Origin of the sequence: Bacillus cereus group sp. Bc010 (genome assembly GCF_027716745.1) — a bacterium.
Classification (GTDB): domain Bacteria; phylum Bacillota; class Bacilli; order Bacillales; family Bacillaceae_G; genus Bacillus_A; species Bacillus_A pacificus.
Genome location: NZ_JAQFUY010000028.1, coordinates 1 through 57671 on the forward strand (window position 1 = coordinate 1; position 57671 = coordinate 57671).

Sequence of the window (57671 nt, forward strand, 5' to 3'; positions counted from 1 at the left end):
CCTCCATTGAATTTGCATACTTAGTATGCGAATTCAGGAGGTGTTTTTTTCATGTACCACTATTCGGGTTCACTTCAGTACAAAAGTAGTAAGTTTTTTATTTAGAAAGATATATAATATATAAATAATTGAAATAGAAATGAAGGAAATACAAAATGAATCAAGTTAGAAAATGGAATATTATTGGTGGAAGGGTGATAAAAACAGGAATTGCGGTTTTTCTTACAGTTCTAGTTTGTGAATTTTTCAATATTCCAACTATATTTGCTGTTATCACCGCAATTGTAACGATTGAGCCAACTGCAACGGATTCTATAAAAAAAGGACTGATTCGTTTTCCAGCTTCAACAATTGGATCAGCATATGCAATGACTTTCACATTTTTCCTAGGTCATCAGGCGCTTTCTTATGCGTTAGCAGCGATGTTTACAATCGTTACATGTCAAAAACTAAAGTTACATGCGGGAACGTTAGTTGCAACATTAACTGCTGTTGCAATGATCCCAATTACGGCAGATCACTATTTTACTGCATTTTTAATTCGATTAGCTACTACATCTACTGGTATTATAGTGTCTACTTTAGTGAATTTTTTCATCTTACCACCACATTATGTTAAAACAATTTCGGGATGTACAGAGGAGCTATTTGTTAAAACGGCACATATTATGGAGGAATGGCTTAATGCATTAATTGAAGGGAAAGTGATAACCAAAGAGACAGCTCATAATCTATCTAAAGTGAATTTATTATTACATAAAGCGGTACAATTTGTTCAATATGAGCAAAAAGATTGGAAATATCATCGACATACAAAAAAAGAAATGAGAAGTTTTTTACTTGTACAAAAGCAACTTCATTTATTACAGCAAATTATTTATCATATAGATAATTTAGCTCGAACACCAATTGAAACATGTGACTGGTCGCAAAATGAAAAAGAGATTTTACGACGAACAATTCATTCTATAATTTCAATATTAAGAAATAATTGTAATAAAATAGATGAGAAACATTTTAAACTGATTGATGAATTAGACAAGCAATTTTGGAATTATAAAAATGATTTAGCATATTGTAAACCGAATCAATATCATCATCATTTTTCCAGTGAATCTATCATTTTATTTGAGGTATTATCTATACATGATATGTTAGAGGAATTAAAACAAATATTTGAGAAATATGAGGGGGAAAATCAATTCAATTGTTCAGTTCATTAAAATGTGGAGGATTGCTATGACAATTTATATTGCACTACTAAGAGGAATCAATGTAGGCGGTCATAAGATAATTAAAATGGCTGATTTAAAACAAACGTTTGAATCAATAGGGCTAAAACAAGTAAAAACATATATTCAAAGTGGTAATATCGTGTTCGAATCTGAAAAAGATATTGATTTTTTAAACAAACGAATACAATCTGAAATTAAAAACGTTTTTGGTTTTGATGTTCCGGTTATGTTAAGAACACATGAGGAATTTATAAACATTACCAAAAGATGCCCCTATGAAGTCAATTCATTGCGAGAAGGCGAAAGTATACATGTTGCCTTCTTAGCAAATGAACTTTCTGAATTAGAAAAAGATCAGCTACTTATGCAAAAAAATGAGACTGAAGATTGTTATATACATGAAAAAGTTGTGTATTTATTTTTCAAAAATAGCATTCGAAATTCAAAGTTAATGAATCAGTTCCAGAAGTTACATACACCAGCTACGATAAGGAATTGGCGGACTGTGAATAAATTAAAAGCGATAGTAGAAGGGATGTAAATATAAAAAGATGAGATTTTCTGTATATAGAAAATCTCATCTTTTTATTTATATTGTTTTGTGTCTATAAGTTCGACAATAGGATAAATAAAGAATGAAGAACAAAGCGCGATGAACAGAGGAAGGTTTTTTATTTCATCAAGTAATAGGAATGCAAATCCTTCTGATACTATTAAAATTAAAAACATAAGGCATATAAGTACAAAATAAGCAACTTTAAAACTTTTATATTTGATTTGCTGTCCCATTTCATCTTGGCTTTCTTTCGATACTCCGTTCGGATCTCCCCAAGTAATTTGATTAATTAAATTACCGATAATTAACGAAAAAGCGAATATTGTTCCTCCTAAAATCGAACCTTCCGTTACATATTTATATGCCCCATGTATGAGAACGACAATTAATGATAAAACGATAATTATCAAAATAAATTTTTTATGGTTCAATTTAGAAATGGCACCTCCATTGTTGTAAAAAACTATTTACATCCATAGTATAAAATTTGGGAAGTTTTATGTCAAATACTTTTTACATGAAGGGTGAAACAATATTATATTTTGTTTTTACGATGAATAAAAAATTACATTACATTTGAATGTAAAAGAATGGGCTCGCATATATTTGGAAGGGATGTCAGATTAATTTAGGGGGTAGTTATGTCTATTCTTTTAAAAGCTGGTGCTGATGCAGGAAATAACGGTTTGAAGTTAATGGTGAAAGGGCAAGATCCTATTTTTATTCCGAGTATATATGCTTTATATATAGGAGAGCCTACAGGATTGTTAGATGAGGGAGATGTTTCATTATCTGAATTAGAAAATCACATTGACGTGACCATTAGTTCTCCATCGTTAATGTTAAATAATGTGCGGTATATCGTTGGAGAAAAAGTCATTCAAGATCAATTAAAAGGTACTGAAGTTGAGAAGAAATCGAATAAGTCAACTGATGAGTTAATGGTTATTACGATTCTATCTGGTTTAGCGGTAAGTGCTATGCGTCAAAGTCCAACTTCTAGTCATATTAACATTCGTTATGATTTATCTGTTGCTCTCCCTATGCAGCTTATTACACAAGAAATAGCTGCGGAAAATGCGAAACGTTATATGGGGAATCATAAGGTTGTGTTCCATTATCCAAACGGACGTGATGTTACAATTAATATTTCCATCGAATATTGTAAATGCCTACCTGAGGGTGCTTCTGGGACGTGGGGCATTGTATATGATGAAGAAGGAAATGTTGTAAAACATAAAATAGAATGTGAACAAAATAAAGTGTCAGAAATTGATTTTGTTGATAAAACATTATTATCTTTTGATATTGGTGCAGGGACAACAGAAGAAGTCGTTTCACTAGGTGTAAACTTTAGACCACAACTAAGTAAGGGTTTATCGTACGGTGTGAAAGAAACGTTACTACAAATTATTACGAGATGGAACCGGAAGTATCCAACAAAGACAATTGATAGTATTACAGAATTCAATCAAATTTATTTAAATGATAAACACCCTAGAAATGCATTATTAGTTGAGGAATCACAACCAGCACTATTAGGTTTAGCAGCGCGTGTTGCAACGGATATTATTAACAAAATTGATGATATGAAAGACGATCCATATGTATTTATTTATGGCGGGGGCGCAGTTATCATAAAAAATAGCCTGAAAATGATTTTAAAACAAAAAGGGCGTTTAACAAATGTAATCTTTGTAGATAATCCATTATTTACAAATGCACGTGGATTATTAGTCTACACTTGTTCGCCAAAATATAGAGAGCATAAGCAAAAAGAGTTAGGATTTACAAACTTAACAATAAGTTAGTTGGTGGAAGTATGCGATCTAGGCGATATAAACGTGGTGATCGAGTAAAAATTAATATTCATAAGTCAGTATCACCTGAAATGCTTGCATGGCTGAATAAACAATCAAATCCAACCAACTTCTTTTTCTTTGCAGCGCAGCAACTTTTTAAACAAGTAGGAGATATTGATGTGTCAAAAGCTATACCAAGTAGCCATGTTTTCTCGTTATACGTGGAGCCATCATCCTTATTAAAAGTAGAAGTTAATCCTTTTAAAAGCGTACCACTAGAAGCAAATAAATCCACCGATAATATAAAAAAAAAATCATGGGAAGCTGTTGACCAATTAGATTGTCCGTTTTTTTAAACATAGAAAAATATAAGTATTGCCCATCACTATACATACGGATACAGTGATGGGCTTTTTTACATGTAAAGATAGGGGGATACAAATTGCGGCGTGCCCCTCCTATTCATTATTTTTCTATTATTTTAGCTGTATGTTCAGTAACAGCATGAATGATGTCTTCCCAGTCATCAGGATGAATCTCATGTCCGGCGCCTTCAAGAGTTAATAGAGCTGAGTTAGGAATCTCGTCGATAAGTGCGAGACCATGTTCAAAAGGGAGTGCGGTATCGTCTGTTCCGTGAATGACTAATGTAGGTGCTTGTATGGAGTGAAGCACCCCTTCATATGCATCATCGCCTTGAAGTAAAGCGTGATTAAACATGCTTAATAAATTGTTAGCTCGTTCAATTTCTTGTTTTACTTGATTATAGACTCTTTTTTCATCAAATGTGCGTTTGGACCCGCATAATAGACGGGACCCTGAAACTAAATATTCTGCTACAACATTTTCATTTGTCCAATCTAAATGCGTGCCATTTGCGTGATGTGTTAAAATTCTTTCATCCATCGGAGGTAAATCGCGCGTGTTATCGTCAGAGCCTATTATACTTGTAGCTAATAATGTTAACGATAAAATTCTTTCGGGATGTTTTACAGCAGCAATTTGAGCGATCATACCCCCTAAAGACATCCCGAATAGATGCGCTTGATCAATATGATAAGCATCAAGTACCCCAATTGCATCTTCAGCCATATCCGTAACGGAATAATTAGAAGTTCCAGGTTCATATGCGACGGAGCGCCCCACATCACGGTTATCAAAACGAATAACAAATGCCCCGCTATTCGCCAACTGTTCACAAAATTCTTCATCCCAATAAACCATTGAACACGTAGCACCCATAATTAATAAAATAGCTGGATTTTTAGGGTTTCCAAAGCTTTCTGTACATATATCAATCCCGTTTATTTTAAATATCTTTTCAGTCATAGAGTTCTCTCCATTTCTTTTGAATGTAATTAAAAACACAATTTTGAATGACTCTAAGGTGTGTGTAAGATTTTCTATGTTTCTTGCATAATTACCCCCAAAAATAAGTTTATGATAATTTAAGGAAAAAAATTTTGAGAAATATTTGTATGTTATTAAAATAAACAGTAAGGAGGAGAGGAAATGAAAGCAATTGTTATAGATCAATATGGTAGTGTTGAAGAATTAAAAGAAACACAAGTTTTAAAACCAGTTGTTAAGAATAATGAGGTATTAATACGTATTCTCGCAACATCTATTAATCCTGTTGATTGGAAAATAAGAAAAGGAGACTTACAAGAACAGTTGCGTTTTTCATTTCCAATCATTTTAGGGCTAGATGTAGCGGGAGTTATTGAAGAAGTTGGGGAAGAGATAGAATGTTTCAAAATAGGAGATAAGGTGTATACGAAACCTGAAAATATAGGGCAGGGCTCTTATGCTGAATTCATTACAGTAAAATCGGATTTAGTATCCTATATGCCTACAAATCTGAGTTTTGAAGAGGCAGCTTCTATTCCTCTTGCAGGACTTACTGCATGGCAAAGTCTTGTAGATTACGCAAAAATAAAAGAACATGACCGAGTACTTATTCATGCTGGAGCTGGTGGAGTTGGAAGTTTGGCAATCCAAATCGCAAAATCATTTGGAGCTTTTGTTGCGACAACTGCCAGTAGTAAAAATGAAGAGTTTTTAAAGTCTTTAGGGGCAGATCTCGTTATTAATTATAAAAAAGATAAATTTGAAGAATTACTATCAGATTTTGATATTGTATTAGATACAATAGGTGGGGAAGTACAAGAAAAAAGCTTTCAGATTTTAAAACCTGGTGGTGTATTAGTTTCGATTGTCCATGAACCAATTCAAAAAGTAAAAGAGATAAAATCAGGTTTTTTATGGCTAAAACCAAGCGGAAAACAATTAGAAGCATTATCAGATTTAATTGTACATGGAAAAGTAAAACCAATTATAAGTAAAGTTATGCCGTTTAGTGAGGAAGGGATTAGAGAAGCTCATAATTTGAGTGAAGGTCAGCATGTTAGAGGTAAGATTGTAATTAAAATGGAATGATAATGAAAATATTATTTATATGGTGAGTTTTATGTAATAAAAAGCAAATACCCCAAAATATTTTGGGGTATTTGCTTTTATAGCATAAACTTTCGCATTATATCATGTAATCTCTCTAATCCAATTATCATATCTTTTTCATTTAACATCGAATAGCTAACTCTTAAATGATTATTATTTGTTTCGGGATTTAATAGACAAGCTGTACCTGGTAAAAAAGACACATCTACTTCATTTACTTTTTGTAATAAGGTAAAGGGATCTATCGAATCAGGAAGAGTAATCCATAAATTAAAGCCGCCATTTGGTATTTCAAAGTGCATTTCTTTAAGTGGTGATAACATATCAATCGTTATATCACGTCTAATTTGTAAAGCCGTACGTAATTTTTCTAAATGATTTTTCATACGTTCTGCACGTAAAAATGGTAGAAGTGCTTTTTGTGTTAATAAAGGACTACCGATATCCATTGAACCTTTTACAGCATATAACCATTCGAAAATAGGGCCATCGGCAATAAGTGATGCGATACGCAGTCCTGGTGCTAACGTTTTACTAAATCCTTTTATATATATTACGTGACCGTTTGTATCAAAATTTTTAATAGGAGGGGGAACAGTCACGCCCTCAAAATATATTTCACCGAAAGAATCATCTTCAATGATAAAAAACTCATATAGCTCTGCCAATTCTATAAGTTCCATTCTCCGTTCTTTACTCATTACTGTACCTGTTGGGTTCTGAAAAGTTGGATTCGTATACAATAAAACGGGATTTTTACTTTGACAAATATCATCGATTAAGTCGGAGCGAATTCCATAATTATCAAGAGAAACAGGTATAATTCGAGCCCCTTTATTGATGAAAATATCAAGCGCAGCACTATAACAAGGACTTTCCACTAATACAATATCACCAGGTTTTATTAGTGTTTGAGCAATTAAATCAATTCCTTGTTGTGCTCCGCTTGTAATTAATAACTGAGATGGATCTGTCAATAATTTTTGGTGTTCATTTAAGTGATTTGCTATTTCAACTCGCAATTCATAATCTCCTTGAACTGGTCCATAAGTTGCTAGAATCATCTGGTCTTTATTAAGTATTTTATGCATTTCGTCTGCCAAGAATGGATTTGGCAATAAACGAGGATATAAAATCGCTTGTGAAAAATCGTAATATTTCCGGTGCTGATTCATTGCATATTGAGATCGCATAACATTAATCGTTTTCGTTTGTTGCCATTTATACGGAACTGTTTTGAAATTTTTCTTTACATGTTTTTGTATATAAGCCCCTTTACCTTGTTCAATTCGTATATATTCTTTCTTTTCTAGTTGTTTATACGCCTTACGAACAGTTAATAGACTAATCTGTAAATCTTCGGCCATCGAGCGTAAAGATGGAAGTGAGTCACCATGTGAAAGCATGCCGCTTTGTACTCTTTCAACGATTTGCATATATATTTGCTGGTAATACGGTATGTTGGATTCTTTACGAAGGACAATCTTCATGGTTTCACCTTTTTCTTTTTTATTTAATTTAAGCGGAAAATATAAAGAGAATCAACTACGATTTTAGGAAACTGTTATATACATAAATACACTGTTATACACCATACCTTCTATACTCATGTTAAGAGTAAAAAGGAGGAAGAGTAATGGTCATTTTCAATTATATTTTAGTATGTATAATTTTTGGAACAACATTTTTAACAATAAAAATCGGAATTGAAGCAGGTGCACCCCCATTATTTTCGGCAGGAATTCGTTTCTTTCTAGCAGGAGTAATCTTAATGATTATATTTAAGCTAAAACGAAAAGAAATTATGCCACATATATTTTCAAAACGTATTATATATGCTGGTTTTTGCTTAACGTTTATGACATTCGCAACTTTGTACTGGGCGGAACAATATATTTCTTCAGGGCTAGCTGCTGTGTTATCTGCTACGGGACCGATGATGATTTTGTTATTACAGACAAAGAGAAATAAGACAAAATTACAAAAGGAGCAACTTCTTGCTTTAATCATCGCGCTAATAGGCGTTGTTTTTGTTTCTTTACCAGGAATGCACCAAGAAGTAAGTTTTATATGGAGTATCGCTTGTTTTGTTTTAATAATAGGAGAATTATTTTACGGAATAGGCTCAATTCGCTCAAAAGAAATACTTTCGGATTTACAAAATGTATCGCCATTTCTCATTAATGGTATTCAAATGTTTTACGGAGGCGTTTTACTACTAATCGTGTCTGTCATAGTAGAACAACCGAATGTAACTACACTAGCTTCTTGGGGTGTACAGTGGCCTATTTTATATCTTATCTTTATCGGATCAATTGGTGGACACGGATTATATTATTGGCTCTTATCAAAAACAAATCCTGTATTCCCGTCAACGTGGTTATACGTATCACCGTTAATTGCTATTATAGTAGGATATATTATATTAGGAGAACTTTTAAATGCTACAATGGGAATAGGTGCATGTTTCATTTTGGTTGGTGTATTTTTAGCTAATCGATCCACACTCCGGTCTTATTCCAGAAAAGGGAGATTATTTGAGAAAGAAATGTAATTATATAAAGAAGCAGTCCTGTATATAGCAGGGCTGCTTTCATTTTATTCATGATACGGATTGACTTTATTTATTGGAAAGGCGTAATATTATTAAGCTATATGAAAGAGATCTGCAAGAAGAGGGGAGTTATTATGAAAATAAATTGGACTGAAGTCAAGGAAAAAATTCGACCGCAAATTTCAAAACCATCATATGAAACTTGGTTTACGAATACTACTGTTTATTTAGAGGATGATATATTAACAATTTATTGTCCAAATGAATTTGCACGTGACTGGTTAGAATCTCATTATAAAGAATTAGTATTTAATACATTAAGAGAAATGTTTAATACGACGTTTGAAATTCAGTTTGATCTATGTAATGGCGAACCATCTAAGTTGAAAGATATTCAAAAAGCAAGGCTTAGTAGCTGGGATGAAGTAAAGAAAGCGTTAAGACCAAAATTAGCAGAGAAAACATTTATGACGTGGATTAGAAATACAAATGCTACGATAGAAGATAATAAATTAATAATCTTTTGTGAAGATGCGTTTCATCGTGACTTGCTTGAAGGGGAGTATAAAAATATAATTTCAAGTACCGTACAGAAAATAACTGATGAAGAATATCAAATTTGGTTCGAAATAGAATCAAGCGCTACTTCTAAAGCACAGGTTCATCACGTGCAAAATAATCAACGTACTTCCGAACAAGAAGAATCAAAAACAATTTGGAATAAAATAAAAGATAAAATACAATTAAAAATTTCGAGACCGTCATATGAAACTTGGGTCAAAGAAACGACAGCTAGAATAAATGAAGATTCATTGATCATTTATTTTGAAAACGAATTCCAACAAGAGTGGGTTAAAAAGTCTTATAAAGATTTAATTTCGCAAATAGCTAAAGAGTTAACTGGAAATACATATGAAATTCAATTTGAATTAGAATCAAATAAAGAAGCAGCCAGTAATGGAGAAAAATCAAAATCACTTACTGAAAATAATATTTTTGAATTATGGGAGCAGTTCAAATCGTCCAATGATGATTTAAAATATAATAATGTAGCAGATAGCGAAAAACGTATCCAAGCATTAGAAGAAAAAATAATGAACTTGGAAAAGGTCATTGGTACATTAGTAGAAAAATTAGATGCAGTAGAATTAAAAACACAGTTGGAAAAATAACCAACTGTGTTTTTTTTACTTAATTCGCTTTTTTTATAAACCCTTTATAATGACGTTTTACAAGCTGGCTTTCTAACGTTTTCATTGTTTCAAGTGCCACACCGACAATGATCAGTAAGCTTGTACCACCAATTTGTGCAGAAGGTGGTAATGTAGCAATTTTCGTGAATACGAGCGGTAAAATTGAAATTGCACCTAAGAAAATCGCGCCGATAAATGTTAAGCGGTATAAAATTTTCGTTACATATTGTTCTGTTGATTTACCAGGACGAATACCAGGCACATATCCATTTTGCTTTTTCAAATTCTCAGCCATTTGTTCAGGATTTACTTGAATAAATGCGTAGAAGTATGTGAAAGCAACGATAAGACCGACATAAAGTGTCATTCCAAATGGATGTGCAAAATCCAGATTAGCAACTATCCATTTGGATACGCTTGAATCAGGGAAAAGCTGCGCAATTGTACGCGGCGTCATTAAAAATGCAGAAGCAAAGATTACTGGAATTACACCAGCACTATTTACTTTAAGAGGTAAATGAGTGTTTTTTGCTCCTTGATATTGATTGTTGCCTGAAACAGCTTTTGCATATTGAATCGGTATTTTACGCACCGCTTGTTGTATGTAAATAACGCCAACAACTATCGCTAAAATTACAAGACCAATTAAGACCATCTTTATGATGTGCATGAATAATTGATCGCCTGCATTTTGAAATTGTTGCAAATAAATTTGGTTCGCAACATTTGGAATCGCTGCAACAAGTCCTGCGAAGATAATCATCGAAATACCATTACCTACTCCGTTAGCCGTAATTTGTTCACCTAACCAAAGTAAAAATGCAGTTCCTGCAGTTAAAACTGTCGCAATAAATAAGTATGTAGTCCAGCTTTGATCTGTAATTAATTGTCCACCTGCTATATTATTAAAGCCATAAGACATCCCAATGGCTTGTATGAATGCGAGAATGATTGTAAAGTATCGAGTGAATTGAGCTGACTTCTTACGGCCCATTTCTCCTTGCTTTGCCCATTCCGAAAATTTAGGTATAACGTCCATTTGTAGTAATTGTACTATGATGGAAGCTGTAATATAAGGTGTAATACCTACAGCAAAGATTGAGAAGTGTTGCAGTGCTCCTCCGCCAAATACGTTTAGCATACCTAAAACGTTAGCTTGATCTTGTACTTTTAATACCTCTGCGTTAGTATGAGGAACTGGAATAAACGTGCCAATTCGGAAAACAATTAACATCGCTAATGTAAAAAGGATTTTCCTTCTTATCTCAGCTACTCTCATGAAATTTGAAATCGTACGAAACATAATGTCGCCTCCTATATTTTATCAGTTTAAAACTGATTATTATATCCCGATGAAGTAACCACAAACCTCCTTCCGCATTAAATTCATTTGACAAATGGAATTTTATACATTTTGTAGTTTTCACGGACATAAAAATATAAGGTGTTTTTTAGCGACCTATAAGTTTTTCGTAATCATTCAATACACATAATATATCGAATAAATTAACAAATGTACATACATACGCATGAAAAATGAATAAATAGGGTCATTTTTTACATTTATTTAATGATAAATTGATAGGAAATTTTTCATTAAATTCGATAGATTTTTGTAAATTACTCACTGGTAAATGCGCTTCGTATATTCCTTTAATCAATTAAAATCCTCCAACTTCTTATTTTCTTACAATTAATATATCGATTTAAAAGGAATTTAAAATCAAATAAAAGTATGAAAGTACATACTACTTTAGTAGTAGTAATCAATTAAACTTCAATTGAAATTTATGTGATTAGAGAATTCTTTTTATTTAAGAAGGAATAAATATTAAAGAAAGCTAAATAAACAGTGTACATATTTATAGGGGAGAAGATGTAAATGAAAGTAGTTATAAAAGAAGTACCACCATTAAAAGTAGCCTATATAAGACGAACTGGTAGTTATTTTGAACCACAAGATCACTGGGGAAGGTTATTACAGTGGGCAAATGAAAATAAACTTTATCCACCGGAGCAATCATTTATCGGAATCTCATTAGATAATCCTGAACTTGTTGCAAGCCATATGTGCCGACATGATGCTTGCGTTACCATACCTGAAAAATTTGAAAAAGAACAACAACATCAGGATGTGCAATTTAAAAGTGTAGATGGAGGTCTATACGCTCTATACCAGTTCTATGATGAACCTCATAAATTAAGTGCAGCATATCAATACATGTACGCAAAGTGGCTACTAAATAGTGAGTATGATGCAGATTATAATAGAGATAATTTAGAGTTTTGCTTAAATAATGTAGCGGAAGATCTAGAAGGAAAGTTAAAGGTTGATTTATTTGTGCCAATTAAAAAAGTACCAATAAATATTAATGCAAATAAGTAGTATGTTTCCTGCTAGTATTATCTTAACTATATTTTTTTATTTGCTAATCAAATAGTAACGGAGGATACCGGTGTATTGGATGAGGTATTTTTAAAAGGTTATTGGGTAGAGAAATCGTTAAATAAACAATTAAATGAGACGAGCATATACTAATAAATGACACAATGCATAATTTATAATCGTATTTGAAGAGCGGCCTTAGGGAGCTCTTTTTTTATTGAAATTCATGCACATATATAAGTTGTTCTTTATGTATATCATCGTCCTTATATTATGTAATTTTGCATAATGTTACATAAATTGTATATTTTCCCTTTTTTTCGACAGAAACAGCAAGTATACTTTGTACAAGCTTTCTATTTCAAAAATTATACGAGGTGAAAAAATGAAAAACAAAAAGACGTTAACTAAGGTAGCATTAACAACAGGTTTAGCTTTAACAGCAGTAGCACCATACGGAGTAGGTCATGCAGAGGAAACAGATCAACTACAAGTTCAAATTCAGGAGGAATCATTCCGATCAGGTGAACTTACACAACTGTCACAAAAGGCACCAGAGAATGTAGTAAAAGATGCTCTTAAGGAGAAAACAAAGCAAGCCCTTTCTCCAAAGCAAGTCAATGGAGAAACAGGAGTAGATTATAAAGTTCTTCAAAAACGTGGTTCATATGATGGGACTACACTTGTACGTATACAACAAACATATGAAGGAAAAGAAGTATATGGCCATCAATTAACTGCACACGTAGATAATGACGGTGTTATTAAAAGTGTTTCAGGTGATAGCGCGCAAAATTTAAAACAAGAAGAATTAAAAAAACCTATCAATCTATCAAAAGATGAAGCGAAACAATATATTTATAAGAAATACGGGAACGATATCAATTTTATTTCTGAGCCAGAAGTTAAGGAAGTTATTTTTGTGGATGAAAAGAATGGACAAGCTAGCAATGCGTACCAGGTTACATTTGAAGCTGCCACACCAAAATATGTTTCTGGTACATATTTAGTAAATGCACAAAATGGTGATATGTTAAAAAATATGGTGCAAGAGTCTAACTTAAAAGCCAGTGACAAATTAGTTAGCGCTTTAAAGGATAGTAAAAAAAGCAGTCTTACGTCATTAACAGGCACTGGCAAAGATGATTTAGGTATCTCTCGTTCATTTGGTATTTCTAAACAAAGTAATGGCAAATATGCTCTTGCTGATTATACAAGAGGGCAAGGCATTGAAACATATGATGTAAATTACAGAGATATTACTAAAGAAGAAAACTATTATCCTGGTACATTAGCAACTAGTACTTCGACAACATTTAACGATCCAAAAGCAGTAAGTGCTCATTACTTAGCAACAAAAGTTTTTGATTTTTATAAAGATAAATACAATCGTAATAGCTTTGATAATAAGGGACAAAAGGTAGTTTCAGTTGTACACGCTTGGGATTCTGAAGAGACGAATAATCCGAAAAATTGGCAGAATGCATTAAGTGCTAATAATGGTAGTATGCTTGTATATGGAGATCCTATCGTCAAAGCATATGACGTAGCTGGGCATGAATTTACACATGCTGTTACTTCTAGTGAATCTAATCTTGAATATTACGGTGAATCTGGTGCGATAAATGAGGCACTATCTGATATTATGGGAACATCTATTGAGAAATACGTAAATAATGGAAGCTTTAACTGGACGATGGGAGAACAAACTGGATCTGTCTTCCGTGATATGGAAAACCCAGCTTCTGTTCCATCTTCACTTGGAGTACCTTATCCAGATGATTACAGTGAATTTAACGATTTTAATGGATGGGATCAAGGCGGCGTTCACTTTAACTCAAGTATTATTAATAAAATTGCATATCTCATTGCAAAAGGCGGAACTCATAATGGTGTAACTGTTAAAGGAATTGGTGAAGATAAAATGTTCGATATCTTCTATTACGCAAATACAGATGAGTTAAACATGACTTCTAATTTCAAAGAATTGAGATCAGCATGTATTCGAGTGGCAACTAATAAATATGGTGCGAATACAGCGGAAGTTCAGGCGGTACAAAAGGCATTTGATGCAGCAAAAATTAAGTAAGTTAGAAATATAGTTATTATTCATTTATTATTACATTATGAAAAACAGCTAATATCCTTAAAGGACATTAGCTGTTTTTTTACGTAACTATGCATTAGTGAAAATATACTTACTTAACAATAATTAGGGAGGGTATCTTTAAAAGTTACGTCAAATATGTAAGGTTTATAGTATATAAAAACAGAAAATTAATAATATATTGACCTCTTAACGGAAAGTGCTATAGAATGAAAGCGATAACAAACGATTGCTTTATAATGATTTCCCTGATCTTTTAGTATTTACAAATATATAAAGACATAAACAAACCTATTTTTTTATACATTAATGCAAACGTTTTCGTATTAAAAGATCATTGAAATACATATGTGAAATCAGCCAATATGGGGGTGAAATAAAAGAGATTTTTAGATTAATTTAAGTAGTTGTAATGTAGTACGAGCAGAATATAACGTTCATGCTATTTAAAGAAAGGGTGTATGTGGTGCAAATGATAAAAAGATTAATTAACAAATCAGTTTTATTACTTACTATAATCGTTATGTTATCATCTGTTTTCTCTTTTCAAAGTGTAAAGGCAGTTTCAAATTCGAAAACAACTGAAGTTACCATTCATTACAAAGAACAGTCTGGAAATACAAAAGACTGGAATCTTTGGATATGGGGAGAAAATGCAAATGGTAACTCATATGAATTTACTGGTGAAGATGAATTTGGAAAGTACGCAAAGATTAATATAGATGGTGACTATAATCGTGTAGGATTTATCATTCGTACAAATGAGTGGGAAAAAGATGGTAGCGATCGTTGGATTGAAAATATAAAGGACGGTCGTGCTGAAGTATGGATTCTTTCGGGTGATGAAAAAGTATATAATTCTAAGCCGTCATCGGATCTATCAATTCAAAAAGCATCTATTGATAGTTTCAATGAAATTACTGTAACGACTAATGTCCCGTTTCATATTAAGGAACGAAATATTGAAATTGAAGGCATTAAAATTAAGAATATTAGTCCTTATGATAGAAACAGTGGGAATATTACGAATAAGTTTAAAATAATTACGGAGCAGAAAATTGATTTAAAACAGACATACAAAGTTAAAATCGAAAACGTAGCTGATACGAATACTGAAATCGGTAAAGTAATTCGTAGTGAGGAGTTTGATCATTCATTTTATTATGGTGGTAACGATTTAGGGAATATATATACACCACAACATACAAAGTTCCGTGTATGGGCTCCTACTGCGAGTGAAGCGAAATTAGTTACATATAAAAAATGGAACGATAAAATAGGTACTGAAATAAACATGCAACAAAGTGAAAAGGGCACTTGGAAAGCAGAACTTAAAGGGAATCAAAAAGGTCTCTATTATACGTATAAGGTAAAAATTGGTGATAAGTGGATTGAAGCCGTTGATCCGTATGCGCGTGCTGCTTCTGTAAATGGAGATAAAGGTGCGATTGTTGATTTAGAAGAAACAAATCCGAAAAAATGGAAAGCAAACAAAAAGCCAAAATTTATAAATCCAGAAGATGCTATTATTTATGAATTGCATGTACGTGATCTTTCTATTCAGCCCGAAAGTGGCATTAAACAGAAAGGAAAATATTTAGGTGTAACAGAAAAAGGAACAAAAGGGCCAGAAGGTGTAAAAACAGGACTTGATCATATAAAGGACCTTGGTGTTACTCACGTTCAGTTTTTACCGATATTTGATTATGCTTCAGTAAATGAAGAGAATGTAAACGAACCACAGTATAACTGGGGATATGATCCGAAAAATTTCAATGTTCCAGAGGGATCCTATTCTACAAATCCATATGAGCCAACTGTTCGAATAACAGAATTAAAGCAAATGATTCAAACACTGCATGATAATAATCTTCGTGTTGTAATGGATGTAGTGTATAACCATATGTATAGTGCTACTGAATCTAATTTTCATAAGTTAGTTCCAGGTTATTATTATCGTTACAATGAAGATGGAACATTCGCAAATGGCACTGGAGTAGGAAATGATACTGCTTCGGAAAGAAAAATGATGAGGAAATTTATGATAGATTCCGTCACATATTGGGCAAAAGAATACAATTTAGATGGATTCCGTTTTGATTTAATGGGTATTCATGATTATGAAACGATGAATGAAATACGTAAAGCTGTTAATCAAATTGACCCTTCTATTATACTGCATGGAGAAGGATGGGATTTAAATACACCTCTTGCAGCTGAGCTGAAAGCAAATCAAAAAAATGCAGAGAAAATGAAAGGGATTGCTCATTTTAACGATAATATACGTGATGGATTGAAAGGTAGTGTATTTGAGGAGAAGGAAAATGGTTTTATAAATGGAAAGGAAAACATGGAAGATCGTATTAAAAAAGGCATTACGGCAGGGATTGACTACGATACAAATTCGTCGACTTATCAAGATCCAGAGCAGGTGCTAACTTATGTGGAAGCACATGATAATCATACATTATGGGATAAACTTGAGTTGACTAATCCAAGTGACAGTGAAGAAGTGCGAAAACAAATGCATAAATTATCTTCTTCGATTTTATTAACATCACAAGGTATTCCGTTCTTACATGCGGGACAAGAGTTTATGCGCACGAAATATGGTGATCATAATAGTTACAAATCTCCAGATTCAATTAACCAGATGGATTGGCTGCGCAGAGCAACGTTTAATAATGAAGTAGATTATATGAAGGGTTTAATAGAATTACGCAAAAAGTACTCAGCTTTTCGAATGACATCTGCAGAACAAATAAAAACACATGTATCATTTATTGATGCTCCGAAAAATACTGTAGCTTATACAATAGAGGGGAATAAAAATGAATACTTTACGGTGGCTCACAATGCAAATAGAGAAGCTGTTGAAATAACACTTCCATCGAAAGGTCCTTGGAAAGTACTAGTAGACGGGAAGCAGGCGGGAAGTAAACCACTTTATGTTGTCCATGATAATAAAATTAAAGTTCCTGCGTTAAGTTCATTTGTTTTAAAGTTAAAATAATATAATTTCACATACTGTAATTATATTACAATTTAATAAATAAAAAAAGAGAAGAACTCACCAAAGTTCTTCTCTTTTTTATGTGTGATTAGAGTTTCCGTAATTGTAGACATACGAGTTTATGAATATAGCAAAAGGCAAGACGATGAACCTATTTACAAAGTGACGAGAAAATGACAAAACTGTAAGAATGCACGAATGTTTGTAAGAAAGTTCGATGTTTTCCTGTTTCTTTTTTTATTAAAGTGAAAAAGGAGGGATTTGAAATGTCTTTTTCTCAATTCAATATTGATATTTTTCGAGCACTTAATGATTTAGGTAAACAATATTCATTCCTAAACCCGGCCATCGTATTTTTGGCAGAATATATGGTATATATTTTTGCTTTAATTATTTTAGCTTATTGGTTTACTGGGTCCAGAAAAAGTAGGATGATGGTTATTCAAGCGATGGTTGCTTTTGTAATTGCTGAAGTAATCGGGAAAATAGCAGGGAAATTCCATCTGAATTATCAACCGTTTGCAGTATTGCCTGATGTTAATAAACTTGTTGACCATGCTGTAGATAATTCATTTCCTAGTGACCATACGATTCTCTTTTTTTCAATTTGTTTTTCGTTTTGGCTTGTTCGTAAAAAAACTGGATGGCTATGGCTTATACTTGCACTTTGTATAGCGATCTCTCGTATTTGGGTAGGGGTTCATTATCCTTTTGATGTTGCAGTAGGGGCTTTAATAGGGTGTATTTCAGCGGTAATTTCGTATTGGTTAGTACCGAAATTCTCTTTTATTAGGCAATTACTTACTCAATATGAAAGAGTAGAGAAACAAGTTTTACCATTCAAAAACAAATCAAAGGGGTTGTAAGTACAGTCCTTTATCATCTCCATTACTATTCTCCACAAGTTGAATGGACCAAAACATCCAATACAGCCAAGAAGACGAAAAGAAATAGATAGTACGTCTAGGTAATAAGCTATTTTATTACCTAGATGCATGATCTAAATACTGTTCCGTTCACATTTTAAATGTATCGTTATTGCAGAATTAAACCTACAATCATAATGAAACTAAATAGTATCATCCAACCAAACGCACAATAGCCAAAGAATCTAATCCATTTTGGTAATTGATTCATGTTAACTTTATTTGTGGGAACCCCTTGCATAAAAAACATCATTTTTTGATCTCTATCCCTATTATTTTGTTGTTCATACATAAAATCATCACCTTTCTAGAACCATTGTGTTTATAGTATATCAGTTTGAAAAAAATTATGTATAAGGGCTAGTTTGCATACGAATCATCCTTTATATTTAATCTTTAAGTACAGCCTATCACAAAAGATTTTTAAATTAATCTGAAAATCCTAAATTAAAAAATTCATCGATTACCTAAGTTGAAACCGTGTGCTTTCACATCAATTAACAAACAGAAAAAGGATTTTTGATTTAACTCTTAGAATATCATTCTATTAGGAGTTCGTTCATATGAATTGTTTTTTGATTACTTTTGATAATAACTAGGAAATATAGAAAGGTTGTGAATTTATTTGGTAGGTTATAAAGCTATGCTGTTTGATTTAGATGATACGTTACTTAATAGGGATATGGCCGTAGATACATTGTTTTTATTTGTTTTAGAAAAGTGTTATGAGGATGTTAGTGATACAGTCAAAAACAATATGCTACAGAAATTTAAAGAATATGATAAAAGGGAATACGGCATGAGTGATAAAACGATAGTTTTAGAATCATTGTTTGATGAATTTCCGCCGAAGTATAGATTACCACGCAATTACATTGAAGATTTTTGGAATGAAAAATTCCCTAAATGTTTTTCAATAGACAAAAATACTATTCATTTCTTAAATCATATAAAGAAGCACTTTAAAGTTGGAATTATAACAAATGGTTCAAGTCAGAGGCAAAGGGCTAAAATAATTAACACGAATTTAAACAATTACTTTGATACGATCATTATTTCTGAAGAAGTAGGATTTAGTAAACCGGATAAACGTATATTTGAACTAGCATTAAATAAGCTTAATGTGCAACCAGAAGATGTATTATTTGTTGGAGATGACTTAGAAAAGGATATTGCTGGTCCTCAAAATGTAAATATAAAAGGGATATGGTTTAATCCTCATAGAATCACAAATAAGACTGAAATAAAACCGTATTCTGAGATTGACACTTTTGATAGTTTATTAGGTTATATTACTCCGCAATATTTTTATAATAAGTAAAAATATTGCGGAGTAATGAATTTTATATTCTAAACAAATAATTAAGAAAGATTTCATTTACCGCATTGTAAGTAAAAACAAAGAAACACTTAAAGCTCTACTTAAGGGCAGTGATTTTATAGAAACACTCATTACTGGTAAATGTTTAAGAAATAAACAAACTAAAAATACAAGTAAGGAATGTATTCTTAATCTCGCATTGCCCCCGCCTCTCGAGAAGTCATTGCTCCTTGTCCTGCTCTTACATCATTTTGAATTTCTTGTTTTACTTTTTGCGCATCAGTTGTAGCAAAATCTGATTTCATATTAGAAGCAGACTTTATAGCTTTTTTAGGATATTGCATACAAACCCTCCTCAATTTAATACTTTACAAACTTATTATTTACAAAAATACACTCTTCATCCCACGAATAGTTGAACGCATTTTACTTAAATTAAAGTAATAATTATATCCTGTTATATCCCTTTTCACGTCACTCATGATTATAAACATTCTATACAATATAGAAGAACTGACGTTTGTGTTAAACTAAGAAATGAACAAAGGGGGAGTTTTCTTGAACAATTATAATGATACGATCCGAAATTTAGACAATATATTTTACAAACCTAATAATTTAATGATAACGAATGTAAAAGAAGAAAAGCAAAACGCAGAATATGCAGGATGTATATTTAACTTAAATAACAAAACCATTCGTTTTAGAAAATCAAAAATTACTCCTAATAAAATTGGTCAATTTGTTTCTTTTTGGGAGAAAGATGACAATATGCAAAATCAAGCGTTTTCTTATGACGCTGCTCCTGATTTATTAGTTATCACTTGTATAGATGATAATAAACTAGGACAATTTATTTTCCCTAAAGAGATTCTTCTTAAGGAAAAAATCTTGAGAACAGAAAACCAAAAAGGCAAGATGGCTATGAGGATTTACCCTATATGGGATACTCCTGTTAGCAACCAAGCTAAAAAGAGCCAACTGTGGCAAATTCAATATTTTGTTGATTTAAGCGATCATAATAATTTACCTATAGACGAACTATTAAATTTGTATTCGTAGCTTCTTATCTTAAGTAATCTTGTGAGTTAGACTTTTTGTACCGGTACAGTTAAACGAAATGTACATTGTTTCAGTACCCCATCAAATTTACAATCAACATATACTATTTTAACTTATACATTTTAAGGGGTGCTGACTATGACAAGTCTACAACATAAGCTGTTTACAAGATTGAATCTCGCAAAGCGTACTGAAGTGAAATTTGAGGAATTAAATACAATTCTCTTTGCATTTGCACACACTATACCATTTGAGAATTTAGATGTAATAGCACGTAATACGAATGCAATTACTATGGAAAATTTACAGAATAAAATTTCAAATGGATCCCGTGGCGGACTTTGTTATGAATTAAATACGCTTTTTTATTACTTTTTAAAAGATTGTGGTTATGATGTACAACTCGCATTAGGTACCGTATATAAAAATGATAGAAACGCATGGGCACTTGAGAATGGACATATAACGATTATTCTAAATTATGATAAAGTACGATACGTAATTGATGTAGGTATTGCCTCACTAGTACCTCTAGTCCCTGTACCTTTTACTGGTGAGTCTGTTTCTTCTAAAAATGGTACGTATCGAGTGAGACAAAAAGATACGAGTAAAGGGAATTACGTTCTAGAAAGAAAAGATACGAATGGTGAGTGGAAAGTTTGTCATGCTTTTTATAATCGTATCATTGATGAGGCAGTAGTAAATGATGTTCAAAAAAGAGTAATAGAAGATGAGAAATCTATTTTTAATAAAGGACCGATTGCAGTCAAATTGACGGAATCTGGCCATGTCTCTTTAACAAATACTAGTTTAACTACAATGATTCACGGTGAAAAAACGAAACGTGAAGTTACAGAAGAGCAATATAGAGATCTTTTATATACTTTATTTGCTATTGAGTTATGATAAAACAAATAGCTAGCCGGTTCTTATGAAGAATCGGTTATTTTAATTTAAAACAATTATTAAAGTTTGATTTTCTTAATAGATATAATACACTAGAACAGTATGAAAAAGTATAAACAACGAATTTTGAATGTAAAGGAAGATTTTCATGTCAATTATCGATAAATTGAAACTTAAGAAGTATACGAATATGGTTGTTATTAATGAACCAAGTGATTACGAAGTTTTTACAGGAAAAGAAACTGTATTTTCAAAAGAGCACGATGCCATTTTTATTTTTGTAGAAACACTGGATGAAATGGTGAAACAAACGAATTATATTATTAGTAATGAAGAATTATTAATTGAAAAAGGATACGTATTCTTCGCATATCCGAAAAAAGGTAATTCTCGCTACAGTACGTTTATTCACCGTGATGAGATGTTTCCAGTATTAAACGTTGGAGAAGATGGATATGTGGGAGAAAGCGATATTAAATTTGCGCGAATGGTAAGCATGGATGATGTTTTTACTGTTGTAGGTTTAAAGCGTGAGAAGAAAAAAGCGACGAAAACGCCTGCAATGAGCCAATGTGTAGCTGATTATGCAGATCGAATTCAAGATGTTGAATCTTTATTAGCTAATCACCCAAATGAACTTAAGTTTTATCAAAGTTTAACACCTGGATATCAAAAAGATTGGGCACGTAATTTGTTTTCTGTAAAATAAGAAAAAACACGTGAAAAACGTCTTGAGAAAATGATTGAAATTCTTTCGCAAGGATATAAAACGATTGAATTATTTCGTAAAAAGAAAAAGTAAGACTAGGCAATTCACAATGATGCAACAATTAATTGCACTTGGCACATTGAAAAAAGGATTCCTTTCAGTATACTAAAGTATGTTCTTATATTTAAATAATTAGCAAAAGAGAAAAGGTGTTTGAAATGAAATCGTATATTGTAGTTGGAGCGGGTATTTTAGGAGCGTCTACTGCTTACCATCTTGCTAAGGCTGGCGCGAATGTTACTATCGTGGATCGTCAACAAGTAGGTCAAGCAACTGATGCTGCAGCAGGTATTGTCTGTCCATGGCTTTCGCAACGTCGTAATAAAGCATGGTATAAAATCGTTAAAGGCGGTGCACGTTACTATTCTTCGTTAATTCAGCAATTAGAAGATGACGGTGAAACAGACACAGGTTATAACCGTGTAGGTGCAATTAGTTTACATACTGATGAGAAAAAACTTGATCAAATGGAAGAGCGAGCGTATAAACGTCGTGAAGATGCCCCAGAGATTGGTGAAATCACTCGCTTATCAGCTGAAGAAACAAAAAAATTATTCCCAGCATTATCAGAAGAATTTAGTTCTGTTCATATTAGTGGTGCTGCAAGAGTAAATGGAAGATTATTACGTAATGCATTAATAAGCGCTGCGAAAAAACATGGTGCAACTTTTATAAAAGGAGATGCAGTATTAGTCCGTGAAGGTAATCATATTACGGGAGTTATAGTAAACGATGAAACTATTTTAGCAGAAAAGGTTATTGTAACTGCAGGTGCATGGGCGAACGAAATCTTAAACCCTTTAGGAATTAATTTCTTAGTTACGTTCCAAAAAGGACAAATTGTTCACTTGCAAATGGAAAATACAGCAACAGAAAATATGCCAGTTGTTATGCCGCCAAATGATCAATACATTTTAACATTTGACAATGGCCATGTCGTAATTGGTGCAACACATGAGAATGATACTGGTTTCGATCACCGTGTAACGGCTGGTGGTTTAAATGAAGTATTCCATAAAGCATTAACAGTTGCACCTGGCTTAGAAGATGCTACTATGCTTGAGACAAGAGTTGGATTTAGACCGTTTACTCCAGGATTCTTACCTGTTATCGGACCACTTCCTAACTTCGACGGTATTCTTGTTGCGAACGGATTAGGAGCTTCAGGTTTAACTGCTGGTCCATATTTAGGATCAGAACTCGCTAAATTAGCGCTAGGACAACCAATTGAATTAGATTTAAACGATTATGACGTTGCAGGCGCAATTGAATAACACCAGGTTGAAGAATTAGATAGTTTATGAAAAATAAAATTCTTCAAAAATAGAGGGCTGACACCATAAACCTGCATTATTCATGTAGAATTATGATGTCGGCTCTTTATTCATATGTATTTAAAGCCTATTTTCGAGAGGAGGTTAAGCAATGAGAGCACCATATCAAGTATTAATATTTCCTTATATAAAAATTGATGACTCTATTCAATATGCGATTTTCAACCGAAGTGATTATGGTTATTGGCAAGGTATAGCTGGTGGTGGAGAAGACGGTGAGATTCCTATTGAATCAGCAAAACGTGAAGCGTTTGAAGAGGCTGGTATTACAAGAGAATGTTCATATATACAATTAGATTCTGTGTCTTCACTACCAGTAGAGGATGTAGTTGGAGAGTTCCTTTGGGGAGATGACGTTTATGTAATAAAAGAATTTTCGTTTGGAGTTAAAGTACCTACAAAAAACATCTCATTATCTAAAGAACACTTGAATTATAAATGGCTATGCTTTGAGGAAGCCGTAACGTATTTGAAGTGGGATAGCAATAAAACAGCATTGTGGGAATTAAACAAAAGACTATTAAAACAATAAAAGTGTTAGCTAACAAAGATAGTAGTGGAACAAGAATTGAACAATTTAAAAAAACAAATATAGATTTGGCATGACCAATGAACTGAGAACTTGCACTTAGAAAAGCCTTATACAGTTGCCTCTGAAAAAATAAAAATAGTTAGAAATATTTTTTATTGTATGGTTTTTGGCTCTGAATAGCGGAATACATATTAAGTATTCAACAGTTCAAATAAAATTCGCTTAGTGTATATTTTCGTTAAAATGTGGGTAAGCCCCTTTTAGCAAAACCGGAGTGGAAACGATGAGTATAAATAGTTTTGTGGGATTGATAAAGGATGAATTATTAAAAGAGGTAATCATAAGAAGTGAGGACAAATTCGAGCCTGTAGTAGTTAAAGATATTCCTAGACTTTGGAAGTGTTTAGGGAAAGGTAATTATGCTGCAGTATTCATGCACAGAGAATTCAAAGATTGGGTAGTGAAAGTTTACGCGCGAGAAGGAGAAGGAATTGAAAAAGAGTCAGAAGTATACCGCAAAATCGGAAATCATCCTTCTTATTCAAAGCTTATATATAAAGGAGAAAATTTCATAGTATTGAAACGTTTAAAAGAAATTACCTTATACGATGCTATTCATAAGGGGATTAAAATTCCTAAGCAGGTAATCCTTGATATAAATAAAGCTTTAGAGTATGCAAGGAAACAAGGATTAACTCCTTGTGATGTTCACGGAAAAAATGTGATGATGGAAAAAGGAAGGGGATATGTAGTCGATGTATCTGATTTCTTAAAAACAAAAGAAGATAGTAAGTGGAGAGACCTAGAAAAGGCATATTTTACATTTTATTTGCCTTTCATTTATAAATTGCCTTTCCCTGTTAAAATACCGTATTTTATGTTAAACATTGTTAGACGTTCGTATAGAAAATATAAGAAACTTAAAAAGAAATTCGAATTGTAAAAAGATCACATACTTATAAGTAGACCACTAGTAAACAAAAGGACCGTACATATTAGACATTTCTAAAATGTACGGTCCTAATCTTATATATTTTTTTATTAGTTATTTCACTATCAATTCCAAAACGGGATATTTTGAATAAATGAAACCGTCAAAATAAGTGTTGATGCGGAACCAGCAGTTAATAGCATTACTATTTTTCGTCCATTCTGTTCTTTTGAAGGTTTTATAAGTTCTGTAATCAACACAATCCATATTATTATAGAAATTATAGAAATAATATTTATAGACATATGTAACACATCCCTTCGTGTTTTTACATAAACATTTCTTTTTATAAATTAAAAGCAGTTTAACAATAAAATATGTACAGCATTATAAATCAATATTTCCCTGTTAAACCACCTTTTTTAAATAGAAATACGACTGATAAAATAATAACAACAGCCTTCAAACTGCCCCAATATGGATAAATAGCATAATCTGTTAGATTAGCATGCTGAAAAATGTTCTCTAATCCAAAAATCCCAATAATGACCGCTAAAAGAAAAGCAGCTTTTCCAATAGTTGTATTACGATAGAGGGTAAATAAATATAGCGCAAATATAAGTGGTAAGATGACTTGTAGTAAAAGTGTCATAAGTAGCCCCCTAGTTTATTTATAATTACATTATATACAAAAATGTAATAAAAAGGAATGCTACTTATTTGATACTAATAAGATCACTCTAATCATACTCTTCTATTAAAAAGAATATAAAGGGGGGTAAAGTTAATTGACAAAAGTTAAGGTTCATTTACGACCCATTGTTCATAACATAAATTTACCGACTGTCATAAAAACAGCAATACTTCCAGGTGAATCAGTTGAAAGACTATTTATCGCAACCCAATTAGGAGAGGTTTTTTACATAGGAGATGGAGTCATAAAAACATTTTTAAATATTCGTCAACGTATTATTAAATTAGGTACATCTGAAGAAGGTGTCTCTAGTAGCGGCTATGATGAACGGGGATTGCTTGGACTTGCGTTTCATCCACAATTTTATCAAAACGGTTTATTTTATCTTCATTATTCAGTAGCTGGAACTCAAGGACCCGGTGCACTTTCTGAACAATTTAAACCGAATCCTTGTGACCCAAAAACTTTAAACTTAAAATGGCTAAATAGAGATACGCAATATGATCATATTGATACAATTGAAGAATGGATTTTACAGTCAAACGGGCAACCTCAAAAACGTAGAACATTACTTCATATAAAACGCCCATTTTTTAATCATAATGGAGTAAATACTTTAAACTTTTCTCCAGAGACGGGGAAACTTGTATTTACAAATGGAGATGGTGGGTCGGGGTATGATCCGTTTAATTTAAGCCAAGATGATTTAGAAATAGCAGGTAAAATAATTGAAATCGATGTAAGTAGAGATACATTCATAAATAATCCTCCAGTAGTTACACGCTTTAATGAACTTCCTCTATCGATACAAGAAACACTTACAGTAATTGCGAAAGGCGTCCGTAATATAACCGGTATTTCATTCCAAAGGTTTTATAATCAATATATTAAATATGCAGGTAATGTCGGACAGGATATTGTAGAGTCTATTTTTTCATTTGTTCAATATAAACCAATTCCGGTTACCGAACTTATTAAAATGCATGTAATGAGGTTCACTTCTAATCAAGATGGATTTATTAATTTTGGTTGGAGAGGATGGGAAGGAGAATTACCTACTTCTTTTATACGACACTGTGCTGATCATCCTACTTTAGATGAGAGAACAATGGTTTATTATGATGAAACAATAGAATTATCCGCAAAGCGTATGCAGCCACTCATTAGTTATTTTCATAAAGACCCGAGACCAGATAAGTTTGGAGGAACTTCACTTACAGGCGTTCAGCCATATATGGGAACTGCAATCCCAAATCTATATGGTAGCGTTGTATTTACTGATCTTGCTAAGAAAGAAGAATCTCGGCCGCCAGTTAAAGGTGTTTTAGCATATACTAGAGCCGGTATAGATGGTAAACATACTGACTTTCATGTTATTGAAACCAATTATGATTTTGGTACGCAAGCAGCTTATTATATGAGTTTAGGAACAAATTTGGATCAAACTAGTTTATATTTAGGAGTTTACGGTTCTATGAAAGTAACTGATTTTAATAAAGGTACCATATTTGAAATTATTCCTTAAAAAGATATACACTTATAGTTTATCCCCTAAAGGTCTTCTTTATAAACGTCTATTGTATTGTGGTTGATAATAAGCAGAAAGCAAATCATAAACAACTAGTGTATGAATAATATAGAAAGTGATGAATGAGATATCTTTAGGGGGTATATTGATGCATCGGTTTGTACGTTATTGGTGTCAACTTATGATAGAGAATGATGCGAACTTTGTTCATAAAAGAAAATTGTCCCTAGCAAATAAGCTAGTCATTACAGCTTTAATGAGTGCTTTAGCCACCATGTTTCAAGCAGCGGGGAATTTAATTCCTGGTATAGGGTTATTCATTAGTCCTTTTGCGACATTACCAATTTTTTTGGCTATTTGCTACTCTATTCGTGAGGGAGTACTTTCTTATATCCTTACTATTCTCTTATTATTTATTATTGAGCCAAGTGAACTAATTGTTTTCCCCTTTACTACAGGTTTATTAGGTATAGCTTTAGGGCTTTCCTTTATACAATTCAAGAGGAGAATTTGGGTTGTTTCCTTTTCTGCGATTTGTTTACTTATAGGAATTATGATAGTTCTCGATATTTTCCGTTTTCCCGTGCTAGGTCCTACTATTCATACAACTATGGATATAAAAATTATTTCATCTATATTTATACTGAGCTTTCTATACTGCTGGATCTATGCAGGGCTTTGTAGCATATTGTTGAATAGAGTATATAAAGCATTGTTTTAACAATTGTATAGAATGGAGATTTAAAACATGTATAACGTTGCAATTAGGAGACCAAATTCGGATGATTTAGAGGAACTTCACTTGTTTTTCCGTATAGTTATTACGAATACATATAAAGACGAAGGATTATCACAACAATTGGATGACATAGAAAATGAAATTAACATGAAAAAGCAATATTTGAAAACAGATTTTGATAGTAACGGAGAAAAACGTTACTTTTTATTAGCAATTGACACAAATAACGATAAAATCATTGGAACAATTGAAGTTGGCCCAGCAAGTACATTGATTACTAGTTGTACAAATGGTGTACTTAAGGATTTGTATGAAATAGGAACTGTATTTATACTTCCGGATTATCAAAGAAAGGGTATCGGGAGTTTACTACTACATACAATGTTTCTTACGTTACTTAGCAGAGGAATAACGGAATTCTGTTTAGATAGTGGATACAGAAAAGCGCAAAGTATATGGACGAAGAAGTTTGGAGAGCCTAGTTATGTACTAAAAGATTATTGGGGAGAATCAAGTGATCATATGATTTGGAAGAAGAGTTTACACGATACACCTATAATATTTGAATTATAAAATGAAATATGCCTATGAACGTAGCTTTTCTTACATATGTATGCTATTATTTATCTTTATAATAAAAGAGGACGTGAATGAACTTGATTAAAATTAGTATCCCTGAAGTTGATGTTACAATTACTGAACGTAAACAAGTTATTAGAGGAGACGAGCCAAGAATTACGCCAATCAATGGTTTTATCGATTTCCACTTGTTCCCTAGAGATAAAGGCGGCATTTTTATGTTTTACAATATTAATGACGAACTACTTTTCGTAGGTAAAGCTCGTAAAATTAGACAACGTATTAAGAAGCATTTCGAAGACAATGTTTCACCAATTAAAAATCACCGTGATGAAGTATACCGCATTGATGCATGTATCGTAGAAGATCCAACAGAAAGAGAAATTTATGAAACATATATCATTAATAAATACAAAGCAAAATATAACGTTGATAAAGTATTCTATAAATAAGTAATAAAAAAACAATCCTAGCACATAGAGTGGGATTGTTTTTTTATTTAAAATTAGTCCTCATATTTTTCTACTTTTTTTAAATGATTCGCAACAATAAAACAGCATACTCCTATACATATAAGTACAATTCCAATCGTTTCATGTTTTCCCAAAAAGAAAGGAATATCAGAAATAACATTTGTCATACATAACCCTACAAACACAAGGATCGGTCCTAGCCAAAGTAATACATTGCCGAATTTTGTGTGCTTCCACATAATAACCCTCCTCAATCCTCTTTACATATATATCCATAAAATGAAAGTAAATTCATAGAGAAATATAGTTTTTTTCATATCGAAAATTTAACCTTCATATATTGGTACAAGCAAACAAGAAAGGGGACCATCATGAATTGGTTAGAAGCTTTTATATTAGGGATTATACAAGGTTTAACAGAGTTTTTACCGATAAGTAGTACAGGTCATCTTTATTTAGGAAGACATTTGTTTCAATTAGATGAAGCAGGATTGTTTTTAGATACGATGCTGCATATTGGCACTTTACTTGCAGTGTTTATTTATTACAAAAAAGAATTTATATATTTAATCAAAAATCCATTTTCAAAACTAATGCTATTACTTATTGTCGGGACGATACCTGCGGTTGTAATTGGATTGTTATTTAAAGACTTTTTTGAGGATATTTCAAAAACAGGTATTACGATTGGTTGGGAGTTTTTAGTGACAGGGTTCTTTCTCTACATGGCAGATAAACAAAAGAATGGTCGTAAAAAAATGGACGACATTACATATAAAGATGCATTTATCATCGGTTCATTTCAAGCGGTTGCTATTTTCCCTGCAATTTCTCGTTCTGGTATGACAATCGTCGCTGCATTATGGAGAAAGTTAGACCGCGAAACCGCAGCTTACTTTTCTTTTTTATTATCAACGCCAGCCATTGTCGGAGCAATCATTTTGCAATTTGTAGATGTTTTTCAAGGGAAAGCAGAATCTATTTCTAGTACATCTTTAATTGTTGGAACGTTATCAGCTGCGTTTTTCGGTTACATAGCTGTTTCGTGGATGATTCAGTATTTAAAACGCCACTCCTTAAAAGTATTCGCTTATTACGTCTGGGGATTAGGTATTTTAATTTTAACATTACAATTTACTCATGTGTTTTAATTATAATGATAAAGAAGTTAATGAGTTTAAGATCCTGTTTCATTCATATAAGACAGGATTTCTTTTTATTAAGGGGGAAAACATGTTTAATAAGGCTATCGTTATTGGCGGAAGTATCGCAGGAAAGCTCGCAGCAAAAGCATTATCAACTGCTTTTAAAGAAGTAATCATTATAGAGGCCGGTGAAAAATGGGATGGAAAGTCCTCGAGAAAAAGAGTCCCACAAAGTAATCATCCTCATGTGTTATTAAAAGGTGGAGAAAAAGCCATTGAGGAATTGTTTCCTAATATTACGAATGAATTAATAGAAGCAGGTAGTGTCGTACATAACTTTACTCGTGATTTAAAATGGCATCAATTTGGTTTATGGAAACAGCCATTCATAGGAGAAGTACATATGATTCAACAAAGTCGTCCTTTGCTAGAATGGAATATCCAAAAACGAATACATCAAATTTCAAATGTTACTATTAAATATGAAACATTGGTTAAAGGGTTATTGGTAGATGAAAAGCTTAACAAAGTGTGTGGAGTAAAAGTTAAATATTTAGAGACAGACGCACAAGAAGAAGTTCATGCAGATATTGTAGTTGATGCAAGTGGATTTGGTTCAAAAAGTATAGAGTGGTTACGAGAATACGAAATTGAAGTACAAGAAGAGAAAGCGCGTATTGATTTATTTTACGTAACTAGAATGTTTAAACTTAAAGAAAATGAGAAATTAGACTACTGTAATACGCTAATGTCTCCAAGTTTCCCTGACAATCCGTATGGCGTTCTTATTCAAACGATTGAAGATAATCGTTATTTTGTTACTTTCAGTGGATATGCAAATGAAAAAGCACCACAAACAGATGGAGAATTTTATAATTTTGCTGAAAACTTATCAATCCCTAATGTTACAGATTTTCTTAACAAAGCTGTGGCAATTTCAGATATCAAAACGTATAAAATTCCTTATCAAGTACGTCGGAGATTTGATCTCACCACAAATATGCCAGAAGGATTATTAGTCGTTGGAGATGCACATTGTCGTTTCGACCCTGTTTTCGGTCAAGGTGTTTCAGTTGCCGCTATGGAAGCTCACCAGTTGCAATTACTTCTGCAAGGTAAAAAACAACTTGATAAAACATTTACACAACAATTTTATAAAAAGGCAGCTACTATAATAGAAACACCTTGGGATATGACAACAACGGAAATATCACGTCATCCTCAGCTAAAAAGAGAATTAACGATAAAACAAAAATTTCAGCTATGGTATACGAAACAAATATATCAACTATCTGCAACTGATTCTGACGTTTATATTCGATTAGTAAAGGTGATGAATTTAATTCGTAGCCCATTTCACCTATTTCATCCAAAAGTGCTATTTGCTGTGTTACTGAAGCAAAAAAAATAGCAGGAAAATAGTTGATTAAAAAAGAATATATAACAGTTAGTAGATAGAGAAGGGGTAATCGAGATGAAAATATACATAGAACAATTAAAGAAACACGATGCTAAAGATTTATTTACGTTTGAACTTACGAATAAGTCTTTTTTTGAAACAATGGTACCTAATCGTGGCTCGCAATATTTTGATTTTGAATATTTCCAAAAACTACTAGATGATTTATTAATAGAACAGGCGGATAGAGAATCTTATTTTTATTTAATTCGTAACGAAGAAAATGAAATTCTAGGAAGAATAAATTTAGTAGATATAGATTCGGAAACTCGAATCAGTTCGTTAGGTTATCGAGTCGGAGAAAAGTTTACTAAAAAAGGAGTTGCAACAGCAGCTGTAAAATTAATTTTAGACGTAGCGAAAAATAATGAAATTAATGAGGTTCATGCTAAAACAACTACTAATAATCTTGCATCACAAATTGTACTAGAAAAAAGCGGGTTTTCTTCTTATCAAAACGAAGCAGATACAACATCTGTAGTATTAAATGGAGAACATGTGAATTTTGTACATTATATTTGGAGAAATACTTCGCGCTTATAATAAGGGGGACTTATTCATGAATGATTTACGTTATCCAATTGGGCAATTTACATATAAACGTCCTATAACGGAAGAAATGATTGATACATGGATTCAAGAAATTGAAGATTTACCTAATGAACTAACGAAGGCAATTAAAGATTTAGATCAGAAACAGTTAGACACACCGTACCGCGTTGGTGGATGGACAGTTCGTCAAGTAGTCCATCACGTTGTTGATAGCCATATGAATAGTTACATACGCTTTAAATTAGCACTAACAGAAAAGAATCCAACGATTAAACCATATAAAGAAGAAAAGTGGGCAGAATTACCTGATTCTAAATTACCAGTAGATGTTTCACTAGTAATGTTAGATTCATTACATAAAAGATGGGTTAACCTTTTATATTCTTTAGAACTTGAAGATCTAGAAAAGACATTTAACCACCCAGAGACTGGTGAAACAAAACTTGCTGTTGCAATTGGACTATACGCATGGCATGGACGTCATCATACGGCTCATATAACTTCATTAAGAAAGCGACTAAATTGGTAGTAACGTGAAGATTACATTAGAGAAGGCAACAGAAAGTGATGCATCAGTTTTATTTCAAATGCAAATAGACTCATTTAGCCCTTTATTAAATAAATATAAAGACTATGAAACAAACCCAGCAAATGAATCTATTGAAAAAACGATTTTGAGGATAAATAATCCCAGCAGTAACATAATCCCAGCAGTAACTATTATAAAATGATAATAGATTCTAACCTTGTTGGAGCGATATGCATTTCAAAAAAAGAAATACCATATAAATTTTGGATTAGTCCAATGTTCATTCATCCAAACTATCAAGGGAAAGGAATTGCTCAGCAGGTACTTATTTTAATTGAAGAGATGTTTCCAGAAGCACGAAGCTTTGAACTTGCTACGATTTTAGAAGAAGAAAGAAATTGTTTTCTATACGAAAAGATGGGATATAAAAGAACAGAAGTAACTAAGAAATTAAATGATAAAACTACACTTATTTATTACAAAAAAGAAAGGTAAAGCATTTGAAATACGCTTTACCTTTTTCTGTTATTTGAGATTAAATATACAAAAATGATGTATATTCTTCCAAAATACTCGGGTGAGTAATTTTAGAATTGAATAAACATACAAAAAGTATTATTTGGTCGTATATGTTACTAACGCTTTTTGAATGCTTAAAACACTATCGTCACCTTTAAATTCTTTCGTAATTGGTGTACTCAAACTAGATACCCAAATTTTAAGTTCAGCATCTAAATCAAAATGCCCAGCTGTTTCAATGCTGAATTGTGTAATGCTTTTATAAGGGATAGAATGATACTCAGTTTTTTTACCTGATATCCCTTGTTTATCTACTAAAATAAGACGACGATTTGTGAATACGATTAAATCGCGAATTAATTTATAAGCATGTTCAACTTTCTCATCGTCTAACATAATCTTTTCTAAATCACGTTCTACACTTTCTGTATTCGTATTTGATGCATTTCCTAAAATACCGCTGAATAAACCCATAGGAAATTCCTCCTCCATTATTTGTGTAATGTGTTACTTATATTGTACCACGCTCTTGACTAAGAAATAATGACATTACTTTAGTAGTTTCTGGTTATTGTTGCAGCGCACTTATATCACCTTGCCTTAAAGTCTTGTGCTAATATGTAAGTAAGAAAAAAGAAGCAGAGGGATATAGTATGAAGAATATCGGTTTAGTATTAGAAGGCGGAGGAATGAAAGGTTTATATACTGCAGGCGTACTCGAATATTTTATGGAAAAGAACTTATTTTTCCCTTATGTAGTTGGCGTATCCGCTGGAGCCTGTATGGGAGCAACTTATTTATCACGTCAAAAAGGGAGAAATAAGAAAGTAAATACAGAGTTAGTAGCAGATCATCGTTATATATCTTATCGAAATTTAATTCGAAAACGTGAATTATTTGGAATGGATTTTTTATTTGATGAAGTACCTAATAAAATTGTACCATTTGATTTTCAAACTTTCTTAAACTCAAATGAACAGTTTGTTATAGGAACGACTGATTGCGAATCAGGACAAGCTATTTATTATAATAAAGCAGAACACGGAAATGATATTTTAAAAATCATTCGTGCATCTAGCTCAGTGCCGTTTATAGCGCCTGCTGTAGAATATGATAATCGAAAATTACTAGATGGAGGAATTATAGATCCTATACCAGTTTTAAAAGCTCAAACTGATGGTTATGAAAAGAATGTTGTAATTATGACAAAGCCAGAAGGATATGAGAAGCAACGAAATAAATTTTCAGGGCTGGCTAAAATTTTATATAGGAAATATCCGAATATCGCACAATCTTTAGTAGAACATTATCGTTTTTATAATGAGACGATATCTTATATGAATCAAAGAAAACAAAAAGACAACTTTTATGTCATTCAACCAAGTGTACAACTTCCTATAAGCGGTATAGAGAGAAATAAAGAAAAACTCGTTAATTTATATAATCTTGGGTATACAGATGCTCAATATCATTATGAAAACTTATTAAATTGGATAGAAAAATAAAGGGGTGAAAAGTTGAAGTTAGGAAAACAAATTATTTTTAAGGAATTGCAGAACATGCATAGTCCATTGCGCAAGCCGTTTCCTTACCGTGCTACAGCAAAATTGCAGCGAACTTTAAAGAGTAAATTTACCGAAGATGACTGTATAAACGCTGATTTTAATCATTATTGGATGCATACAGCAGCAACTTTAAATTCTGTACTAAATGAACAGAACATTACGTTTCAGCAAATCAAGTGGTTAAAGAAATCTTTTTTTGAGTGGTTTCCACAATATTGTTTTCTAGAAACAGAGATTATGAAGTATCCCATTTTATATAGAGATTTCATGAATTATGAAAAGACCCGGAAGCTATTACTTTATTATCTTACTGAATAAAAATTTAAACGTACAAGTCATGCTGCTTGTACGTTTTTTGTTCATAAAATATACAATATTTACAACTTGTCCATGTAGGTATTTTAACGAGAAAAAAGAAGTACATATAGAATATGTGCGAGGGAGGAGATAGAAGTTTGTTAGCTGTTTTCCTTTCAATTCATGTCCAACTCAAATATTTCGAGTAAAATTCGTTTCTTAATGGTATTATCAAATATCAGGAAAACTAATTTAGAAATGAAGAAGGGACAGGTTTAAAATGGAAAACGTATCAAATGTAGATAAAGTAGAATCAATACAGTCTTTACAGTCAACAATCCGTAAACTTGAAAATGCACTCTCTCAGATGACTCAAAAAGGTGCAAATACTACATTAGTGAAAAAACGACTTAAAGCTGTTTGCATAGGGTTAGTAGTGCTAGAAAACGTTTGGAATCAAGAAAGTCATCAGTATAGCCAAGAAAAGTTAGCAGACGCTCGTAACGTCCTTGCTGGTTTACTTCCATCAATTGAGAGAGCCTATGATAAGTCTAAAGCCGGTAGTCCGCAAAGAACACTTTTAACAAGAAGAATAAAAGCGTTGGAACTTTCTATTCAGGCAATTGATCATTTTTCTAATAAATAACGTCTCTAAACACATAAAACACATAATTTACGACTGCTTTAATATAGGAAGTGCAGTATAGCAGTCGTTTTCCTTCAAACCATTATCCATCCGGAAAAATTGAAACATATTCATTTCATAGTACGATTTTAAATAACACACGTAAAATTCATATTTATACGCCTCATGATTATTCTCACACTTCACATCTTCAAGAACTTCTCATTGTATTTGATGGGAAGTCATTCATTAATAACCTTTCAATCGCAAAAACACTTAATTATTTAATTTACAAAAAAGAAATCCCATCTTGTATTGCTGTTGCTATAGATCCTGTTGATCGATTAGAAGAGCTAACTTATAACGATAAAATGAACGCATTTTTAACGAAGGAATTACTTCTGTGGATTCAGGCTAAGTATCGTGTGCATAAAGAAGCGAAACATACAACAATTGCAGGTTTCAGTCTTGGTGGCCTAGCAGCTTTTTATGCAGCACTTCAAAATCCGCATATTTTCGGGAATGTGTTGTCAATGTCTGGATCTGTACATTGGAAAAAAGATGGTTATGAAAATCAAATTCCTTGGATTGAAAATCAAATTTCATCAATAGATTCTAATACGACTCATCTCTATTCTTACATAGCAGTAGGTGAACTTGAAAACGAACCTCTTTTAACGGCCAATAGGCGCCTATATAAAGCTTTAAAAGAAAATAGATACCAAACCACTTATGAAGAGTTCCAAGGCGGACATGACGGTATTTGGTGGCGAGAAAATTTGTTTGACGGGTTGAAAGCTTTAAAACTTACAAAAAACACACTATAAAATAAAAAGGAGAGAGAATCTATGAATCAAGAAGAACTAGATAAGAAACTAAAAAAGCAAGAGATTTTAGTAAAAGATGAGAAAGTTTGGTCCTATACATATGAGGATCATATTAGTTCTATCATTAAAGAAGCAGAAAAGAAAGGGTCTTTTGATAATATGCCTGGTAAAGGGAAACCTCTAAATCTAGATAAAGACCTTTCGTACAATCCTGAAAAGCAACTGTATAGAACGTTAAAGAATAATCATGTTTTACCAAGGTGGATTGAGCTTTCAAAAGAAATTGATGATTTAAAAGAAAAGCTAAAAGAAAATACAAATACTGCAGAAGCAGCGAATTTAATTCGAACTATTAATAAAAAGGTTTTAGAACATAATTTACTTTGTCCACCAAGTGCGCAAAAAACGAGGGTGAAAACGGACTTTTAACAATTTTTCATGAAGCTATCTCTTGCTATATAATTAAGTAAGGCATTTTTAATTCATTATGAAAGGGAGGCAAATGTAATGAAGAATACGTATCAACTTCAAATTCGAAAGAACTAGAGCAGTATCGTACTATTTTAGAAGAAAGTGTAAAACCGTATATTAAAGTGTCTGGAACATTAGCAGAGACAACGCTTTTTGAGAGTAAGTTTGGTGGATATCCGTATTTACCTATAGATCAAGAGCACCCTAAAGATTCAAATGGACAACCTATGATGTTACTTGCTCAGCTAAACTTTGAAGAAATGCCGCATGTTGAATATATGCCTCAAGAGGGAATGTTACAGTTTTTCGTAAGTGCTGCTGATGAGCTTTACGGAGCAGATTTTGATCAGCCAACAACTCAAAAAGACTTTCGAATTATTTATCATTCTACAATTATAGAAGACTTAAATAAGGTTATTACTGATTTTAGTTATTTAAACACTTTAGAATTAGAGGACTTTATTATACCTGAAGCAGCGAAATTAAAGTTTGAATTGGATTATCAACCCGTAACGTCAGGGGATTATCGATTCGAAAAGATTTTTAGTGAAGATATTGACTGGGAAGAAATTGTTGATGAAGAAAATAATACAGAATTAAGCGAACTGTATGATGATTTATGTAAAGATCAAGGACATAAAATTGGTGGATATCCATTTTTCACACAGACAGATCCGAGAGAATGGGAAGAAAAATACCAACAGCATGACATCCTATTACTGCAAATCGATACAGATGATTCATTAAATATTATGTGGGGAGATTCTGGTGTTGCAAATTTCTTTATAAAAAAAGAAGACTTGTTAAATCTAGATTTTTCCAACGTTATTTACAATTGGGATTGTTATTAAAAATATATAAATGAAATACTAGCAAGTTAAAAAATCTTCCTGAAGGTAAGGGAGATTTTTTTATGTTAAAAATAAACGTTATGTTAACTAGAATACGAAAAATGGGTATAACAAAAGTCAAGTGTAAATAACAGAAATAACAATAAATAATGTGAAGTTATAAAACGTGTGTAAACAGCAATAAATTCATACAGTAAAACATAAAATATAATTATTAATTTATGTTTTGTTTAGAAATGATTTTTCTGTATAAAAATTTCTCGCTGATCAAAAATGATTTTAATTCGTTTAATCTGAATCAATTATTGATTCAGAGTTGCTGCGATTGATTGTATAGCAAAATAAACGGTAAAAACTGTAGAAATCTGTTTAAATAAGATTTTATGTAAATCTCACTAAAAATCTCTGTTTCGTCTCATTAAGTATAGTTTACTTGGTTTTTGATACCTGATATTGCTTTGTTTCTGTAACTGCCTATAATATATATTATGTCTACTAGTAAAAAGTAATAAACTTATTATATATTAGTTCGGTTTGGTATACTTCCCTTTTCCTTATTTATTAGTGAATAGTTCTTTGATGCCGGATTAGTGTAAATTTATACTCTTGTAAATAATCATTAATAAAACATAATAAAAAACAACTTGTTTAAATTTAATAATTAAACAAGTTGTTTTGAAATTGGCTAAACTATATTTATAATTTGTTTGCTTTAACAATTACTTTGATTTCAATTAATAATTCACCGTGAATTTTAATTTTATAATTGAACTTGTTTGTGAATTATTCAATCATCATTACAATTATTCTTTTCTTGAAAAATATTGTATTTACGCTTTAAATGCAAATCTTTATCTTTATAAATCCACTGTGAAAATTTATTAACATTATTTTTACCACTTAGGTAAATACGATATTGTTTTTCTTTGTCAACAAAACTTAATTGGAATTTATTATTCTCAAGGATATCTTTAAAAGAATTCATAAAATTATATGATCCTCCAACAAAGCTAACAAAGTATTTATGAGAGTTAACATGACCATCCACATCAAAATACCCACGAACAAAGTGATGTAAATATTCTTCAGGCACGAAAGGGAATTTGATATTTAATGATTTACATGGCATGATTCCATGTATATTCATAAGGTCGTCTTTTATTGTTTTACTATTAATGTTTAGCATATATACGCCTGTTTTTTTATTTTGATACAGTGGCTGTTTTGTGTTTAGTTCTTGTTTTATATCTTCTAAAATATAACTTTCTTTTTGTGATACACTAACACATTGATTATCTTTTTGTATGACACCATCTGCTGCTATAAATCCTAATATATAAGCCATATTATTTGACCACGTTTTAAAATAATCTTCTGATATGTCATATTTCCTCTTCCAACTCCCTATAGCACGCCTTGGAACGTTATTGTCTGTTAAAACCATACGAATATACCTAGCGGACACATTGGCAAGCGTAGCTATTTCTGAGGTACTCTTCCCTTCTGTATATAGCTGAGTTATTTCAGATTTTGATAGTTTACATTTTGATTTCTTTTTTCTCTCTATTTGCACTTACATCCTCTCCTTTCTTTTACTAATTAGAGATATATTTTCTTCTTTAACATACAACGAAACGTATGTTCTTTGTTGCTTTTAAGAATGAATTTACTAAATTAAAACAATTTACATTTACTTAATATTGATTTTATCTGCCGCTAAATAACACTCATTTTATATATATGATTAATGAATTTGACGAATTTATGAAATGTACTTTATTTAAGATGAAAGATAAAATGATATAGTTTACACTACAAATAACTACAATAACAACATACGTATATTGTTAAACGTAAAAAGGAGAACGAATGAAAAAGAAATATGTAAATCAAATTCATACTGATGTAAGTTTTAAACCGAAAGATATTATAGGTTTAATGACTGATTACTTTAAAATGAAAACAAAGTTGCGTCCTATAAAGAATTTACCTATTGTTTTATCAGATAAAAACAATAAGTCTTTAGAGAGTATTACATGGTTTGGCCATTCTGCTTCTCTTTTAAAAATAGAAGGTAAAACATTGTTATTAGACCCGATGTTTGGAGATGCCTCTTCCCCGTTTCCAGTGTTTAATAGTAAACGTTATAGTGGTTCTTTTTCTTTAGAACGTGAAGAACTGCAAGAAATTGATGCAATTATCATTTCTCATAATCACTATGATCATTTAAATTATAAAAGTATTATGCAATTAAAAGATCGTGTAAAGCATTTCTATGTTCCAACTGGAGTTGCGCAATATTTAATTAAATGGGGTGTTTCACCTAGTAAAATTAGTGAGCATAATTGGTGGGATGAAATTATGCTTGATACTATTAAGTTAGTATGTGCCCCTGCAAGGCATTTCTCTGGACGAGGTATGACAGATAGAGATTGTTCGTTATGGTGTTCATGGGCTATCCTTGGTCAAGAAACTAAAGTTTTCTTTAGTGGCGATAGCGGTTATGCGCCTCACTTTAAGGAGATTGGTAATAAATACGGTCCATTCTTACGTTAATGGAATGCGGGCAATATGATCCAAGGTGGTCTGCTATTCATATGTTGCCTGAAGAAACAGTACAAGCTCATATTGATGTAAAAGGAGAATTACTTCTTCCGATTCATTGGGGTGCTTTTACATTAGCATTACACGAATGGAGTGACCCGATAGAACGTGTTACGAAAGAAGCTAACCGTTTAGGAGTTAAAATTACAACACCTCAAATTGGCGAATCTATTACGTTAAAATCTACAGACTATCCTAGGTATGCTTGGTGGCAAAAAGTCTAATTATAATAAAAAGCGAATCTGTCTTATATAAAAGATTCGCTTTTTACTTATTGATTATAATGTATCGTTGACAAACTGATTAAACTTGTCTATTTCTTCAACGAATGGATTATGATTACTTTCTTCAAATTTAGTTAATGTTGCGTTCGGGATCAAATTTGCTATTTCACGAGAAAATATGTAGGGACATTGTGCATCATGCTTACCACAGTATATAAAACTTGGGATTTTTACGAATTTAAGTTTCTGACGAACATCATAATCTTTATATTCAACTTGTCTAAAATAATTTAGCCGATTGCCAACTGTCTTTCCGCTATTCGGCAGTTTTAATGCCTCTTCAAGCTTTTCTTCAGAATAAAAAGACATAAGTGCCCACTCTCTACTTAATGCTTTTCTTTCTTCTTGTACTGTACTATCATCATTTAATGCATTCATAATTGATACGATTCTATTAAATTTTACATTTTTACTACAGTATATACTATCTTTATGAGATGCATATTCCTTGCTCGCCGCTGCGCCACCAACAATTATTTTCGTTAAACTTTCTTGTGCTTCAGTCGCATATACAAGAGCTAACATCCCTCCTGTCGAATGACCAGCAACCCCCCATTTATTAATATATAAAGCTTCTCGAATCGCTTCTAAATCTTTAATCGTTTCGGTCATACTATATTCAGAATCATTTTTTGCTGAATCTGAATTGCCACACCCCTTTAAGTTAACTAAATATACGCTATAATGGTCAGTAAATGGGTTTGCAAAAGTATTTCCATTATCGTTATACTCGCTATACATATGTGTAACGCATAAAGGCGGACCTTCTCCCTTCATAAAATACTCAAAATTGCCTCTAGTAGTTTTGACAATATTTGTTTTCCACATATTGAATCTCCTGTCTAAAATTTTTTATCTGCTTTTTAGTTTTTTGGTACACTGGGCATTTCATTTTCTTCATTACACTCATCCCCATTTGAATTTTCTCCTTAGCTACTCTTCGAATTATTTGAGTTATAATTATTTTGCTGTGTATTGTAGATTACAATTCCTGCTTTTTACAATTGAATTATATTATTTATAGAACTTTCCTGTTTAGCCAATTTTTCATTCCTATAATCTATTAATTTATGATTAGATAAAACAAAATTGTGCTCTAATATGAATTTATTGTAGAGCACTTCAACTAAAAATTTAGGTATCATCTCTCCTACGCCGTAATTATAGTCACTAAGAATCCAAGAAATCTCTTTCCAATCTAAAATTCCTTCTGATACTTTTTTTGGAGTTTGATATGTAAATTCATTCATTAGCTCTATTAAATAAAGATACATACCACCAGAATATGAAGAATCTTTCCACTTAATAATGCCTTTAAATTGAATTTGGTCATACGTAACTTTTATATTAGTCTCTTCCTTTATTTCACGAATCGCATTTTCTAAAGGTGTTTCGCCCTTTTCTATCTTTCCTCCTACACCATTCCATAATCCTTTTACCGGATCATATTCTCTATTTAACATAAGTATCTCTTCATTTCTTTTTATAAAACATAAAGTGTGCTTGTACATAATGTGATTCCTTCCTCCGTTTTTAATAAGCTCTTACTGGGGATATAAGATGGATTGCTGCAGATTGTGTCCCTGCTTCAATTAATATCGGTCTCATAGAACCGCTGAAACTTAAAGTAACCGTTTTTTCTTTTATTGCCCTTAAAGCATCCAACATAAATCGTCCATCGAAAGATATATGTAATTGTTTTTCACCGTGAATTGCATCTACTTGTTGTGTTTCATATATTTTTCCAATCTGAGAAGCATTAGAAGAAACTTTAATTGTAGATTCGTTTACGATTTCTAAGTTAACATTGTTATTTGCCCATTCACTTGCTAATAAACTTGATCGATCTACACCTTGTAACATTCTTTGTCTATCTACGTTAATGACTGTTTGAAATTTATTTGGAATTAAACTAGATATATTAGGATATTTCCCTTCGATTAGTCTTGAATATAAAGTAGTTGTGCCGAATGTAAAAATAATGTGGCTTTCTGATAGATAAATAGAAACGAATTCTAAATTGCTGTTCATTAATTTTAAAAGTTCATTAATGGTTGCACTTGGTACAATACAATTCGCTTTCATATTAGTAGAAATTTGTGTTTCACGTATAGCTAGTCTATGAGAGTCAGTTGCAGCGCATATTAATTTATTGTAGTCTAACTCGATATGCACTCCGGTAAGAACGGGTCTAGATTCATTTTTCGCTACTGCAAAGACTGTTTGTTTAAACGCATCAATCAATTGTTTTGTTTCTATTTGTATTTCTGCATGATCCTCTATTTGTGGTACGTTAGGAAATTCACTCGCTGGAAAGCCATTTAAGTTTAATGTGATTTCTTCTGATTGTATGGTAATTGTTTGCTCATTCTTACTTTTTATTACTATATCGCTTGGCATTTTCTTTATAATTTCAATGAAGTATTTTGCAGGTACAACAATTGTCCCTGCTTGTAAGGTAGTCGTAATTTGTTCGTCATCCATGGAACTAGGGATGAATTTTTCGATGAAAATATTTGAATTACTTGCGATTAAAGTAATTCCAGATTGATTTGCAGTTATTTTTATACCGGATAGTATAGGAATTATAGCTTTGGTAGATATTGCTTTACTTACTTCTGAAAGTGCTTGAGTGAAATGTTTATGATTAACGATAAACTCCATTTTTCCCCCGCCTTATATGTAATGATATTTTTATGTTGCTTGATGAATGATTGTTCCATTAAAAATGTAAGGTACTGTTTCTTTCTTTTGTAAAATGTCTAGTAAATGTTCTGGTATACGCAAATACGGTGCTGCTCTATGTAATTCCATCCAAGTAATCTCTTCAATTTCTTTTGGCCTTGATATATTTGTCTCCCCACCAATTATTTCACCTAAAAAATTAAAGAAAATTGCATGGTGTCCTCTCTCCTCAAAAAAAGCTTCGCTAATGTAACAAATCCCCTTTACAGTTATATGTAGACCGGTTTCTTCTTTCACTTCCCTAATTACTGCCTCTTCTAACGTTTCTCCCAATTTAACCGCGCCACCTGGTAGTGTGTAATAAGAACCATTCTTCCCTTTGTTTTTTACCATTAAGATCTTTTCGTTTGTTTTATCGTATAAAAGTGCATATGTAACATTTACTTTCTTCATCTAAGTCCACCTCTAATAATGGGAATTTTCTATCTTTGTTACATTCTACCATTTATTCGTTTTAAAATATAAAAAAGTTAATTGAGTATTTCATTTATCTGCTCTTAGCAAAGTTAACGTGAAAAAAGAGCCCTAGTAGGAGGACCCTTTTGTAGAATTAAGCTATTTTTCGATGTAGCTGCTTTATTTCCTTTTTCTTCTCTGCTTTTGGTGGACGAATTAATATCGAAATAACGAAGGAAATAACGCTTAAAATACCGATTATAATAAAGGTCGGCTGAAATCCACCGAATAATGCTCCGATGAATGATCCTGCAAGCGCACCAAATCCGAACCCTTGGTATACAATCCCGTAATTTGTACTATGGTTTTTTAAACCGAAGTAATCCCCAACAATGGCTGGGAATATTGTAATATTACCACCAAAGCAAAAGGCTACGCTGGCTACACAAGCAAAATAAATCCCGTAATTTAATGGAATGAAACTTAATGTAAAGACTGACAATCCAATAATAATAAACGTTGCAGAGACAATTTTCATTCGGCCAATTTTATCTGATAGCGTTCCAAGAATGATTCTACCTACTGTATTAAAGATTGCAATCATTGCGACGGCATTAGCAGCAGTTGCAGCGCTAAGTCCAACAAGCTGTACCCCAATATCTTTTACCATACTGATTAAATATAGACCACCCATACACGACGTAAATAGCATAAAAAACAAAAGATATACTTGTTTCGTTCGCATCATTTCACGAGGCGTATAATCATTGTGTAATGTCTCAGTTACAGTATTACTTACTATTGCTTCATGTAAGAAGAACGATCCGATTAATACTAAAAGTAAAACGATGATACCCCAATATAAAAATGCTTGTGACACACCAAAGCTATCGATCAGACTTCCGTTTATATATCTAAAGATTAAGCTACCCATTCCATATGCAGAAACAGATATACCAGAAATAAGTCCTTTTCGATTTGGAAACCATTTAATTAAATTAGATAATGATGTGATATAAGCAGTTCCATCTGCATAACCAACTACTACACCAGCTAATAAATAAAGTAATGGTAAGGAAGAAACTTGTGAACTAAGTATTAAACCGAGTCCCAGCACAATCCCTGCGGTAGCGATGAGTTTTCGAAGCCCTAATTTTTGCTGTAACTTTCCTGCAAATAATGTTGAAAATGATAAAGAGAAGCTTGTAATGGAGAAAGTTATCGCAACGGCATTAAGGTTCCATCCAAACTTACTAACAAGGGGCTGATTAAATAAACTCCATGTGTAAATTGTTCCAAGGCCAATTTGAACAATGATTGTACCTAGAACAATTAGTAACGGATTTATAGAGATTTGTTTCATACTAACTGTCCCCTTCTTTTATCGTGACATGAATTTTCACAGTTAGTATAACCATCATAAAAAGCAAGATACTGCATGAAAAATGGAAATTGAATTCATGTACACAAAAAGACACTCCATAATGAAGTGTCTTTTTGCAGGTTATATTAGATTTACTTAAAGAAAGCTTTGTTAAGATAAGACATTTTCAAATGCTTATGTATATAGAGTACCAAAAGTTTTCAATCATGTGATGGGACTTAAGATGTATTTTTGATTCATCATATGGTCGGATAAACGAAAAATTAATATTCAATTTCATCAAAATCTTTCGGCTGCGGTACCGTTTGCATATTAGCTGCATCTTTCGGATCGCTATAAATTGCATTTTGCTCTGTATTTACATCTTTAATGTTTTGCTTTTTGTTTTTATTCATTTTATCTTTCACTTTCTCTCACTCCTTTTCATTATAGGAGTAATTATGCCCTATTACCGTTACGAAATGTATCCGCGACTAAATTGCTGAATTCACGTAAATAATATAAATAATTATCACCGCCGTAGTTATATCTTTTATTATACATTTTTGCAACAACTACATTATATTCAGGTATTATTAATATAGTTGGCCCCGTAATTCCTAATATTTGATATGATCCTTTTGGTACGCGTTCACCAAGTTCACTTAATTGTGCAGGTTCATTTTGAACGAACCAAAATAACCCGTTTTGTGGTAGTTCATTGTTTGTAAATGTTGGACTCTGTAAACTTGTTGCAATTTCTATCACTTCTTTTGGAACAATTTGTTTCCCGTTTAATACACCTTGATTTAAATGAAGATTTCCCCAATAAGCAAATTCTCTAGCTGAAACAAACAGATTTTTTTCCGTACCGTCATCTACTGTACCAATTGCGCTAATTGCATCTTCATTCGGATCATTAACGACTTCAACTAAATTTTCATCTTGCTGAACTCTCCAACCTGTTTCTTGAAAGTTAGCAGGTTTAAACACACGCTCTTTTAACAATTCAGGAAAACTTTTGTTATATAGCTGATAAATAAGACGTGTCATCATTCTTACATTAATATCTCTATACGCCCATCCTCGCCCCGGTTCAAATTCACGAAAAATTGTCCCGTCATTCGTTTCTTCTAATCCGTGCGAATGTGTTACTAAATGTCTTATCGTCGTTTTACCAAGCAATACAGGATCAAAGTCTTTAAAATATTTTATCGCTTCATCATCAATAGAGTTTATTTTCCCCTCGTAAAGCGCATACGCTATCATTAATCCTAAATAACTTTTTCTAGCAGAAGCAATGTTAAATTGTGAAGATGCTGTTACTCTCTTGTTTGTAGATGTATTTGTGTGATAACCACTATAATGCTCTAGTACGATTTTATTATCTTTTATAATACAAAGTGCTGCTGCAGAACTATGATTTTTTTCTTTTATATTCTCTACCCAAGAAATCAACTTATCATATGTATACAAATGAATCCCCCTTAACACTAATACAAAATTACAGCATGAAAGAAAAGTGCAAAATAATTTTCACACCTTTCTTTCATGTAAAATAGTTTTGATCTTCTATACCTAAATGATCCACCAGTTCCAGCAATTAAAGCAACCGAAACATCCTGCACAACCTACGCATCCACCACATCTGCCGCCACAACCACCGCAGCGTCCGCCACAACCTCCGCATCCACCGCAACGACGTACATCGCCTTGGATGTAATAATACGGATATTGATTTTGTTGTTGATCCCAATAAACAACATTACCAGTTTGAAAATCATTAAGGTTTAATGATTGTAGTTCTTGTTGAAACTGATTCATTATGAAACCCTCCATTTATTAATGTAAATTCCGTCCAAATATGAAAGTTAATAAATTTTTGTAAATAAAGTAGAAACAAGACTATAGACTAAATGCGTACATCAACAAAATATGAACTTACACTAGGTGATGTACCTTGTTTTTTAGCCTATTTTCTTATTTTCCTTTTGGCGGACAGATTTACTATTGATAGAGGCGTTTAAAAATTGCTAATCCAACAGTTTAGTAGTTCATCACTTAATTTTCTTTCTAGTAACTCTTTAACTGAAGGTACTGGCATGATTTTATAAGTATGTAAAGCATCTTGATTATAATCCATCCAGTGAAACGCTAAATGAGATTCTTTAGATTTTGGTATGAAATCAATATGTAACTCTTGTGAATCTATCTCAAAAATATGATTGATTTCATGGTGAAGAACTTCTTTATCTTGCCATTGGTTTTCTATGACTCCTAAAAATTGTTTTATACTACAATTTACTCCGAGTTCTTCTTGTAGTTCTCTTATTAATGCATTCTCAGCTGATTCGCCAACTTCAACATGACCACCTGGTAAAAAATAATGATGGCCAATATATTCAGCTACTAACAATTTTTCATCCTTAATCATAACAGCTCGTACAATATGATGAAATTTATTTTTCAATTGCTATTCCTCCCATTCATTTACTTTATATTTGATTAAAATAGTCATTTAATATAGGAATAATATAAATCATAGGTGTTTCATACGGATGAATTTTGTTAATGACTTCAAGTGCATCCTTTACAAGATCCCGTTTGCACTTTATTTCAATTTTACATTCTTGGCCTTCACAAATCTGACCAATTTCCCCGTTAAAAGGCGATGCGTCTTTTAATGGTCTCCAGTATCCTTTCACAGAACTATAGGACAGACAATGATCATATTCTCCCGTTTTACAAGCACCAATTTTATTTAACTCATTCCTCAACATTTCAATGTATTCTTCAGGGATAAATACTTCAATTTTCACTTCAGTAAATTGCATAATTCATTTCACACCTTTATTACATAATAATTAAACGAATAAGCGATATACTTGCTCACCATCATAATCATGTCCCAATGATTGAAAACCATAACGTTCATATAGTTTCTTAGCAGAGATGTTATCTTTATGTACTGTTAATCTAATTTCTCTACACGCTTTAAATGTATTTTTTATTAAATAGATACTTTCCTGTAATGCCGCTTTTCCATAACCTTTACCTTGCTGCATTTGATCAATAATAAAACCGTTTATCCAATACATATCAGTTGTCTCTCTTACAACAGCATGCATAATAAAACCAACCATATGGTCGCCATCATATATCACAAATGGCATGTACTCTACATTGTCACCATCTGGTTTTATATATACTTTAGCAAGCGAAACTGCTACGGATGGAACAAATTTCAACTGATTTTCTTTAACTTGTAGCTTTAATGCTTCTTCCCAATTTTCTCTCGTAACAACCTTTAACTGGACATTCAATATTGTAAGCTCCCTTATATAGAGGATGTATGTTTATATTCAACGTAGTGAAATAATTCCCTTTTTCGCCAACAACTTATAACATGATTTTTATAAAATCTTGAATGAATTTTTGTTCATCTATTTCTAGTGCTATACGGGCTCCTTCAGATATAGAGCTATGGCGAAAATCAGCAAATGTTTGTCCTTTCGTATCTCCGTATGTATCTATATTTACTGTACGATGCACAAATTCAAAAAAACTTGGATTTACTAATCCACTTATTGCAACCACATCATGTAGCAAAGGTCCTTCCATAGATGGATTAAGTTTTTTGTATGCGGATAGATAGTAATCATACATTGGTTTCATTATCATATGAAATGGATTCTTTGTATTAGCTTGAATATAGTTAAATACATTTGGTGTTAACACAGCTTTGTTTGTTACATTTAAAGGGAATATGAATAAATTCTTTGCTTGATGGAAAACAATTTTACTTGCTATAGGATCCCCATACACGTTTGCCTCTGCTAATGGCGTAACGTTTCCTACTTCTAAAAAAACACCACCCATGAAATAGATTCCTTTTACATTTAGCATTAAATCATTCCATAAATTAAAAGCAATTGCTAACGAGGTAGATCTTCCTACATCAACAATCGTTAAATCTTTTCCGTACTTTATAAGAATCGCAGCAATACTGCCGAAATTATATATTGGAATAGATAATATATTTTCTGGAACATGGATGGGCCCTAATCCTTCTGCTCCGTGAATTTCAGGATAGTACGTAGTGATTTCTTCTGTAAGTGGTTTTGTTGCACCACTAATGACAGGAATGTCTTGTCTATTTGCTAACTGTAAAATATACGCTGCATTATGTGCAGCATGTATATGCTCAACATTTCCGTATCCGGTTACAATACCGACAATTTCAATTTCGGGATGCAGTAAACCATACATAATGGCAAATGAGTCATCAATACCTGGGTCTCCGAAAAATAATACTTTTTCCAAGAAATACTCTCCCCTCACAAAAACATAGCGTCATCAATAACTATGTATATGAAAAAAGCAAGTATATCTATGCGAATTTTTGAATGGATAATGTTTTACAAAATATTAAGAAAGGAACTAGCGTATGCTAATTCCTTTCTTAAGTAACCATTCTCAAATTTAATTAATTATCGTATCCTTCATAAATTGCATCATTTATTTGATTTTGTATTTTTTTATCATCAGGTATAGGTTTCCACCAATTTCCTGTAATAAATAACATAGTTAATAAATTATAACTATCACTAAAATAGCTTTCTCTCTTATTCTTCATCCAATCCCAACCGCTATTTACCCACTTTTGATTATTGCTACTCGTTATACTTGCAGCAATAAACGGTGAAACAAATACAGCAGTTGAATAACTACCAATATTAGATCCGTTTAATTGATAACCATCCACAATTTTAGAAGGATTTCCATTCGTTTTATTTTGAATCCATGAAGAGACTTTATCAGAAATGACTTTACTTCTTTTCTCGCCGTACATCGCATAGTCCATTACAATTCTCAATGGTACCCGACTAGCATTGTAATAATATGCATTTGTATATTCTGACTCATCTAAGAAGTCTTTAGGTGCGGGTTGTGGTGGGTTTTTTACAACGAAATCTGAAATAAGTCCTGTATTTGGAGAGTACTTATTACTAAATTGTGTATAAACATCGTACAAATTATTAATAACAGTAAGCCAAGTTTTATCACCTGTAAATTCATAAAATGCTCTATGTTGTCAGCTCCTTTTAAAATGCTTACTACATAAAATGCAACATACAATATTTAACTAAAATACAAAATATTATATTTATCAACATAAGAAAGAAACTATATGAAAAAGTATCATAAAATTATAATTGAATTACATTATACGGATTGATCATTTGCTAGATTCCTATGTTTTTCTTTTCTTAATACTGGTATATGAACAATCAAAATTCCAAGTATAGTAATCCCCCCACCAATTATTGAAACAAAAGTCGGTACTTCTCCTAACCATATCCAAGCAACGAAACATGCAGTTACTGGCGTTAAATATAGAGAACTTGTTGCTTCAGCAGCACCAGAATGAGATATGATATAAGCCAATGCGATATATGGGAGTACTGTTGGAAATAAACCTAAATATATAACACTCATATTCACTTCAAGAGGAGCTGCTAGTATTTCTGTATACATTCCCGGGAAGAAAATAAGCATACATACCGTACTAGATAAAATTGTATATATCGTAAATGGTAAGAAGCCGTACTTTTTTAAGTAAGAAGTTTGGAAAACAAAATATAAGCTTTCTGAAGTCGCTGCTAATAGTATAAAAAATCCCCCACTATTTAATTGAATAGCATCTACTTGGCTAAATGATATGAGAGCAATTCCTATAAAACTAATTACACCACCGATCCAACCGTTTAATTTCATTTTTTCGTTCAAAAAAATAGAAGCAAGAATTGCCGTTACTATAGGTGTGACGGAAACGATTAAACTTGCCGATCCAGCATTTACTGTTTTTTCACCATAGTTTAATGCGATGTGATAAAAAGTAAATCCTAAAGCACCAAATATAAAAATTGCTGGGATATCCTTTAAATCCGGTATTCGTAACTTGTAAATAAAAGAAAACAACAGAAGTATAAATGAAGCGATTAATAAACGTAGTAAAGTCAGATGCTCAGGTGTATAAGATGAAAGCCCCATACGAATTGCCGGAAAAGCAGATCCCCATATAAGAATCGTAAAAACGTGAGCGCATATAATGCGTAAATCCCATTTTTTATTATGCATGTTGTCTCTCCCTCCCTAATAAACCAACCATTTTCGAATTACCAATTATTTCTTTTCATCATATTTAATAGTTGATACAATGTCTTCAACCAGTTACTTATCGTAAAAACCAACCACTTGGCATTTTTTAAGTGAACGAGGGGAGTTTATTTATGACAAATAGTAAAAAACTGCCTAAGTATCGGCAGATAGTAGATTATATGAAAGAAAAAATTGAAAATGGAGAGTGGCCAATTGGAAGTAAGATCCCTAGTCAAAGGCAGTTAGCAAAATCATTTGAAGTAAATCGTAGCACTGTAATAACTGCACTAGATGAACTTATGGCTGATGGACTGATTCAAGGGAAAATTGGAGCAGGAACAATTGTAACGAATAATACATGGTCATTATTAGCAACGAATCCACCACCTGATTGGAGTGAATATGTAAAGGCCGGTATTCATAAACCAAGCAAGTTAATGGTACGAGAAATAAATGAGGCAGAAGCAAATAACAAACTTATCCATCTTAGTAAAGGCGAACTTGCTCCTCATCTTTTTCCGTTAGAAACGATGCAGTCCATTATGAAAAAAGTAAGTGAGGAATTAGATTATTTTGGATACGAAGAACAAAAAGGGTTTTATCCGTTACGTAAAGCAATAAGTAAATACGTAAAATCATTCGGAATACATACGTCACCGAGTTCTATATTAATCGTCTCTGGTGCATTACAAGCATTGCAATTAATATCAATTGGTCTTTTGCATAGAGAATCAACTGTTTTACTTGAACAACCTTCTTACTTATATACACTTCATGTATTTCAATCAGCAAATATAAATTTATCTGGTATAGCTATGGATCATCACGGTGTTTTACCTAACGAATTATTAAAACGCATTAAATATAGTAAAAAGAAAAACATTTTATATTCTATCCCTAGTTTTCAAAACCCAACAGGGATATTAATGTCTAAAGAGCGAAGAAAAGAAATAATAAAAATATGTGAAAAGGAACAGTTACCTATTATTGAAGATGATATTTATCGCGAGTTATGGATTGATGAACCACCTCCAGTCCCTTTAAAGTCGATAGATAAACATGGACATGTATTATATGTTGGTAGCCTATCTAAAACACTTAGCCCAGGACTTAGAATTGGATGGATTATTGGACCTGAACCAGTTATTGATAGATTGTCAGATATAAAAATGCAAACAGACTATGGATCGAGTTCATTATCTCAAAGGGTTGCTGCCGAATGGATAAATAAAGGTTTTTATGAGGAACATGTTGCAAACGTAAGAATTCAACTAAAAGAACGAAGACAAATCATGATACGGGCTTTAAATAAGTATTGTGCAGATGTTGCAACGTGGGATATTCCTAGTGGTGGATTTTTTATATGGCTAAAGGTAGTACCTAGCATTCCGATGAAGAAATTATTTTCAGAGGCTCTATCAAAAGGGGTTCTATTAAACCCAGGACGTATCTATGAAGAAGAATCAGATCAGTACATACGTTTATCGTATGGATATGCTTCCTCTGAACAAATCACTAACGGGATTAAATTGTTGAGTGAATTAATTCGTAAGCTAATGGCATAACAAAAACTCATCTTTTTCTATGGAGGAGTTTTTGTATATCTTATTTAGCACAATCTCATTTCCTGTCCCAATAAAATAAGTTCGTCATAAGGATCCCCGACAATGTTTAATACTTGAGCAAAAGCAGGCTCTGTTTTTAAACCTTTCTCTTTTAAGCGAATAATTTCTTCCCTTATATGTGGATGCTGCATTAATAACATGTGTTCTACTATCATATGTCTATACGCATTTTGGTTACGCACTGGCTTAGGCTGGGCAAATAATTCAAAATCAAAACCTTCAAATTTAAAATTCACCTTTATCGATTCGGTATTTTTAATTTTTTTCTTTTTTATTTTGAATCCTTCATAAGAACCATATAAAGATCTCATTTCTTGTTCAAAAACATCAAAGTTATGTACTTCCATTACTATATCTAAGTCAGATTGAAGCGTATCAATTCTTATAGGTATAGTCCCGCAAAGAACGGGATTATATAAAGCTAAATCCTCCATGATGTTTAGTTTATTCAAAACATCATAAACCTTTTGTTGCTTGTCATTCCCTGATTGTAAATATGTAATAGATGTAAACATGGAAGTCTCTCCTTCATTTCACGTAATACGTGACTCACTAAATTCAAGAAAATTTGTTCTAAGAGTACCTTTATTTCAATATATTAAGACGAATAAACGATATGTTTCAACTTTTCTCCTATACTGCAATACTATAGAAATAAAAAAGGAGGAATTATTATGAGTATTTTCAATGTTCTTTTGACCATCCACATTTTATTTGGAACAATATGTTTAATTACCGGTATTGTGGCGATGGTTGCTCAAAAGAAGAAAGGGAAACATACGGAATGGGGCGAAATATATCATGCATCCTATGTTGTCATTACCCTCACTGCAATTATATTATCCATTATAAACTGGGATAAAATCGCATATTTATTTTATGTAGCAATTTTCTCTTATGCTTTTGCGATTTATGGCTACCTTGCAAGAAAAAAACGCTGGAAAAATTGGATCCACCACCATATTAGAGGTATGTTAGGTTCTTATATAGGTGCGGTAACCGCACTTTTAGTAAACGTCGGTATTCATATTCCCATAATTAATTTACTGCCACCTATATGGTTTTGGTTTTTACCTACATTAATCGGTATTCCTCTCGTAGCCAGTGTATCAAAAAAATATAAAAAGCGTAGTTAAAATTCATTACATTTTCGTTACTTTCTGACTAAACTTATGAAAAATAATACCCAATGTCGTATTCTTTCGCGTTCGGTTCGTAAAACTAGCAAAAAAAGAATCCAATATGCTTATTGGATTCTTCTTCACGTCTTTTTCATATTTCATTTCAATGTCGGCTCTATGTATTCAATGATATTACCATCTGGATGACGAATTATCATTTTCATACCTGTGGGTACTTGTATTAGTTCAGTAATCATTACGCCGTTATAGTTTAAGATTAGTTCTTTTACTTCGTTGAGATCATCAATTACAATCGTTGCAGCAACATGATTCTTAATTGTTTCTTTTAATTCTTCAATTAAAAGTAAATTTGTAAATCTAATCACATGCGTTCCGTTCATTTGAAATTCGTGTGGTTTTTCTTGCTTTAATAGTATTTTGTAAAATTCTAGATGAGTTTGTAAGTCTGAAACATAGAGGCGTGGGACAACAGCTAATATATTCATCCTACTTACACTCCTTTTTAGTTTAACTAGATTAATTTAATTATATATTACTCGAAAACCTATATAAACTATTACGTTAAAAACAGTTTCTTTTAATTAAAACTTTAATAATGAATGTAATCGATCCGGATAATTCGTAAACATCCCGTCAACTCCCCATAATAGTAACTTTTTCATGTCTGCTTCATTATCTGCAGTAAATGGATGAACTTCTAATCCTTGTTTCTTTATTTTCTTTACGTAAGCTGAATCAATATATTTATAGTTCATTCCAAGACCAATGCAATATGTTTTATACTTTTTTATCTCTAATTCAGTTAATTGAACTGCCTTCTTATAGGATAATAATTGCACCAGGGGTATATTAACATTTAAATTATGAATTTTTTGCAGACTTTCTTCACTAAATGATTGAATAATAACTTTATCCTGTATTTCATAGTGATTAATAATTTCTAATAACTTTTCTTCCATTTCTGGATATTCATCAGGTGATTTTGTTTCAATATAATAGTTCGCGTCATGCCCAAACACTTCAATTACTTCTTCGAGTGTTGGAACTTTAGCATTTTCATATTCTTTCTTTGCTAAATTTGGATACTTTTTATTGTAAGTAGAGCCTGCATTTAGTTGCTTTATTTCTTCTAATGTATGTTCCTTGACTAGTCCTGTACCATTTGTAGTACGATTTAATGTTTCATCATGCATAGCTACTAAATATCCGTCTTTTGTCATTTGGAGATCTATTTCTATATAATCTCCTTTTAATTGTTGTCCTAATGTATAAGCTGCTATTGTATGTTCTGGTGCATACGCAGAAGCTCCTCTATGTGCAATGTTTTTTATATGAGTTGATTGATTAATAGCTTTCGTGTACTTACGTTCATTTACTTTATGAAAAACAAAAGTACCTATTACTATAAAGATGCAAAGTATTGTAACGATATATATCTTTTTCATAATGATTTATTAACTCCTACATGAAAGCAATTTGGCTTGAATAATTTATTCAAATAAATGTCGATTTTCAAATACAGTCATTTGTCCAACAGATTGAAAACCGGCCTTTTTATAAATATTAATCCCATCAGGTGAAGCTTGTAATACGCATTGAGCAACGTTTAATGCCTTTGCTTCTTGTAGCAAGTAATGAAACATAGTAGAACCAAATCCTTTTCCTCTCATTTCTTCTTTCGTTGCTATATCATAAATACCAATACTATCTTTTGTACATACTAATGAACCAACCGATATGACTTCATCTTTATAAAGTCCTAAGTATAGGTTCATATTCCCACTATTCCATAAGTCGAAAGAAGCAGTTTGATTGTAGAATGCTTGTACATGTATACCTTCCTCTGATGAACCAAACAAATTAGCTAACGTTTCTCCAAACTTTTTAATTTGTTCTGGTGAAGATGCTTTTTGTATTGTAAAACCTTCTGGCATGTTTATTGTCGGATGAATTGTATTTAATTCTGCGACCATTGCAATATTTTGTTCTGCTTCTTTTAAGTCCAGTTTTATTAATTCGCTTTTTATAGTCTGCTCGTACCTATCATCCCAAAACCAAACACTCATTGGAAATTTCTTTTGATTATAGTTGTTTACCTCTTTATATAATTTCTCGATCCCTTCTGTTACATTATTGTTTAGTAAAGTAATGATATTAAATGTATCTGCAGGTAAACCACAGTCGACAGCAATGTAATCCTTCGTTTCTTTCACATTCATTCCCTGTGCCTGCCGCGCAATATATGAAGTTTTATATGTAAAATTATCTATTAGTAACTGTTTAAAATTCATCCATTTTGCTCCTTTTATAAAATTTGTATTCGAATACTTCAGTATTAAATATAACATATAAGAAATGTACCTATTTCTATAAAAATATCTCTTTACATTACTCTTTGCGCCCTTAAAGAATAAAAAATGATATAACGTTGTCGGAATGAAAAAAGTGGTATATAATAAATATTATCATTACTAGTAATTATTTTAGGTATTCCTAGAATAAAGGAGCGATACATATGAAAATTACTATTTATTTCGGAAGTCATGAAGATCAAGATGTTCGTACAATGGACTGTCATTTAGATGTAGAAGATACAGAAGAGATTGTTTCTGTATCATAATATAAATTGTGGGGATGAACCCTCTTCCCCACAGCGTTTAAGGCACCTTTTGCAGGTGTCTTTTTTGTTGTTTTTTTCGTCAAAAACCCTTTACTTTATAGCGTTTTAATAGTAAAATATAAATATACGAACAAACGTTCTTTTTCTTTTTATTTTAATTGTACATGAAGGGATGATTTTTACAATGGCTCAAGCAAAGCGCAGAGGAAGAAAAAAGCAAACACCTATCATTTCAAATACAGGCTTTATCGGCTCTGTCTTTATTGATACATTGGAGTTACAAAAGAAATCCTATTATTTCGCTCGTAAAAAACTTCAAATTGTTCATCACGTATTAGATGGTCTCTCTGGGGCAACAAGTTCTCTATTTAAGGAACATAACATTTCAGCATATATGTCATTTGTATATTTACATAAACAAAAGAAAATCGGCTTTGTTCTTTCAACGAAACCATTTGAACAAAGTGACGGTGTTGCTTATTTTGTAAATTATTTAATCGAAAAGAATTTTTACGGTAATCATGACGAAGACGTAGAATATCAAGAAGTATTTAATACAGGTTTTATCGGTGTAGTATTCGCCGATTTATGTAGTATAGATCGCTTTAATTTCGAGTTTGAGATGGGTATGTTAACGAAATTAATGAAAGATATGATTATTCCGGTTAAAGAACTCTTTTTACGACACAATGTACCAGCTTACATTTCCACTTCTCATTTAGAGGAACAAAACAAATTAGGTTTCGTTCTATCTGTAAAACCATATGATGAACGTGCAGAAGCAGATTTA

59 protein-coding genes and 7 pseudogenes (1 of these 66 running past the window's edge) are annotated in these 57671 nt (G+C 32.1%); 36 read left to right on the forward strand and 30 right to left on the reverse strand.

Annotated features, from left to right (window positions below):
- The first annotated feature begins 155 nt into the window (after positions 1-155).
- Complete coding sequence (locus PDQ68_RS22295; RefSeq protein ID WP_270786962.1) at positions 156-1223, forward strand: aromatic acid exporter family protein; 1068 nt, start codon at positions 156-158, stop codon at positions 1221-1223.
- A 16-nt stretch (positions 1224-1239) separates the two neighbouring features.
- Entirely contained in the window at positions 1240-1776 is a 537-nt protein-coding gene (locus PDQ68_RS22300) for a DUF1697 domain-containing protein (protein ID WP_016717652.1), read from the forward strand.
- A gap of 44 nt (positions 1777-1820) precedes the next feature.
- Here PDQ68_RS22300 and PDQ68_RS22305 read toward each other — a convergent pair whose 3' ends face one another.
- A complete protein-coding gene (locus PDQ68_RS22305; RefSeq protein WP_270786964.1) occupies positions 1821-2222 on the reverse strand; it encodes a hypothetical protein in 402 nt (133 codons plus the stop codon).
- Between the two features lie 210 nt (positions 2223-2432).
- On the opposite strand from PDQ68_RS22305, the gene PDQ68_RS22310 reads away from it, so the two are divergent.
- Both PDQ68_RS22310 and PDQ68_RS22315 read left to right on the forward strand, forming a co-directional pair.
- Positions 2433-3602, forward strand: a complete 1170-nt coding sequence (locus PDQ68_RS22310; protein WP_000025611.1) for a ParM/StbA family protein — start codon at positions 2433-2435, stop codon at positions 3600-3602.
- A gap of 11 nt (positions 3603-3613) precedes the next feature.
- A complete protein-coding gene (locus PDQ68_RS22315; protein WP_029438566.1) occupies positions 3614-3949 on the forward strand; it encodes a hypothetical protein in 336 nt (111 codons plus the stop codon).
- Between the two features lie 109 nt (positions 3950-4058).
- Here the strand turns inward: PDQ68_RS22315 and mle are convergent, their stop codons facing one another.
- Positions 4059-4922 (reverse strand): BCA family alpha/beta fold macrolide esterase, encoded by an 864-nt coding sequence (gene mle / locus PDQ68_RS22320; RefSeq protein ID WP_016717650.1) that lies wholly within the window; start codon positions 4920-4922, stop codon positions 4059-4061.
- A 183-nt stretch (positions 4923-5105) separates the two neighbouring features.
- Between mle and PDQ68_RS22325 the strand changes: the two genes are divergently transcribed.
- Positions 5106-6032: an NADP-dependent oxidoreductase gene (locus tag PDQ68_RS22325; protein ID WP_016717649.1), complete on the forward strand. Its 927-nt coding sequence runs from the start codon at positions 5106-5108 to the stop codon at positions 6030-6032.
- Between the two features lie 77 nt (positions 6033-6109).
- Here the strand turns inward: PDQ68_RS22325 and pdxR are convergent, their stop codons facing one another.
- On the reverse strand, positions 6110-7543 hold the full coding sequence (pdxR, locus tag PDQ68_RS22330) for a MocR-like pyridoxine biosynthesis transcription factor PdxR (RefSeq protein ID WP_016717648.1): 1434 nt from the start codon (positions 7541-7543) through the stop codon (positions 6110-6112).
- A gap of 146 nt (positions 7544-7689) precedes the next feature.
- Between pdxR and PDQ68_RS22335 the strand changes: the two genes are divergently transcribed.
- Both PDQ68_RS22335 and PDQ68_RS22340 read left to right on the forward strand, forming a co-directional pair.
- On the forward strand, positions 7690-8607 hold the full coding sequence (locus PDQ68_RS22335; protein WP_061182474.1) for a DMT family transporter: 918 nt from the start codon (positions 7690-7692) through the stop codon (positions 8605-8607).
- A gap of 134 nt (positions 8608-8741) precedes the next feature.
- The gene (locus tag PDQ68_RS22340) at positions 8742-9779 is read left to right on the forward strand and encodes a DnaA N-terminal domain-containing protein (RefSeq protein ID WP_061182473.1); all 1038 of its coding nucleotides are present in this window, start codon (positions 8742-8744) and stop codon (positions 9777-9779) included.
- A 19-nt stretch (positions 9780-9798) separates the two neighbouring features.
- Here PDQ68_RS22340 and secY read toward each other — a convergent pair whose 3' ends face one another.
- Positions 9799-11103: a preprotein translocase subunit SecY gene (secY, locus tag PDQ68_RS22345; RefSeq protein WP_061182472.1), complete on the reverse strand. Its 1305-nt coding sequence runs from the start codon at positions 11101-11103 to the stop codon at positions 9799-9801.
- Between the two features lie 268 nt (positions 11104-11371).
- Positions 11372-11461: pseudogene (locus tag PDQ68_RS22350) on the reverse strand (VOC family protein); the annotation flags it as partial.
- A gap of 221 nt (positions 11462-11682) precedes the next feature.
- Here PDQ68_RS22350 and PDQ68_RS22355 point away from each other — a divergent pair.
- The 4 genes from PDQ68_RS22355 to PDQ68_RS22370 all read left to right on the forward strand — a co-directional run bounded on the left by PDQ68_RS22355 (position 11683) and on the right by PDQ68_RS22370 (position 18172).
- Positions 11683-12186 carry an AraC family transcriptional regulator gene (locus PDQ68_RS22355; protein ID WP_061182304.1) on the forward strand — a complete coding sequence of 168 codons (504 nt, stop codon included), beginning with the start codon at positions 11683-11685 and terminating at the stop codon, positions 12184-12186.
- 385 nt (positions 12187-12571) lie between these two features.
- Positions 12572-14275 (forward strand): M4 family metallopeptidase, encoded by a 1704-nt coding sequence (locus PDQ68_RS22360; protein WP_061182305.1) that lies wholly within the window; start codon positions 12572-12574, stop codon positions 14273-14275.
- A 484-nt stretch (positions 14276-14759) separates the two neighbouring features.
- The gene (gene pulA / locus PDQ68_RS22365) at positions 14760-17306 is read left to right on the forward strand and encodes a type I pullulanase (protein WP_061182375.1); all 2547 of its coding nucleotides are present in this window, start codon (positions 14760-14762) and stop codon (positions 17304-17306) included.
- 266 nt (positions 17307-17572) lie between these two features.
- Positions 17573-18172 carry an undecaprenyl-diphosphatase gene (locus PDQ68_RS22370; RefSeq protein WP_016717640.1) on the forward strand — a complete coding sequence of 200 codons (600 nt, stop codon included), beginning with the start codon at positions 17573-17575 and terminating at the stop codon, positions 18170-18172.
- Between the two features lie 169 nt (positions 18173-18341).
- Here the strand turns inward: PDQ68_RS22370 and PDQ68_RS22375 are convergent, their stop codons facing one another.
- Positions 18342-18524: a hypothetical protein gene (locus PDQ68_RS22375; RefSeq protein ID WP_014893663.1), complete on the reverse strand. Its 183-nt coding sequence runs from the start codon at positions 18522-18524 to the stop codon at positions 18342-18344.
- A 351-nt stretch (positions 18525-18875) separates the two neighbouring features.
- On the opposite strand from PDQ68_RS22375, the gene PDQ68_RS22380 reads away from it, so the two are divergent.
- The gene (locus PDQ68_RS22380; RefSeq protein ID WP_255846643.1) at positions 18876-19553 is read left to right on the forward strand and encodes an HAD family hydrolase; all 678 of its coding nucleotides are present in this window, start codon (positions 18876-18878) and stop codon (positions 19551-19553) included.
- Positions 19554-19741: 188 nt separating this feature from the next.
- Here PDQ68_RS22380 and PDQ68_RS22385 read toward each other — a convergent pair whose 3' ends face one another.
- Positions 19742-19897: a hypothetical protein gene (locus PDQ68_RS22385; protein ID WP_001199986.1), complete on the reverse strand. Its 156-nt coding sequence runs from the start codon at positions 19895-19897 to the stop codon at positions 19742-19744.
- A gap of 193 nt (positions 19898-20090) precedes the next feature.
- Between PDQ68_RS22385 and PDQ68_RS22390 the strand changes: the two genes are divergently transcribed.
- The 6 genes and pseudogenes from PDQ68_RS22390 to PDQ68_RS22415 all read left to right on the forward strand — a co-directional run bounded on the left by PDQ68_RS22390 (position 20091) and on the right by PDQ68_RS22415 (position 25099).
- Positions 20091-20615, forward strand: coding sequence for a MepB family protein (locus PDQ68_RS22390; RefSeq protein WP_073531024.1), 525 nt, complete (start codon positions 20091-20093; stop codon positions 20613-20615).
- A 138-nt stretch (positions 20616-20753) separates the two neighbouring features.
- Entirely contained in the window at positions 20754-21521 is a 768-nt protein-coding gene (locus PDQ68_RS22395; protein WP_016717637.1) for an arylamine N-acetyltransferase family protein, read from the forward strand.
- 148 nt (positions 21522-21669) lie between these two features.
- Positions 21670-22323, forward strand: a pseudogene (locus PDQ68_RS22400) (YdeI/OmpD-associated family protein).
- Between the two features lie 125 nt (positions 22324-22448).
- A complete protein-coding gene (locus PDQ68_RS22405) occupies positions 22449-23564 on the forward strand; it encodes an NAD(P)/FAD-dependent oxidoreductase (protein ID WP_000844363.1) in 1116 nt (371 codons plus the stop codon).
- A gap of 151 nt (positions 23565-23715) precedes the next feature.
- Positions 23716-24156 carry an NUDIX hydrolase gene (locus PDQ68_RS22410; protein ID WP_061182363.1) on the forward strand — a complete coding sequence of 147 codons (441 nt, stop codon included), beginning with the start codon at positions 23716-23718 and terminating at the stop codon, positions 24154-24156.
- Positions 24157-24439: 283 nt separating this feature from the next.
- The gene (locus tag PDQ68_RS22415) at positions 24440-25099 is read left to right on the forward strand and encodes a protein kinase family protein (protein ID WP_270786966.1); all 660 of its coding nucleotides are present in this window, start codon (positions 24440-24442) and stop codon (positions 25097-25099) included.
- Between the two features lie 113 nt (positions 25100-25212).
- On the opposite strand, the gene PDQ68_RS22420 is transcribed toward PDQ68_RS22415, so the two are convergent.
- Positions 25213-25392: a hypothetical protein gene (locus PDQ68_RS22420; RefSeq protein ID WP_016717634.1), complete on the reverse strand. Its 180-nt coding sequence runs from the start codon at positions 25390-25392 to the stop codon at positions 25213-25215.
- An 89-nt stretch (positions 25393-25481) separates the two neighbouring features.
- Positions 25482-25739 carry a hypothetical protein gene (locus tag PDQ68_RS22425; RefSeq protein ID WP_061182517.1) on the reverse strand — a complete coding sequence of 86 codons (258 nt, stop codon included), beginning with the start codon at positions 25737-25739 and terminating at the stop codon, positions 25482-25484.
- Positions 25740-25875: 136 nt separating this feature from the next.
- Here PDQ68_RS22425 and PDQ68_RS22430 point away from each other — a divergent pair, with 136 nt between their 5' ends.
- The 4 genes from PDQ68_RS22430 to PDQ68_RS22445 all read left to right on the forward strand — a co-directional run bounded on the left by PDQ68_RS22430 (position 25876) and on the right by PDQ68_RS22445 (position 29079).
- Complete coding sequence (locus tag PDQ68_RS22430) at positions 25876-27306, forward strand: PQQ-dependent sugar dehydrogenase (protein ID WP_016717633.1); 1431 nt, start codon at positions 25876-25878, stop codon at positions 27304-27306.
- 151 nt (positions 27307-27457) lie between these two features.
- Positions 27458-28030: a YybS family protein gene (locus tag PDQ68_RS22435; RefSeq protein WP_061182518.1), complete on the forward strand. Its 573-nt coding sequence runs from the start codon at positions 27458-27460 to the stop codon at positions 28028-28030.
- 27 nt (positions 28031-28057) lie between these two features.
- On the forward strand, positions 28058-28621 hold the full coding sequence (locus PDQ68_RS22440) for a GNAT family N-acetyltransferase (protein WP_000282922.1): 564 nt from the start codon (positions 28058-28060) through the stop codon (positions 28619-28621).
- A 77-nt stretch (positions 28622-28698) separates the two neighbouring features.
- Positions 28699-29079, forward strand: a complete 381-nt coding sequence (locus PDQ68_RS22445; RefSeq protein ID WP_016717632.1) for a nucleotide excision repair endonuclease — start codon at positions 28699-28701, stop codon at positions 29077-29079.
- Between the two features lie 53 nt (positions 29080-29132).
- Here PDQ68_RS22445 and PDQ68_RS22450 read toward each other — a convergent pair whose 3' ends face one another.
- The gene (locus tag PDQ68_RS22450) at positions 29133-29339 is read right to left on the reverse strand and encodes a hypothetical protein (RefSeq protein WP_016717631.1); all 207 of its coding nucleotides are present in this window, start codon (positions 29337-29339) and stop codon (positions 29133-29135) included.
- A 132-nt stretch (positions 29340-29471) separates the two neighbouring features.
- Between PDQ68_RS22450 and PDQ68_RS22455 the strand changes: the two genes are divergently transcribed.
- The 5 genes and pseudogenes from PDQ68_RS22455 to PDQ68_RS22475 all read left to right on the forward strand — a co-directional run.
- Positions 29472-30251, forward strand: a complete 780-nt coding sequence (locus PDQ68_RS22455) for an undecaprenyl-diphosphate phosphatase (protein ID WP_061182519.1) — start codon at positions 29472-29474, stop codon at positions 30249-30251.
- Between the two features lie 82 nt (positions 30252-30333).
- Positions 30334-31656, forward strand: coding sequence for an FAD-dependent oxidoreductase (locus PDQ68_RS22460; RefSeq protein WP_061182520.1), 1323 nt, complete (start codon positions 30334-30336; stop codon positions 31654-31656).
- A gap of 63 nt (positions 31657-31719) precedes the next feature.
- Positions 31720-32247 carry a GNAT family N-acetyltransferase gene (locus tag PDQ68_RS22465; protein ID WP_061182521.1) on the forward strand — a complete coding sequence of 176 codons (528 nt, stop codon included), beginning with the start codon at positions 31720-31722 and terminating at the stop codon, positions 32245-32247.
- A gap of 16 nt (positions 32248-32263) precedes the next feature.
- The gene (locus tag PDQ68_RS22470) at positions 32264-32785 is read left to right on the forward strand and encodes a YfiT family bacillithiol transferase (protein ID WP_061182522.1); all 522 of its coding nucleotides are present in this window, start codon (positions 32264-32266) and stop codon (positions 32783-32785) included.
- Between the two features lie 4 nt (positions 32786-32789).
- Positions 32790-33280, forward strand: a pseudogene (locus PDQ68_RS22475) (GNAT family N-acetyltransferase); the annotation flags it as partial.
- Between the two features lie 120 nt (positions 33281-33400).
- Here the strand turns inward: PDQ68_RS22475 and PDQ68_RS22480 are convergent.
- A complete protein-coding gene (locus PDQ68_RS22480) occupies positions 33401-33778 on the reverse strand; it encodes a PH domain-containing protein (protein ID WP_062822576.1) in 378 nt (125 codons plus the stop codon).
- Between the two features lie 179 nt (positions 33779-33957).
- Here PDQ68_RS22480 and PDQ68_RS22485 point away from each other — a divergent pair, with 179 nt between their 5' ends.
- From PDQ68_RS22485 to PDQ68_RS22510, 5 genes and pseudogenes are all read left to right on the forward strand, one after another.
- Positions 33958-34809, forward strand: coding sequence for a patatin-like phospholipase family protein (locus tag PDQ68_RS22485; protein WP_016717626.1), 852 nt, complete (start codon positions 33958-33960; stop codon positions 34807-34809).
- A gap of 12 nt (positions 34810-34821) precedes the next feature.
- Entirely contained in the window at positions 34822-35187 is a 366-nt protein-coding gene (locus PDQ68_RS22490) for a YxiJ-like family protein (RefSeq protein WP_016717625.1), read from the forward strand.
- Positions 35188-35446: 259 nt separating this feature from the next.
- Entirely contained in the window at positions 35447-35812 is a 366-nt protein-coding gene (locus tag PDQ68_RS22495) for a hypothetical protein (RefSeq protein ID WP_061182523.1), read from the forward strand.
- 47 nt (positions 35813-35859) lie between these two features.
- Positions 35860-37047, forward strand: a pseudogene (locus PDQ68_RS28910) (DnaJ family domain-containing protein); the annotation flags it as partial.
- A 78-nt stretch (positions 37048-37125) separates the two neighbouring features.
- Positions 37126-37940, forward strand: a pseudogene (locus PDQ68_RS22510) (YwqG family protein).
- 787 nt (positions 37941-38727) lie between these two features.
- Here the strand turns inward: PDQ68_RS22510 and PDQ68_RS22515 are convergent.
- Positions 38728-39513: an LAGLIDADG family homing endonuclease gene (locus tag PDQ68_RS22515; protein ID WP_333724091.1), complete on the reverse strand. Its 786-nt coding sequence runs from the start codon at positions 39511-39513 to the stop codon at positions 38728-38730.
- Between the two features lie 296 nt (positions 39514-39809).
- Here PDQ68_RS22515 and PDQ68_RS22520 point away from each other — a divergent pair.
- Positions 39810-40768, forward strand: a pseudogene (locus tag PDQ68_RS22520) (MBL fold metallo-hydrolase).
- A gap of 54 nt (positions 40769-40822) precedes the next feature.
- Here PDQ68_RS22520 and PDQ68_RS22525 read toward each other — a convergent pair.
- From PDQ68_RS22525 to PDQ68_RS22590, 14 genes and pseudogenes are all read right to left on the reverse strand, one after another.
- Positions 40823-41656, reverse strand: a complete 834-nt coding sequence (locus PDQ68_RS22525) for an alpha/beta fold hydrolase (RefSeq protein WP_016717619.1) — start codon at positions 41654-41656, stop codon at positions 40823-40825.
- A 170-nt stretch (positions 41657-41826) separates the two neighbouring features.
- Entirely contained in the window at positions 41827-42339 is a 513-nt protein-coding gene (locus PDQ68_RS22530; RefSeq protein ID WP_016717617.1) for an NUDIX hydrolase, read from the reverse strand.
- Positions 42340-42361: 22 nt separating this feature from the next.
- Positions 42362-43492, reverse strand: coding sequence for a DNA polymerase III subunit beta (dnaN, locus tag PDQ68_RS22535; protein ID WP_061182476.1), 1131 nt, complete (start codon positions 43490-43492; stop codon positions 42362-42364).
- 30 nt (positions 43493-43522) lie between these two features.
- Positions 43523-43966, reverse strand: coding sequence for an NUDIX hydrolase (locus tag PDQ68_RS22540; protein WP_016717616.1), 444 nt, complete (start codon positions 43964-43966; stop codon positions 43523-43525).
- A gap of 157 nt (positions 43967-44123) precedes the next feature.
- On the reverse strand, positions 44124-45332 hold the full coding sequence (locus PDQ68_RS22545) for an L-lactate MFS transporter (protein ID WP_061182477.1): 1209 nt from the start codon (positions 45330-45332) through the stop codon (positions 44124-44126).
- A 284-nt stretch (positions 45333-45616) separates the two neighbouring features.
- Positions 45617-45760 (reverse strand): hypothetical protein, encoded by a 144-nt coding sequence (locus PDQ68_RS22550; protein ID WP_000653369.1) that lies wholly within the window; start codon positions 45758-45760, stop codon positions 45617-45619.
- A 31-nt stretch (positions 45761-45791) separates the two neighbouring features.
- Positions 45792-46808 (reverse strand): serine hydrolase domain-containing protein, encoded by a 1017-nt coding sequence (locus tag PDQ68_RS22555; protein WP_061182478.1) that lies wholly within the window; start codon positions 46806-46808, stop codon positions 45792-45794.
- 102 nt (positions 46809-46910) lie between these two features.
- The gene (locus tag PDQ68_RS22560) at positions 46911-47156 is read right to left on the reverse strand and encodes a heterocycloanthracin/sonorensin family bacteriocin (protein WP_001071372.1); all 246 of its coding nucleotides are present in this window, start codon (positions 47154-47156) and stop codon (positions 46911-46913) included.
- Positions 47157-47355: 199 nt separating this feature from the next.
- A complete protein-coding gene (locus tag PDQ68_RS22565) occupies positions 47356-47802 on the reverse strand; it encodes an NUDIX domain-containing protein (RefSeq protein ID WP_061182479.1) in 447 nt (148 codons plus the stop codon).
- 25 nt (positions 47803-47827) lie between these two features.
- Complete coding sequence (gene cutA / locus PDQ68_RS22570; RefSeq protein ID WP_016717611.1) at positions 47828-48166, reverse strand: divalent cation tolerance protein CutA; 339 nt, start codon at positions 48164-48166, stop codon at positions 47828-47830.
- A 30-nt stretch (positions 48167-48196) separates the two neighbouring features.
- Positions 48197-48655 (reverse strand): GNAT family N-acetyltransferase, encoded by a 459-nt coding sequence (locus PDQ68_RS22575; RefSeq protein WP_016717610.1) that lies wholly within the window; start codon positions 48653-48655, stop codon positions 48197-48199.
- 76 nt (positions 48656-48731) lie between these two features.
- Positions 48732-49655, reverse strand: a complete 924-nt coding sequence (locus PDQ68_RS22580) for a nucleoside hydrolase (protein WP_016717609.1) — start codon at positions 49653-49655, stop codon at positions 48732-48734.
- A 163-nt stretch (positions 49656-49818) separates the two neighbouring features.
- Positions 49819-50421, reverse strand: a pseudogene (locus PDQ68_RS22585) (glycosyl hydrolase family 8); the annotation flags it as partial.
- Between the two features lie 137 nt (positions 50422-50558).
- On the reverse strand, positions 50559-51473 hold the full coding sequence (locus tag PDQ68_RS22590; protein WP_061182342.1) for a DMT family transporter: 915 nt from the start codon (positions 51471-51473) through the stop codon (positions 50559-50561).
- A gap of 152 nt (positions 51474-51625) precedes the next feature.
- Here PDQ68_RS22590 and norG point away from each other — a divergent pair, with 152 nt between their 5' ends.
- Positions 51626-53059, forward strand: a complete 1434-nt coding sequence (norG, locus tag PDQ68_RS22595) for an efflux pump transcription regulator NorG (protein WP_016717606.1) — start codon at positions 51626-51628, stop codon at positions 53057-53059.
- Positions 53060-53103: 44 nt separating this feature from the next.
- Here the strand turns inward: norG and PDQ68_RS22600 are convergent, their stop codons facing one another.
- Entirely contained in the window at positions 53104-53634 is a 531-nt protein-coding gene (locus tag PDQ68_RS22600) for a DUF4269 domain-containing protein (RefSeq protein ID WP_061182341.1), read from the reverse strand.
- A 159-nt stretch (positions 53635-53793) separates the two neighbouring features.
- Between PDQ68_RS22600 and PDQ68_RS22605 the strand changes: the two genes are divergently transcribed.
- Positions 53794-54255, forward strand: coding sequence for a DUF2306 domain-containing protein (locus PDQ68_RS22605; protein WP_000021776.1), 462 nt, complete (start codon positions 53794-53796; stop codon positions 54253-54255).
- Positions 54256-54398: 143 nt separating this feature from the next.
- On the opposite strand, the gene PDQ68_RS22610 is transcribed toward PDQ68_RS22605, so the two are convergent.
- The 3 genes from PDQ68_RS22610 to PDQ68_RS22620 form a co-directional block, all read right to left on the reverse strand.
- Entirely contained in the window at positions 54399-54746 is a 348-nt protein-coding gene (locus tag PDQ68_RS22610; RefSeq protein ID WP_061182340.1) for a VOC family protein, read from the reverse strand.
- Positions 54747-54842: 96 nt separating this feature from the next.
- The gene (locus tag PDQ68_RS22615) at positions 54843-55706 is read right to left on the reverse strand and encodes a glycerophosphodiester phosphodiesterase (protein ID WP_016717605.1); all 864 of its coding nucleotides are present in this window, start codon (positions 55704-55706) and stop codon (positions 54843-54845) included.
- Positions 55707-55751: 45 nt separating this feature from the next.
- Positions 55752-56552 carry a GNAT family N-acetyltransferase gene (locus tag PDQ68_RS22620; protein WP_001009763.1) on the reverse strand — a complete coding sequence of 267 codons (801 nt, stop codon included), beginning with the start codon at positions 56550-56552 and terminating at the stop codon, positions 55752-55754.
- Between the two features lie 501 nt (positions 56553-57053).
- On the opposite strand from PDQ68_RS22620, the gene PDQ68_RS22625 reads away from it, so the two are divergent.
- Positions 57054-57671, forward strand: the 5' portion of a protein-coding gene (locus PDQ68_RS22625) for a hypothetical protein (protein WP_153016908.1). 99 nt of this gene lie beyond the right edge of the window; the window shows 618 of its 717 coding nt (coding positions 1-618); its start codon is at positions 57054-57056; its stop codon lies beyond the right edge, outside the window.

Excerpts from the sequence above, each read along its gene's own strand:
- PDQ68_RS22485 (WP_016717626.1), top strand. The coding sequence starts at position 33,958 with ATGAAGAATATCGGTTTAGTATTAGAAGGCGGAGGAATGAAAGGTTTA.
- PDQ68_RS22300 (WP_016717652.1), top strand. The coding sequence starts at position 1,240 with ATGACAATTTATATTGCACTACTAAGAGGAATCAATGTAGGCGGTCAT.
- PDQ68_RS22480 (WP_062822576.1), bottom strand. The coding sequence starts at position 33,778 with ATGGGTTTATTCAGCGGTATTTTAGGAAATGCATCAAATACGAATACA.
- PDQ68_RS22425 (WP_061182517.1), bottom strand. The coding sequence starts at position 25,739 with ATGACACTTTTACTACAAGTCATCTTACCACTTATATTTGCGCTATAT.
- PDQ68_RS22460 (WP_061182520.1), top strand. The coding sequence starts at position 30,334 with ATGTTTAATAAGGCTATCGTTATTGGCGGAAGTATCGCAGGAAAGCTC.
- PDQ68_RS22375 (WP_014893663.1), bottom strand. The coding sequence starts at position 18,524 with ATGTATGAACAACAAAATAATAGGGATAGAGATCAAAAAATGATGTTT.
- PDQ68_RS22340 (WP_061182473.1), top strand. The coding sequence starts at position 8,742 with ATGAAAATAAATTGGACTGAAGTCAAGGAAAAAATTCGACCGCAAATT.
- PDQ68_RS22530 (WP_016717617.1), bottom strand. The coding sequence starts at position 42,339 with ATGTACAAGCACACTTTATGTTTTATAAAAAGAAATGAAGAGATACTT.
- secY (WP_061182472.1), bottom strand. The coding sequence starts at position 11,103 with ATGTTTCGTACGATTTCAAATTTCATGAGAGTAGCTGAGATAAGAAGG.
- PDQ68_RS22390 (WP_073531024.1), top strand. The coding sequence starts at position 20,091 with ATGAACAAAGGGGGAGTTTTCTTGAACAATTATAATGATACGATCCGA.
- PDQ68_RS22605 (WP_000021776.1), top strand. The coding sequence starts at position 53,794 with ATGAGTATTTTCAATGTTCTTTTGACCATCCACATTTTATTTGGAACA.
- pdxR (WP_016717648.1), bottom strand. The coding sequence starts at position 7,543 with ATGAAGATTGTCCTTCGTAAAGAATCCAACATACCGTATTACCAGCAA.
- PDQ68_RS22450 (WP_016717631.1), bottom strand. The coding sequence starts at position 29,339 with ATGTGGAAGCACACAAAATTCGGCAATGTATTACTTTGGCTAGGACCG.
- PDQ68_RS22415 (WP_270786966.1), top strand. The coding sequence starts at position 24,440 with ATGAGTATAAATAGTTTTGTGGGATTGATAAAGGATGAATTATTAAAA.
- PDQ68_RS22470 (WP_061182522.1), top strand. The coding sequence starts at position 32,264 with ATGAATGATTTACGTTATCCAATTGGGCAATTTACATATAAACGTCCT.
- PDQ68_RS22540 (WP_016717616.1), bottom strand. The coding sequence starts at position 43,966 with ATGAAGAAAGTAAATGTTACATATGCACTTTTATACGATAAAACAAAC.
- PDQ68_RS22315 (WP_029438566.1), top strand. The coding sequence starts at position 3,614 with ATGCGATCTAGGCGATATAAACGTGGTGATCGAGTAAAAATTAATATT.
- PDQ68_RS22405 (WP_000844363.1), top strand. The coding sequence starts at position 22,449 with ATGAAATCGTATATTGTAGTTGGAGCGGGTATTTTAGGAGCGTCTACT.
- PDQ68_RS22615 (WP_016717605.1), bottom strand. The coding sequence starts at position 55,706 with ATGAAAAAGATATATATCGTTACAATACTTTGCATCTTTATAGTAATA.
- mle (WP_016717650.1), bottom strand. The coding sequence starts at position 4,922 with ATGACTGAAAAGATATTTAAAATAAACGGGATTGATATATGTACAGAA.
- PDQ68_RS22435 (WP_061182518.1), top strand. The coding sequence starts at position 27,458 with ATGCATCGGTTTGTACGTTATTGGTGTCAACTTATGATAGAGAATGAT.
- PDQ68_RS22420 (WP_016717634.1), bottom strand. The coding sequence starts at position 25,392 with ATGTCTATAAATATTATTTCTATAATTTCTATAATAATATGGATTGTG.
- PDQ68_RS22410 (WP_061182363.1), top strand. The coding sequence starts at position 23,716 with ATGAGAGCACCATATCAAGTATTAATATTTCCTTATATAAAAATTGAT.
- norG (WP_016717606.1), top strand. The coding sequence starts at position 51,626 with ATGACAAATAGTAAAAAACTGCCTAAGTATCGGCAGATAGTAGATTAT.
- PDQ68_RS22560 (WP_001071372.1), bottom strand. The coding sequence starts at position 47,156 with ATGAATCAGTTTCAACAAGAACTACAATCATTAAACCTTAATGATTTT.
- PDQ68_RS22465 (WP_061182521.1), top strand. The coding sequence starts at position 31,720 with ATGAAAATATACATAGAACAATTAAAGAAACACGATGCTAAAGATTTA.
- PDQ68_RS22295 (WP_270786962.1), top strand. The coding sequence starts at position 156 with ATGAATCAAGTTAGAAAATGGAATATTATTGGTGGAAGGGTGATAAAA.
- PDQ68_RS22370 (WP_016717640.1), top strand. The coding sequence starts at position 17,573 with ATGTCTTTTTCTCAATTCAATATTGATATTTTTCGAGCACTTAATGAT.
- PDQ68_RS22335 (WP_061182474.1), top strand. The coding sequence starts at position 7,690 with ATGGTCATTTTCAATTATATTTTAGTATGTATAATTTTTGGAACAACA.
- PDQ68_RS22495 (WP_061182523.1), top strand. The coding sequence starts at position 35,447 with ATGGAAAACGTATCAAATGTAGATAAAGTAGAATCAATACAGTCTTTA.
- PDQ68_RS22620 (WP_001009763.1), bottom strand. The coding sequence starts at position 56,552 with ATGAATTTTAAACAGTTACTAATAGATAATTTTACATATAAAACTTCA.
- PDQ68_RS22360 (WP_061182305.1), top strand. The coding sequence starts at position 12,572 with ATGAAAAACAAAAAGACGTTAACTAAGGTAGCATTAACAACAGGTTTA.
- cutA (WP_016717611.1), bottom strand. The coding sequence starts at position 48,166 with ATGCAATTTACTGAAGTGAAAATTGAAGTATTTATCCCTGAAGAATAC.
- PDQ68_RS22380 (WP_255846643.1), top strand. The coding sequence starts at position 18,876 with ATGCTGTTTGATTTAGATGATACGTTACTTAATAGGGATATGGCCGTA.
- PDQ68_RS22385 (WP_001199986.1), bottom strand. The coding sequence starts at position 19,897 with ATGCAATATCCTAAAAAAGCTATAAAGTCTGCTTCTAATATGAAATCA.
- PDQ68_RS22600 (WP_061182341.1), bottom strand. The coding sequence starts at position 53,634 with ATGTTTACATCTATTACATATTTACAATCAGGGAATGACAAGCAACAA.
- PDQ68_RS22355 (WP_061182304.1), top strand. The coding sequence starts at position 11,683 with ATGAAAGTAGTTATAAAAGAAGTACCACCATTAAAAGTAGCCTATATA.
- PDQ68_RS22455 (WP_061182519.1), top strand. The coding sequence starts at position 29,472 with ATGAATTGGTTAGAAGCTTTTATATTAGGGATTATACAAGGTTTAACA.
- PDQ68_RS22545 (WP_061182477.1), bottom strand. The coding sequence starts at position 45,332 with ATGAAACAAATCTCTATAAATCCGTTACTAATTGTTCTAGGTACAATC.
- PDQ68_RS22440 (WP_000282922.1), top strand. The coding sequence starts at position 28,058 with ATGTATAACGTTGCAATTAGGAGACCAAATTCGGATGATTTAGAGGAA.
- PDQ68_RS22525 (WP_016717619.1), bottom strand. The coding sequence starts at position 41,656 with ATGTGGAAAACAAATATTGTCAAAACTACTAGAGGCAATTTTGAGTAT.
- PDQ68_RS22310 (WP_000025611.1), top strand. The coding sequence starts at position 2,433 with ATGTCTATTCTTTTAAAAGCTGGTGCTGATGCAGGAAATAACGGTTTG.
- PDQ68_RS22445 (WP_016717632.1), top strand. The coding sequence starts at position 28,699 with ATGAACTTGATTAAAATTAGTATCCCTGAAGTTGATGTTACAATTACT.
- PDQ68_RS22395 (WP_016717637.1), top strand. The coding sequence starts at position 20,754 with ATGACAAGTCTACAACATAAGCTGTTTACAAGATTGAATCTCGCAAAG.
- PDQ68_RS22610 (WP_061182340.1), bottom strand. The coding sequence starts at position 54,746 with ATGAATATATTAGCTGTTGTCCCACGCCTCTATGTTTCAGACTTACAA.
- dnaN (WP_061182476.1), bottom strand. The coding sequence starts at position 43,492 with ATGGAGTTTATCGTTAATCATAAACATTTCACTCAAGCACTTTCAGAA.
- PDQ68_RS22590 (WP_061182342.1), bottom strand. The coding sequence starts at position 51,473 with ATGCATAATAAAAAATGGGATTTACGCATTATATGCGCTCACGTTTTT.
- PDQ68_RS22325 (WP_016717649.1), top strand. The coding sequence starts at position 5,106 with ATGAAAGCAATTGTTATAGATCAATATGGTAGTGTTGAAGAATTAAAA.